Annotated in this window: 44 protein-coding genes (1 of these 44 running past the window's edge); 21 read left to right on the top strand and 23 right to left on the bottom strand. The window is 65.8% G+C overall.

Translation table 11 applies throughout. The features are described 5' to 3' along the window. Positions 1–270: the beginning of a carbon starvation CstA family protein gene (locus tag DFS21_RS25320; protein WP_046857199.1), read on the bottom strand. It extends 1797 nt beyond the left edge of the window; 270 of the gene's 2067 nt are visible here — the first part of the coding sequence; it begins with the start codon at positions 268–270; its stop codon lies beyond the left edge, outside the window. Positions 271–434: 164 nt separating this feature from the next. Here DFS21_RS25320 and DFS21_RS25315 point away from each other — a divergent pair, with 164 nt between their 5' ends. Together DFS21_RS25315 and DFS21_RS25310 are read left to right on the top strand one after the other, a co-directional pair. Continuing rightward, positions 435–803 (top strand): PilZ domain-containing protein, encoded by a 369-nt coding sequence (locus DFS21_RS25315; protein ID WP_102683876.1) that lies wholly within the window; start codon positions 435–437, stop codon positions 801–803. Positions 804–1064: 261 nt separating this feature from the next. Then, positions 1065–2582, top strand: a complete 1518-nt coding sequence (locus tag DFS21_RS25310) for a nucleobase:cation symporter-2 family protein (protein ID WP_023630301.1) — start codon at positions 1065–1067, stop codon at positions 2580–2582. 99 nt (positions 2583–2681) lie between these two features. Here DFS21_RS25310 and DFS21_RS25305 read toward each other — a convergent pair whose 3' ends face one another. The 8 genes from DFS21_RS25305 to radA all read right to left on the bottom strand — a co-directional run bounded on the left by DFS21_RS25305 (position 2682) and on the right by radA (position 13861). After that, on the bottom strand, positions 2682–4019 hold the full coding sequence (locus DFS21_RS25305; protein ID WP_111533394.1) for a TolC family outer membrane protein: 1338 nt from the start codon (positions 4017–4019) through the stop codon (positions 2682–2684). A 5-nt stretch (positions 4020–4024) separates the two neighbouring features. After that, positions 4025–5356 (bottom strand): HlyD family type I secretion periplasmic adaptor subunit, encoded by a 1332-nt coding sequence (locus DFS21_RS25300; RefSeq protein ID WP_110702485.1) that lies wholly within the window; start codon positions 5354–5356, stop codon positions 4025–4027. Between the two features lie 4 nt (positions 5357–5360). After that, positions 5361–7121, bottom strand: a complete 1761-nt coding sequence (locus DFS21_RS25295; protein WP_111533393.1) for a type I secretion system permease/ATPase — start codon at positions 7119–7121, stop codon at positions 5361–5363. A 169-nt stretch (positions 7122–7290) separates the two neighbouring features. Beyond that, on the bottom strand, positions 7291–7908 hold the full coding sequence (locus DFS21_RS25290) for a heme acquisition protein HasA (RefSeq protein ID WP_102684544.1): 618 nt from the start codon (positions 7906–7908) through the stop codon (positions 7291–7293). An 82-nt stretch (positions 7909–7990) separates the two neighbouring features. Further along, on the bottom strand, positions 7991–10660 hold the full coding sequence (locus tag DFS21_RS25285; RefSeq protein ID WP_178082058.1) for a TonB-dependent receptor: 2670 nt from the start codon (positions 10658–10660) through the stop codon (positions 7991–7993). A gap of 196 nt (positions 10661–10856) precedes the next feature. Then, positions 10857–11849, bottom strand: a complete 993-nt coding sequence (locus tag DFS21_RS25280; protein ID WP_110704093.1) for a FecR family protein — start codon at positions 11847–11849, stop codon at positions 10857–10859. A gap of 68 nt (positions 11850–11917) precedes the next feature. Then, positions 11918–12421, bottom strand: a complete 504-nt coding sequence (locus tag DFS21_RS25275; RefSeq protein WP_110704091.1) for an RNA polymerase sigma factor — start codon at positions 12419–12421, stop codon at positions 11918–11920. Between the two features lie 72 nt (positions 12422–12493). Next, positions 12494–13861 carry a DNA repair protein RadA gene (gene radA, locus DFS21_RS25270; protein ID WP_046857208.1) on the bottom strand — a complete coding sequence of 456 codons (1368 nt, stop codon included), beginning with the start codon at positions 13859–13861 and terminating at the stop codon, positions 12494–12496. Between the two features lie 178 nt (positions 13862–14039). Between radA and mscL the strand changes: the two genes are divergently transcribed. Then, entirely contained in the window at positions 14040–14453 is a 414-nt protein-coding gene (mscL, locus tag DFS21_RS25265) for a large-conductance mechanosensitive channel protein MscL (RefSeq protein ID WP_046857209.1), read from the top strand. Between the two features lie 68 nt (positions 14454–14521). Here the strand turns inward: mscL and DFS21_RS25260 are convergent, their stop codons facing one another. Then, the gene (locus DFS21_RS25260) at positions 14522–15298 is read right to left on the bottom strand and encodes a ferredoxin--NADP reductase (protein ID WP_110704089.1); all 777 of its coding nucleotides are present in this window, start codon (positions 15296–15298) and stop codon (positions 14522–14524) included. 215 nt (positions 15299–15513) lie between these two features. Here DFS21_RS25260 and DFS21_RS25255 point away from each other — a divergent pair, with 215 nt between their 5' ends. After that, entirely contained in the window at positions 15514–16218 is a 705-nt protein-coding gene (locus tag DFS21_RS25255) for an autoinducer binding domain-containing protein (protein WP_110704087.1), read from the top strand. 98 nt (positions 16219–16316) lie between these two features. Beyond that, entirely contained in the window at positions 16317–17441 is a 1125-nt protein-coding gene (locus DFS21_RS25250) for a methyltransferase (RefSeq protein WP_110704085.1), read from the top strand. Between the two features lie 63 nt (positions 17442–17504). On the opposite strand, the gene DFS21_RS25245 is transcribed toward DFS21_RS25250, so the two are convergent. Genes DFS21_RS25245 through DFS21_RS25235 form a run of 3 tightly spaced genes read right to left on the bottom strand, consistent with a single transcriptional unit; the run spans position 17505 to position 20103 of the window. Continuing rightward, positions 17505–17645, bottom strand: a complete 141-nt coding sequence (locus DFS21_RS25245; protein WP_036986195.1) for a DUF2474 domain-containing protein — start codon at positions 17643–17645, stop codon at positions 17505–17507. A gap of 12 nt (positions 17646–17657) precedes the next feature. Then, a complete protein-coding gene (cydB, locus tag DFS21_RS25240; RefSeq protein ID WP_102684552.1) occupies positions 17658–18665 on the bottom strand; it encodes a cytochrome d ubiquinol oxidase subunit II in 1008 nt (335 codons plus the stop codon). A 1-nt stretch (position 18666) separates the two neighbouring features. After that, positions 18667–20103: a cytochrome ubiquinol oxidase subunit I gene (locus tag DFS21_RS25235; protein ID WP_110704083.1), complete on the bottom strand. Its 1437-nt coding sequence runs from the start codon at positions 20101–20103 to the stop codon at positions 18667–18669. A 341-nt stretch (positions 20104–20444) separates the two neighbouring features. Here DFS21_RS25235 and DFS21_RS25230 point away from each other — a divergent pair, with 341 nt between their 5' ends. The 5 genes from DFS21_RS25230 (at position 20445) to DFS21_RS25210 (ending at position 25752) form a co-directional block, all read left to right on the top strand. After that, complete coding sequence (locus tag DFS21_RS25230; protein WP_110704081.1) at positions 20445–21665, top strand: MFS transporter; 1221 nt, start codon at positions 20445–20447, stop codon at positions 21663–21665. A gap of 205 nt (positions 21666–21870) precedes the next feature. Further along, positions 21871–23166 carry an NCS2 family permease gene (locus tag DFS21_RS25225; protein WP_038707321.1) on the top strand — a complete coding sequence of 432 codons (1296 nt, stop codon included), beginning with the start codon at positions 21871–21873 and terminating at the stop codon, positions 23164–23166. After that, positions 23163–24248, top strand: a complete 1086-nt coding sequence (gene trmA, locus DFS21_RS25220) for a tRNA (uridine(54)-C5)-methyltransferase TrmA (RefSeq protein WP_110704079.1) — start codon at positions 23163–23165, stop codon at positions 24246–24248. The genes DFS21_RS25225 and trmA overlap by 4 nt, the downstream gene beginning before the upstream one ends. A gap of 58 nt (positions 24249–24306) precedes the next feature. Then, positions 24307–25212, top strand: a complete 906-nt coding sequence (locus DFS21_RS25215; protein WP_111533391.1) for a LysR family transcriptional regulator — start codon at positions 24307–24309, stop codon at positions 25210–25212. 102 nt (positions 25213–25314) lie between these two features. Then, on the top strand, positions 25315–25752 hold the full coding sequence (locus tag DFS21_RS25210) for a cupin domain-containing protein (RefSeq protein WP_110704074.1): 438 nt from the start codon (positions 25315–25317) through the stop codon (positions 25750–25752). 15 nt (positions 25753–25767) lie between these two features. Here DFS21_RS25210 and pbpC read toward each other — a convergent pair whose 3' ends face one another. Further along, a complete protein-coding gene (pbpC, locus tag DFS21_RS25205) occupies positions 25768–28116 on the bottom strand; it encodes a peptidoglycan glycosyltransferase PbpC (RefSeq protein ID WP_111533398.1) in 2349 nt (782 codons plus the stop codon). Between the two features lie 68 nt (positions 28117–28184). On the opposite strand from pbpC, the gene DFS21_RS25200 reads away from it, so the two are divergent. Further along, complete coding sequence (locus DFS21_RS25200; RefSeq protein WP_023631497.1) at positions 28185–28478, top strand: hypothetical protein; 294 nt, start codon at positions 28185–28187, stop codon at positions 28476–28478. A 92-nt stretch (positions 28479–28570) separates the two neighbouring features. Here DFS21_RS25200 and DFS21_RS25195 read toward each other — a convergent pair whose 3' ends face one another. Next, positions 28571–33475 (bottom strand): alpha-2-macroglobulin, encoded by a 4905-nt coding sequence (locus tag DFS21_RS25195; protein ID WP_111533389.1) that lies wholly within the window; start codon positions 33473–33475, stop codon positions 28571–28573. Between the two features lie 220 nt (positions 33476–33695). Here DFS21_RS25195 and DFS21_RS25190 point away from each other — a divergent pair, with 220 nt between their 5' ends. The 9 genes from DFS21_RS25190 (at position 33696) to DFS21_RS25150 (ending at position 42081) form a co-directional block, all read left to right on the top strand. After that, positions 33696–35033 (top strand): MATE family efflux transporter, encoded by a 1338-nt coding sequence (locus tag DFS21_RS25190; RefSeq protein ID WP_111533388.1) that lies wholly within the window; start codon positions 33696–33698, stop codon positions 35031–35033. 124 nt (positions 35034–35157) lie between these two features. After that, positions 35158–35763, top strand: coding sequence for a CDP-alcohol phosphatidyltransferase family protein (locus tag DFS21_RS25185; protein WP_102684572.1), 606 nt, complete (start codon positions 35158–35160; stop codon positions 35761–35763). A gap of 30 nt (positions 35764–35793) precedes the next feature. Beyond that, entirely contained in the window at positions 35794–37548 is a 1755-nt protein-coding gene (locus DFS21_RS25180) for a bifunctional alpha/beta hydrolase/class I SAM-dependent methyltransferase (protein ID WP_111533386.1), read from the top strand. Continuing rightward, positions 37548–38894 carry a phosphatase PAP2/dual specificity phosphatase family protein gene (locus DFS21_RS25175; RefSeq protein WP_110704066.1) on the top strand — a complete coding sequence of 449 codons (1347 nt, stop codon included), beginning with the start codon at positions 37548–37550 and terminating at the stop codon, positions 38892–38894. The genes DFS21_RS25180 and DFS21_RS25175 overlap by 1 nt, the downstream gene beginning before the upstream one ends. Beyond that, entirely contained in the window at positions 38891–39310 is a 420-nt protein-coding gene (locus DFS21_RS25170) for a hypothetical protein (protein WP_110704064.1), read from the top strand. Before DFS21_RS25175 ends, DFS21_RS25170 begins: the two co-directional genes overlap by 4 nt. Before the next feature lie 6 nt (positions 39311–39316). Beyond that, on the top strand, positions 39317–39937 hold the full coding sequence (locus tag DFS21_RS25165) for a 1-acyl-sn-glycerol-3-phosphate acyltransferase (protein ID WP_110704062.1): 621 nt from the start codon (positions 39317–39319) through the stop codon (positions 39935–39937). 1 nt (position 39938) lies between these two features. Beyond that, positions 39939–40871 (top strand): phosphatidate cytidylyltransferase, encoded by a 933-nt coding sequence (locus DFS21_RS25160; RefSeq protein WP_023631694.1) that lies wholly within the window; start codon positions 39939–39941, stop codon positions 40869–40871. Between the two features lie 10 nt (positions 40872–40881). Further along, on the top strand, positions 40882–41640 hold the full coding sequence (locus tag DFS21_RS25155; RefSeq protein WP_110704060.1) for an aminoglycoside adenylyltransferase family protein: 759 nt from the start codon (positions 40882–40884) through the stop codon (positions 41638–41640). A gap of 96 nt (positions 41641–41736) precedes the next feature. Beyond that, complete coding sequence (locus DFS21_RS25150; protein ID WP_023631693.1) at positions 41737–42081, top strand: cupin domain-containing protein; 345 nt, start codon at positions 41737–41739, stop codon at positions 42079–42081. 210 nt (positions 42082–42291) lie between these two features. Here the strand turns inward: DFS21_RS25150 and mmsB are convergent, their stop codons facing one another. Both mmsB and DFS21_RS25140 read right to left on the bottom strand, forming a co-directional pair. Next, positions 42292–43182, bottom strand: a complete 891-nt coding sequence (mmsB, locus tag DFS21_RS25145; RefSeq protein ID WP_102684566.1) for a 3-hydroxyisobutyrate dehydrogenase — start codon at positions 43180–43182, stop codon at positions 42292–42294. A gap of 10 nt (positions 43183–43192) precedes the next feature. Next, on the bottom strand, positions 43193–44719 hold the full coding sequence (locus tag DFS21_RS25140) for a CoA-acylating methylmalonate-semialdehyde dehydrogenase (RefSeq protein WP_102684567.1): 1527 nt from the start codon (positions 44717–44719) through the stop codon (positions 43193–43195). Between the two features lie 133 nt (positions 44720–44852). Between DFS21_RS25140 and DFS21_RS25135 the strand changes: the two genes are divergently transcribed. Continuing rightward, positions 44853–45803, top strand: coding sequence for a LysR family transcriptional regulator (locus tag DFS21_RS25135; RefSeq protein ID WP_110704058.1), 951 nt, complete (start codon positions 44853–44855; stop codon positions 45801–45803). A gap of 40 nt (positions 45804–45843) precedes the next feature. On the opposite strand, the gene DFS21_RS25130 is transcribed toward DFS21_RS25135, so the two are convergent. From DFS21_RS25130 to recC, 6 genes are all read right to left on the bottom strand, one after another. After that, positions 45844–46344, bottom strand: coding sequence for an OmpA family protein (locus DFS21_RS25130; protein WP_256591634.1), 501 nt, complete (start codon positions 46342–46344; stop codon positions 45844–45846). Between the two features lie 3 nt (positions 46345–46347). Beyond that, the gene (locus DFS21_RS25125; protein ID WP_110704056.1) at positions 46348–47619 is read right to left on the bottom strand and encodes a diguanylate cyclase domain-containing protein; all 1272 of its coding nucleotides are present in this window, start codon (positions 47617–47619) and stop codon (positions 46348–46350) included. Continuing rightward, positions 47616–48191 (bottom strand): YfiR family protein, encoded by a 576-nt coding sequence (locus DFS21_RS25120; RefSeq protein ID WP_110704054.1) that lies wholly within the window; start codon positions 48189–48191, stop codon positions 47616–47618. Before DFS21_RS25120 ends, DFS21_RS25125 begins: the two co-directional genes overlap by 4 nt. Before the next feature lie 69 nt (positions 48192–48260). After that, positions 48261–50336: an exodeoxyribonuclease V subunit alpha gene (recD, locus tag DFS21_RS25115; RefSeq protein WP_110704052.1), complete on the bottom strand. Its 2076-nt coding sequence runs from the start codon at positions 50334–50336 to the stop codon at positions 48261–48263. Continuing rightward, positions 50333–54004, bottom strand: a complete 3672-nt coding sequence (gene recB, locus DFS21_RS25110; RefSeq protein WP_110704050.1) for an exodeoxyribonuclease V subunit beta — start codon at positions 54002–54004, stop codon at positions 50333–50335. Before recB ends, recD begins: the two co-directional genes overlap by 4 nt. Further along, on the bottom strand, positions 54001–57483 hold the full coding sequence (gene recC, locus DFS21_RS25105; RefSeq protein ID WP_111533385.1) for an exodeoxyribonuclease V subunit gamma: 3483 nt from the start codon (positions 57481–57483) through the stop codon (positions 54001–54003). Before recC ends, recB begins: the two co-directional genes overlap by 4 nt. Between the last annotated feature and the right edge of the window lie 188 nt (positions 57484–57671).

Here is a 57671-nt window from a genome sequence, read left to right as displayed (position 1 = left end):
GATGTGCTTGTTGGTCGGGACGTAGTCCAGGCCATCGTTGTTGAGTACAGCGGGCGTGGCCCGGCGAGGATCGAGTTGCATCACCTTGGTGGCGATGAACAGGCTGTAGTAACGGTAGGCAACCAAGTAGATGGCCACTGCCGCGACGACGATCCACAAGGCATTGATCGCCTCACCGCGACGCAGGGCGACCACACCCAGCGCGCAGGCCCCTATGACTGCCAGCGCCAGCCACGGAATGTGGCGTAGCAGGCTATTATTGTTGTTCATGGTTTACTTCCAGCTGGTGGATTGGAAAGACCGCCCATCGAGTCTAGGGCCAGTCAAGACGCATTGCCACACTTGCTTTGGTCTAGAGCCTCTGCGGCCAGATTGCCGTACCTGATGCACATACCAAACTCACTATAGTCAGGATGTCACCCGGAGAAACCACCATGAACGCCCACGACGAACGCCGCCGCTTCCAGCGCATCGCCTTCGATGCCCCTACCGAACTGCGCCAGGGCGAACGTCGCTGGCTGGTGAAACTGCTGGACCTGTCGCTTAAGGGCTTGCTGGTAGAGCGCCCAAGCCCCTGGGATGCCGACCCCACCCAGGACTTCGACGCGATCATCCACCTCAACGACAAGAAAACCCAGGTCAGGATGCAGGTCGAACTGCGCCACGACGAGTCCGCCCGGCTGGGTTTTATCTGCCTGTTCATAGATGTCGATTCGATGACTCATCTGCACCGCCTTGTGGAATTGAACCTGGCAGACAGCACCGAAATGATGCGTGAGCTGCGCGAACTCATCGAAGATTGATATCTCTTAGCCTGCTAATGATCTGGCTGTGGCGGCTTTCTTGTCCAGCCAGACAGCTTTCCTGCCTTTACCAGCCTCTTTGTACACACCCCTCTGGAACAGTCTCTCGCAGGTTGGAACGTAATGTGCATCCAGGTTTCAGGCACCTTGGACGCACCCGTTACGGCGCTACAATCAAAACTTTGTATACAATTTTAGTGGCAATTATTTGCACTAGTTGTCTACAGTAGCGACACAACAATAAACAGAGAGCCTGCTCCAATGACCACGTCCCCCAGCACGTCTCCCGCCCCGCGCCCCGAGGACGAAAACCTCGGCCTCGGCGCCAACCTGGCCTACGGGCTGCAGCATGTCCTGACCATGTATGGAGGGATCGTCGCCGTACCCCTGATCCTCGGCCAGGCCGCCGGCCTGGCCCCGGCGGAGATCGGCCTGCTGATCGCTGCCTCGTTGTTCGCCGGTGGCCTTGCGACATTGCTACAGACCCTTGGGCTGCCGTTCTTCGGCTGCCAGCTGCCATTGGTCCAGGGCGTATCGTTCGCGGGCGTGGCGACCATGGGCGCGATTCTCGGCAGCCAGGGCGGCGGTGGCCTGCCGGCGGTGCTGGGCGCGGTAATGGCAGCCTCGTTGATCGGGTTCCTGATTACCCCGGTGTTCTCGCGTATCACCAAATTCTTCCCGCCCCTGGTGACCGGCATCGTCATCACCACCATCGGCCTCACCCTGATGCCCGTCGCGGCCCGCTGGGTGATGGGCGGCAACAGCGCATCGCCAGAGTTCGGCAGCATGGCCAACATCGGCCTGGCGGCACTGACCTTCGCCATCGTCCTGCTGCTGAGCAAGCTGGGCAGCGCGAGCATTTCGCGCCTGTCGATCCTGCTGGCGATGGTCGCCGGCACATTGATCGCCTGGTCGCTGGGCATGGCTGATTTCAGCAAGGTCACCGAAGGCCCGATCTTCGCCTTCCCCACCCCGTTCCACTTTGGCATGCCGACCTTCCACATCGCCGCGATCCTGTCGATGTGCATCGTGATCATGGTGACCCTGGTGGAAACCTCGGCGGACATCCTGGCGGTCGGTGAGATCATCGACACCAAGGTCGACTCCAAGCGCCTGGGCAACGGCCTGCGCGCCGACATGGCATCGAGTATCCTGGCGCCGATCTTCGGCTCGTTCACCCAGAGCGCCTTCGCCCAGAACGTGGGCCTGGTGGCAGTGACCGGCGTGAAGAGCCGCTATGTGGTGGCCACCGGCGGCGTGATCCTGGTGGTGCTTGGCCTGCTGCCGATCATGGGCCGGGTGATTGCGGCAGTGCCTACCCCGGTACTCGGCGGCGCCGGTATCGTGCTGTTTGGCACCGTGGCCGCCAGCGGCATCCGCACCCTGTCGAAAGTCAGCTACAAGAACAACGTCAACCTGATCATCGTCGCCGCCTCGCTGGGCTTCGGTATGATCCCGATCGCGGCGCCGAACTTCTACCACAGCTTCCCCAGCTGGTTCGAAACCATCTTCCACTCCGGCATCAGCTCGGCGGCGATCATGGCAATTCTGCTGAACCTGATGTTCAACCACTTCACCACCGGCAACTCGGAAAACCAGTCGGTGTTCGCCGCGGCCTACGAGCGCACCATCCAGTACTCCGATATCTCGGCCCTGCGTGATGGCGACTACTTCAAGGATGGCAAGTTGTTCGACGCCGAGGGCAACGAGGTACCGGTGCTGGAACTGGACGAGCACGGCAACGAGACGCCCAGGCGCAAGGCGGTTGCCGAACACTGATCGCTGACCAGGACGGTCATCGAGGGGAGCCGACGCGCATCGTCGGCTCCTTTTTTGTCTGAACAGATGCGTGAAAGCGAGCGCGCTACCACGATCGCCCTAGCCGTGCGCCACGAAGTACCGATTCAACACATTCAGATCACCGGCCTCCAGCACCCCCGCCAGATAGCGCAGCTGCAACCAGGCCCGCAGGTACTCATGCCGTGCCTGGGCCAGGTCGCGCCGGGCACCGAACAACTGTTGCTCGGCATCCAGTACATCGAGGTTGACCCGCTCACCGCCTTGAACACTCTTGCGCGTGGCCTGCACCAAGGCTGTGGCCGCCTTGACCGCTAGGTCGTAGGCGCGGATCTTCGCCGTGCCACTGGCGCACAGGTTGAACTGTCGACGCAACTGGTTGACCGTGTCGCGCAGTTGCGCATCCAGCTCGAAGCCCGCGGCATCACGCTGGGCCCGGGCCTGGCGCACCGACGCCGACACACCGCCACCGGCAAACAGCGGCACGTTCAGCTGCATGCCGATGCTGTCGGTGTCATAGCGCTGGTTGTAGCTGCTCTCGGAACTGGAGCTGGAAATGCCCTTGCTGGCATAGGCGCTCAACGAAGGCAGGTGCCCGGCCCGTTGCCGCTCGATGTTCTGCTCGGCGACCTCCAGCCCATGGCGCTGGCTGGCCAGCTCGGCGTTGCGGGCAACAGCCAGGTCGCGCCAGGGCTCGAAGCGTGCCGGGGTCAGGGGCTGGACGCGGAAATCACCGGTCATCGGCGCCAGGTCATCAACCTCTACCGGCTCGCCGATGATCGCCTGCAAGGCCCGCAACGCCGCATCGAGATTGTCGCCGGCCTCGATCTCCTGGGCCTGGGCCAACTCGTAGCGGGCACGGGTCTCAAGCACATCGGTGCGGGTGCCCTCGCCCCCTTTGACCAGGCGTTCGTTCAGCGTCAGTTGTTCGGCAAAGGTACGCCGCTGGGCCTGGGCCAGGGCGATCTGCTCATTAGCGAACAGCGCTTCGCTGTAGGCGCCGAACAGCCGCACCATCAACTCCTGGCCACGACCACGGTAACGTTCGTCGGCCAGCGCGGCCTGAGCCACGCCACGGCGGTAGTCACTCCAGGCGGCATAGTCGAACAGCGGCTGCTCGAGGGTCAGCGTCGAGCTGTAGCTGCGGTAATCGCGTTGGGTGGTCACGTCGCCGAACTGGCTGCGCTGGGTTACCTCCGAGTCGTTGCGGGCACGGTTGTAGCGGTACGACAGTTTTGGCAGCAGACCAGCGCGGCCGATCGCCCGGTTTTCGAGCCCCGCCTCGCGCTCGGCGATCGAGCCCTGCCAGGTCGGGTCGTTGCGCAGGGCCAGGGCATAGGCATCGCCCAGGTCCAAGGCCTGCGCCGAGAGACTGGTGAGCAGCAGAAACAGGCCTGCGAAACGCAAAGATACCGGCATTACCCTTACTCCTCCGCCAGGGCAACGTGCACCCGGTCGGCCAAAGGCTTGAACAGGTAATTGAGCATCGAGCGTTCGCCGGTGCGCACGAAGGCCTCCACCGGCATGCCGGGGCGGATATCCAGGCCCGCCAGTTGCCCCAGCCCCTGTTCGCTGACCTTGATACGTACCTGGTAGTAGGGCTGCTGGGTCTTCTCGTCCACCAGGCGGTCGGCCGAGACCAGGGTCACCTCGCCGTCCACCCGTGGCGTGGTGCTCTGGTTGAACGCGACAAACATCAGCTCCACCGGCAAGCCGGGGCGCAGGCGATCGATCATCTCCACCGAGGCCCGCGCATCGACCAGCAAAGGCGCATCGCGCGGCACGATCTCCATCAGTTGCTGGCCGCGAGCGATGACCCCGCCGTTGGTGAACACACTGAGGCCGACCACCGTACCGGCCACCGGGGCCCGCACCTGGGCATGGGCCAGCTCGAACTCGGCGCTGCGCAGGCGGTTGCCCAGGTCCTCGGCGCTCGCCTGCAGTTCGGCGAGCTGCTGGCGCACCTCGTTCTGGTACTCCTGCTGGCGCTGGCCGATACGCAGCTTCAGCTCCAGCACCTGGCGCCGGGTGCGGCCAATGTTGCCGAAGTCCTCGGCGATCGAGCCATTGACCTGGGCCAGCAGGCGCTCGCTGTCGAGCAGGCGATTGCGGGCGATGTAGCCGTCCCGGGCCAGCTCGCGCAGGCCGCGCAACTGCTCGTCCAGCGCATCGCGCTGGGCCTGCTTGCTGGCCAGCGAACCCTGCAGCCCCTGCAGCGAGGCTTCGGCACCGGCAATGCTCTCGCGCAGGCCGCCGAGCTCCATGTCCAGCGCCTGGGCCCGGCTGCCACGCAGCTGGCGCTGCCCTTCCAGCACCGTGGCGACCCAGGGGAGGTGTGCCTGGGCCTGCAGGTCTTCGGGATAGGCAAGCGTCGCCCGACCATCGCGCTCGGCCAACAGGCGCGCCTCCCCGGCGCGGGCGTTGACGTACTGCACCCGCAACGAACCGACCTGGGCCTGGGCTTGGGTCGCGTCCATGCGCAGCAGCACCTGCCCGGCGTTCACCGTGTCACCGTCACGCACCAGCAACTGTTCGATCACCCCGCCCGTGGGGTGCTGCACGGCCTGGCGGCTACCGGCGACCATCACGCTGCCGCTGACCGGCACGCCCTTGTCCAAGGGCGCCAGCGCGGCCCACAGCAGAAAGCCGCCGAAACCTGCCAGCACCAGCCAGCGGCCGACACGGCCCGGCCGGTGTTCATCGAGGCTGAGCAGGCTTGCCTCGGTCTTTTGCGTGGAGAGGGCGTGTACGCTCATGAAGTCAGGCTCTTGGCTGGCCGAACGTGACGTTCAGGCCGATGGGGTTGCGGGCGGTGGAGGGGGCGACGGGGGCGGGCCGAGCAGCCCGTTGGGCGTCCTGCAGTACCCTCGCGGTGGGGCCGAAGGCTTGCAGCTGGCCGCCCTTGAGCATCAACAGGTTGTCCAGACCGGCCAGCAGCGAGGACTTGTGGGTGATCAGGATCAGCGTGCGCTTGTACTCGCGCAGCCTGGCAATGGCCTCGACCAGCGCCCGCTCACCGGCCTCATCGAGGTTGGAGTTGGGTTCGTCGAGCACGATCAGCGCCGGCAGCCCGTACAGCGCACGTGCCAGGCCGATGCGCTGGCGCTGGCCACCGGAAAGCCCCATGCCGCCCTCCCCCAGCAGCGTGTCGTAACCACCCGGCAGCGCGAGGATCATGTCGTGCACGCCCGCCAGCTGCGCCGCAGCGACCACTTGCTGGGCGTCGACAAGGCCCAGGCGGGCGATGTTGTCGGCAATGCTGCCGGCGAACAGCTGCACATCCTGCGGCAGGTAGCCGATATGCTGGCCCAGCGCGCCACGGTCCCAGGTCCGCAGGTCGGCGCCGTCCAGGCGCACCTTGCCAGTGATCGGCGCGCCGGAGCCGACCAGCAGCCGCGCCAGGGTCGACTTGCCCGACCCGGAAGGGCCGATGATCCCCAGCGACTCGCCCGCTGGCAGCGCGAAGCCCAGGTTGTTCAGGCACAGGCGACTGTTGCCCGGCTGCGTCGCGCCTACCTGCTCGACCGTGAGCTTGCCGAGCGGTGCCGGCAGGGGCATGCCCGCCGGCCGCGGCGGTTGGGCCTGCAACAACTCGCTCAGGCGCTGATAGGCCAGGCGCGCACCGCTCCATTGGCGCCAGGCACCGATCAACTGATCGATCGGCGCCAGCACGCGGGCCATGAGGATGGAACCTGCGATCATCATCCCCGGGGAGATCAACTGTTCGATGGCCAGCCAGGCGCCCAGCCCGAGCACCAGCGACTGCAAGGCCAGGCGCACAGTCTTGGTCAGCGCGGTGACCGCCGCGGTGCGCTCGCTGCCCAGGTTCTGCTGGGCCAGAAACCCATGATGCAAACGTGCCCAGCGCTGGCGCACGGCGCCGAGCATGCCCATGGCCTCGATCACTTCGGCATTGCGCAGGTTGGCGCTGGCCTCCAGGCCCGCCTGCTGCGACAGTTGCCCGGCTTGTGCAAACGGCGCCTGGGTCATGCGCTCGTTGAGCCACGCCAGCACCGTCAGCAACACCGCGCCCGCCAGCGCCATCAGGCCCAGGCAGGGGCTGAACATGAACATCACCCACAGGTACACCGGGAACCACGGCGCATCGAAGAAGGCGAACAACGCCTGGCCGGTGGCGAACTGGCGCAGCGCGGTCAGATCGGCGAGCATCTGCCCCGCCGCACCTTTGTGCCCGGCCAGGCTGGCCTGGTAGGCCGCCTCGAACACCCGCGGGTTGAGGTCCATGTCCATGCGCGTGCCCAGGCGGATCACCACCTGGCTGCGCAGCCACTCCAGCAGCCCCATGAAGGCGAACACCCCGAGCACCATGAGGCTGAGCATCAACAGGGTCATCTCGTTGCGCGACGACAAAACCCGGTCATAGACCTGCAGCATGTACAGCGCCGGCGCCAGCATCAGCACATTGATCACCGCGGTGAACAACGCGACGTTGCCAAGCCCGGCACGGCAGGCCTTGAGCGCCCGCAGCACTTCATTGGCCGCGGCGGGAGCAGTTCGCATTTGTTGGAAATCTCGTAGAAGGCGCCGACAGGCGATTGCATTCGCGCCATCGTCGCCACAGAATTCGCACCGCCGCAGCCTGGGCCCGGCAAAGACACGGGCTGCGGGGTAAGTGCATCAGATCAGCGAATGGCAGGGTGACCTTCCATTCGCTTTTTCATGCCTGCGCTCAGGCCGCCAGGGCCAGGTCCTCAGGCAGCGCCTGCACGCCGACCGCTTCGGCGGAGGCCGCGTGAGCGGGGCCTGCGGCCAGGGCCGCGCCGATCTCGGCGAAGGTGCTGTTGGTGGACACGCCAAAACCGGCCAGCAGGTTGTCGAGCACGCCCTCCAGGGCCGAGGTGTTGCCCTGCATCAGGCCGTAGATCACGCTCTGCACTTCGTTGCCGGCACGACCTGCGCCCTGCGCGGCATCCAGGTCAAGGCCGTTGAAGCTGACCACGTAGTTGCCCAGGGTGAAGTCGCTGCCGCTGCCGCCGCCGAGCACTTCGCCCAGGGAAACGTTGTCCAGCGAACCCCACAGGTAGTGATTGAGGTTGTCGCCCGGTGCCTTCGATGGGTCGAACACGTAGTGCAGGCCGTTGGCGCTGTCGCTGTCGGCAATGAAGGCGTAATCCGAGCTGTTGCGACCGTGGGTGGCGTATTGGTCGCCGTCGAAGGTGCCGTTGCTGAAGCCGCCGGTGTTGCTGTAGCCGTGGCCGGCGGTGACGAAGCCGGCACTCCAGAAGGCCAGGTAATCGTCGACGGTGGAGCTGGCGAAAGCGGCGTCGTAGTTGACGGAAAGGGTCATGACGGTTCCTCGTTGTTGCACAGTGATGACGAAGGCGTGTTCCGTGCCTTCGCGTCGCCCGGAATGGGCAAACCCGGTTGGATCAGAAGCGATACTCAAGCATGCCGCTCAAGGTGCGGCCACGGGCCAGCGACAGGTTGTTGCCGTCGCCCATGGCCACGAAGTAGGCCTCATCGGTGGCGTTTTCCAGGGAAAGGGCCAGGTTCAGGCTGGAAGTCATCCAGTAGCTGGCGTACAGGTCATAGACGGTGTACTGGGGCCACTGCGCCTGATCGATCTGGTTGTAGGTATGGCTCTTGAGGTTTTCGCCATTGCCTTCGCTGTAGCGCACACGCATGCCTATATCCAGGGTGCGATCGAGCAGGCGCATGCCCAGGGTCAGCGCGCCGCGGTCTGCAGGCATATAGGAGGCGTTGCCCATGATGTCGCCGCAGCTGACGATGCTGTTGGTGTCTGCGGCGCCCTCGGCGCGTGATACCCGCACCGGCAGCATGATGATGCGGCTGCCCACACGGACCGGGCGCATGACAGTGCCGGCACTGACCAGCCGCTGTGCGCCGCCCATGTAGAACTGGTTGGAGCAGAACTCGTTGCTGCCGATCATGTGGGTGTAGCTGAGCTGCCCGTAGTAGGCGCCGGCGTCGTAATCCAGGCTGTATTCCACGCCGCGAAAGCGCGTGGTCTCCAGGTTGTTCTGGTAGGCCGAGCGACCCAGCGCGATACCCGCTACGCTGCTGCCGGGCAACGAGACATTGGTGTCGAGAAACGAGAAGTTGTCGATGCGGGTGTCGAAGTAGGCGACCTTGGCGCCAAACCGATCGCCGTCGCGCAGCAGCGACTCCTTGAAAATGTTCAGCCCCAACTCCCAGTTGTGCGACTCCTCGGCCTTGAGAAACGGATTGGGATAGACCATCTCGGCACTGCCGCCGGCATGTGGGCGTCCGCTCATGAACACCTCGGTCACCGCCGGCGGACGCCAGCCACGGCCCCAGCGGGTGTAGACCTGCAACCAGTCCGGCCCTGGCTTGAGCGCAATACCGAAGGTTGGCGAGAAACGGCCTTCCTCCGTCTGCTCGTCGAAGATCATGTGAGTCTGCTGGCGCGAAAGGCTGACCTCGGTGACCCCCTCGGGGTACATCCAGGTGGTGACGCCGGTCTTGCCGCTCAGCCGGTAGCGGTCATAACGCAAACCGGCATCCAGACTGAGCCAGTCGTCATGCTCGTAGGTGAGATTGCCGAACAGGCTGGCCATGATCCGCTTACCTTTGGGATTGGCACCTTGCACATAGGGCAGCGATTCCACTTCGTTCTGGGCGGCGACACGGTCCGTGCTGGGACGGAAACTGTCCTGGAACAGCTCGGTGCCGTAGTTGAAACTCAAGGTGTCGGCCTGCCCGACGTGCCAGCGCGAGGTGTTCTGCACCTGCAGCCCCCAGGTGTCGGTCTGGAAGCGGTCGGTATAGGCCTCGACACGGTTGCCAGTACCCGCGCTGGACATATTGTCGGCGTTCCAGCGGTCCTGGCGGGTGGTTACGTAATAAAGCTTGGCCTTGAAATCGATCAGGTCGTTGTCGGGCGAGAAGCTGTAGTCGACTGCAGCGTTCTTCGCATTGATGTCATTGGTCCCGGTGACCCGGTAGTAATAGCGGTTACTGTTGCTGTCGTTGTAGGTCCAGGCATCCTTGCTGTCGGCATCGGTCTCGAAGTAGCTGAACTGCAGGCGCTGATGCTCAGGCAGGTTGATGCCGAACTTGAACAGTTGGGAGCGGGTGATGCTGTCCATCGCCCCGACTTCACCGTGCAGCCAGCTCTTCCAGGCCTCGCGATTCTCCAGCTTGCCGCGGATCTGCGTGCCCAGGTTGTCGGCATTCTGCGTGCCGCTGCGGTAGTCGCCGAAGTGCCGCTCGCTATAGCCGACGAGGATGTCACCTATCTCGTTGCCGGCAGCGAACAGCGCACTGCCGTTGAAGTACGTGCCATTGCCCAGCTCGCCGATGCCATGGCCAGCGCGCAGGCGACCGCCGACTTCCTTGCCGGCGCCAAGCAAGTCACGGGCCTCGACGGTATTGAAACTGGCGATGCCACCGATCACCCCGGCGCCCCCCATGCCGGCAGAGGTGCCCTTGTCGATTTCCACGCCCTGGATGAACTCCGGGTCGATGAACATCGTGCCGTTGCGCTGCTGGTGGCCGTTGACACTGAAGTTCTGGCGCATGCCATCGATGTTCATGTTGACTCGGCCATAGTCCTGCACGCCACGGATGTTCACCGACAACCCGGGGTCGCGCTGGTTGACCGCCGTGTACACCCCGGCGGTCTGCTCGAGCAGGTCGGCAGCGTGGCGCGGCGGGCGCTTGTCGATCTGCTCGCGGGTGATCACGCTGACCGAGCGTGGCGTCTGGTAGACCCAGTCGCCGTCACGCATCGAGTCAATATGGGTGGCGCCCAGTTCCATGACCTGGCCACCCTCCGCCAGGCGCTCCAGGCCTACTTGGCCCGGAGCACTGAAGCGATAGCGTACGGGCATGCCGCGCAGCAAACGGTGCAGCGCCTCTTCGATGCTGTAGCCACCGTGCAGGCCTTCGCTTTGCAAGCCAGCCAGGGTTCGGCTGTCGAAGAACACCTGCACACCGGACTGCTCGGCATAGGCCAGGACGGCGCTGTCCAGAGGCTGGGCGGGAATGTCGAACTGAATGACGTTGGACTTGGTGCTGCTGGTGGCGACAGCGGCCTGCGCCGTGCCGATCCCCATCGACAAGGTACAGGTACCCAAGGCCAGGCTGCCGGCAAGGGCGATGCGGCTCAGAGGTCGGAGGGGTCGAGTTGATTGCGTGCTCACTGCGCGTCTCGTCTGTTGGCGTTTTCTAGTAATGAAAATCAATCTCAACAGTCAGACGAGCAACGCGGGGAAACTCAGTAACGCCAGATGAAAGTTTTTTGCGAAAGACTCAGTAGATCACGGTCAAGCCCGGTAACTGCAGGCGCTTGGCCTTCAACTCGCGGGCAAGGGTATCGGCGGCGGCGGCCAGGTTGTCGAGGCGGAACACCCCGCTCACTTCCCGCTGCGCCAGCGTGCCATCGACCACCATCAGGCGGCCATCGCGATAACGGTTCAGGCGCTCGACCACCTCGGCCAGAGGCTGGCGTTCGAACACCAGCACACCCCGCTGCCAGTCGATGGCCCGGTGCAGATCGCGGCCAATCCATGGCCGGATACCCTGGGCCTGGTCGTAGCGCACTGCCTGCCCCTCCTGCAGGACCTGATGGGCGACACCCTGCGCCGGTGCCGTTTGCAGCCGCACGTCGACACTGTGCTCGAGCATGCCCACCCAGCCGCCATCACCCACCTTGCCCACCACGAATCGGGTGCCCAGTGCCTGGCTGGTGGCACCGGCATATTCGACCACGAAGGGCCGCGGCTCATCCGCGCTGACCGGCGCCGCACTGAACACCGCCTCCCCCGCCAACAGGCGCACCCGACGCTGCCGACCATCGAAGTCGAGCTGTACGGCACTGCCGCTGTCCAGATCGACCTGGCTGCCATCGGGTAGGCTGACGCGGCGCACTTCGCCAGCGGCGGTGGCGTAGTCGGCACGCCAGTCGAGCAGTACCCGAGGGCCTTGTTCGACGCCCAGGATTGCCAGCAGCAGCAACGCACTGCTGGCCACCGCCCAGCGCAGCCGCGTCGGCCGACGCCAGCCACGCGGACGCTCGGCCCGGGCTACTGGCGCCCGGTGCGGCGTTGTCGGTGCCAGGCTCGTCACCTGCCCGAGATCGGCCCAGGTCGCCTGGGCGAAGGCATAGGCCCGCGCATGGCGCGGATCGCTGCCGCACCACTGCGCCAACGCCAGTTGCTGCGCCGGGCTCAGGGGGCCGTTCCCCTCCAGCACCACCCACTCGGCGGCCTGCTCGCGGATGGCTTGCTCGTTCTGGCTGCTCACACGGTTCTCTCGCGATCTGGTTATGTCTGGGCTGACGTCTGAAGCGGCATTTGTCAGTAAACCGTTGGTCATTCGGTTTCCTGCAGGCACAGCATCACATAGGCCAGGGCCTTGGCCAGATGCTTTTGCACCGAGCTGTCGGAGATCCCCAGTTGCCGGGCAACCTCGGCATGGGTCATGCCTTCCAGGCGGTTGAGGCGGAAGATCTCCCGGGTGCGCTCGGGCAACTCGCCGAGGATCGTCTGCAAGCGACGCAGGTGCTGCTCGCGCACGGCGTGCTCCTCGAGCCCGGGGCCATCCTCGACGAGCGCCTCGAAAGCCTCGTGGGGCACCGTGTCGGTCTTGCGCCTTTGCTGCTGGCGCACGTGATCGATCATCAGGTTGTGCGCGGTGCGATAAAGGTACGCCTGGGCGTTGTCGATGGTCTCGGTACGCTGCTGCTCGGCCAGGCGCAGGAAACTGTCCTGCACAAGGTCAGCGGCCAGCTGTGGGTCGCGCACCTTGCGCGAGAGCAGGCCTTGAAGGTTTTTCGCGTGCTTGAGAAACAGCCGCTTGAGGTCTAACTCCGCCACACGCGCTCCATGAGGTGGTCGCAAGGTGGCGGTATGCTACTCGCTATTGAGAATCACTTACAAGAAAATGACCTACTCGAACAGTGCATCCAGCGCTTGTTCCAGACGGGTCACGGCAATCACCTGCAACCCGGCGGGAGCCTCTTTTGGTGCGTTGCCCTTGGGCACGATGGCACGCTTGAAGCCATGTTTTGCCGCTTCCTTCAGACGCTCCTGGCCACTGGGCACCGGACGCACCTCGCCCGACAGGCCGATCTCGCCGAACACCAGCAGGCCATGGGCCAACGGCCGGTTGCGCAGGCTGGACATCACCGCCGCCAGCAACGCGAGGTCGGAGGCAGTCTCGAGCACCTTCACGCCACCCACGACGTTGAGGAACACGTCCTGGTCGTGGGTGGGGATGCCACCGTGCCGGTGCAGCACCGCCAGCAGCATGGCCAGGCGGTTCTGGTCCAGGCCCAGGGTTACCCGCCGTGGGTTGGCCAGGTGGCTGTCGTCGACCAGCGCCTGGACTTCCACCAGCATCGGCCGGGTGCCCTCCCAGGTAGCCATGACCACGCTGCCGGGCACCTCTTCCTGGGTGCGGTTGAGGAAGATCGCCGACGGATTGGAGACCTCCTTGAGGCCGCGGTCGGTCATGCCGAACACGCCCAGTTCGTTGACCGCGCCAAAGCGGTTTTTCACTGCGCGCAGAAGGCGCAGGCGGCCATCGGACTCGCCCTCGAAATACAGTACGGTATCGACCATGTGCTCGAGCACCCGTGGACCGGCCAACGAGCCCTCCTTGGTGACGTGGCCGACCAGGAAGATCGCCGTGCCGCTCTGCTTGGCGTAGCGCACCAGCAATGCCGTACTCTCGCGCACCTGGGCCACGCCACCCGGTGCCGACTGCAGTTGTTCGGTGAAGATGGTCTGGATCGAGTCGATCACCATCACCCGCGGCTTTTCCTGGCGCGCGGTGGCGATGATGGTTTCGATGCAGGTTTCGGTCATGACCTTGAGCTGGTCCTGGGGCAGGCCCAGACGCCGGGAACGCATGGCCACCTGCTGCTGCGACTCCTCGCCGGTGACATACAGCGCTGGCATCTGCACGGCGATGTTGCACAGGGTCTGCAGGAGGATGGTCGATTTGCCGATACCCGGATCGCCCCCGATCAGCACCACCGACCCATCCACCAGGCCCCCGCCCAGGACGCGGTCGAGCTCGGTGCTGCTGGTGGTGAAGCGCGGGATCTCCTCGACGCTCACTTCGGCCAGGGTCTTGATCTGCGCCTGCTGCCCGGTCCAGCCGGTGCGCCCGCTCGGCGCCGCGGCGCCGCCGCTTTCGATCATGCTCTCGACCAGGGTGTTCCAAGCCCCGCATTCGCCACACTGCCCGGCCCACTTGGGGAAGGTCGCGCCGCACTCGGTGCAGCCATACAAACGCTTGGCCTTGGCCATGGGCTGGGTCTCCTGGAAAAAACCGCCATGATAGCCGAACACGGACGTGCCCCGGAGGCCTCGGCGGGCGACAAAACTATTCGCTCTATAAACAGTCTGTAGCTGCGAACGTCACGCATGAAGCGTTTTAGTGGCTTACACTGCGTTTACCTCTCCATTCGTAACAAAGGAATACAGCATGGGCATGCTCAGTGAATTCAAGGCCTTCGCGGTCAAGGGAAATGTCGTCGACATGGCGGTGGGTATCATCATCGGCGCGGCGTTCGGCAAGATCGTTTCGTCCTTCGTCGGTGACGTGATCATGCCCCCCATCGGCCTGCTGATCGGCGGTGTCGACTTCAGCGACCTGGCCATCACGCTCAAGGCTGCCGAAGGCGATGTGCCGGCCGTCATGCTGGCCTACGGCAAATTCATCCAGACCGTGCTCGACTTCATCATCGTCGCCTTCGCCATCTTCATGGGTGTGAAAGTGATCAACCGCCTCAAGCGCGAAGAGGCAGTGGCACCGACCGCTCCGCCGGTGCCCAGCGCCGAGGAAACCCTGCTGACCGAGATTCGCGACCTGCTCAAGGCGCAGAATCGCCAGCCCTGAAGCACAAAACGACTGGGGCCGCTTTGCAGCGGCCCCAGTGACGGCGATCCAAAAGGCGCCATTGTTCCTTACCAGTAGTTCTCCACCGCCACCTGCCCCGGCCGCTTGCTCAGGCTCAGTTGCAAGTCCCGCGCCTTGAGCACCTTGCGCGTCTCGTCGATCATCTCCGGGTTGCCGCACAGCATGATCCGTGAATGCTCCGGCGACAGCTCCAGACCCGCCGCTTTTTCCAGCTCGCCGTTTTCGATCAGCGTGGTGATCCGCGCATTCAATGCCCCCGGATGCTGCTCTCGGGTAACCACCGGAATGAACTGCAACTTGCCCGCGTACTCCGCCAGGTAGTCGCGCTGCTCCAGCGCGGCGATTTCATCGACATATGCCAGCTCCTTCGCCTCGCGCACCGAGTACACCAGCTTGATGTTGTCGAAGCGCTCCCAGGCCTCGAAGTCCTGCAGGATCGACATAAACGGTGCGATGCCGGTGCCGGTGGCCAGCAGCCACAAGTCACGGCCGCCAACGAAGCGGTCAAGGGTCAGGTAGCCGAAGGCCTGGCGGTCGATCAGCAGGGTGTCGCCTTTACCGAAGCGGCTCAGCTCACTGGTGAACTCCCCACCGGGCACCACGATGGAAAAGAAGTCGAGATGTTCGTCATGCGGCGCGCTCACCATGGAGTAGGCACGCCAGACAACGCTGCCATCTGCCTTGCTCACACCCAGCCGGGCGAACTGCCCGGCACGGAAGCGAAAGCCTGCGTCGCGGGTAACGCGCAGGGAAAACAGATTGGGGGTCAGGGGCTGGACGCCGAGCAGGGTCTGGCGGGTGAATTTGTCGGCGCTGGCGGTCATGACGGGCTCCACGAATCAAGAGCGCACAGTGTCGCGCAAAGCAGCGGAGATAAACACCGTCGATTTGTAGGGCATGGCATAGCCCGGAGCGTAAACAACTAAGAAAGCGCAACAGCTATAGCAAAAAAAACCAGCACATCTTTAGGAGATTTCCTACACTACGGACCGTGTAATGCTGACTTTGGATCCACAAAGACGCAACGGGAGCTTCATCGATGCCACATTGGAAGAGTGAGCAACTCCAGCAACTGCTGGAGGAACAGGAGCCGCAACTGGTGTTCGGCCAGGCCGTGAAACTGGCCCAGGCACTGGACATGGAGTTCATCGGCCTGACGCTGCACCTGCATGTCGCTGCCCGTGGCCCCCTAGTGATCCTCTACAACAATTACCCAAGCGCCTGGAATGCGCGCTACCAGGCTGAAGACTTCATCAAGATAGATCCAACAGTAGCAAAATGCCACAGCACGACGTTGCCGCTGGTCTGGAGTGACGAACTGTTCCACGAGGTGCCTCAGCTGCGTGAGGCTGCCACTGCCTACGGCATGACCCATGGCTGGAGCCAGTCTGTGCACGACCAGCAGCACAACGAAAGCCAGCTAAGTGTCACCAGGGCTCAGGGCGTGGTCTCCCGTGACGAACTGTTCGAGAAGAGCGCCCAGGTGATGTGGCTGTGCAACACCCTGCACGCCGCGCTCAGTGCGCACCATCTGGCGAAGTACAGCCCACTACCGCAATTGAGCGAGCGCGAGCTCGAAGTGCTCAAGTGGTCGGCCGCTGGCAAGACCGCAGCCGACGTGGCGATGATTCTTTCGCTGTCGACCAGCACCGTGAATTTTCATATTCGCAGTGTGATCAGCAAGACCAACGCCTCCAACAAAGCCGGCGCCATCGCCATTGCCGCCCTGCGCGGCCTGCTCTGACAGCCCGTCCCCCACCCAGGCGCAAAGCCCTGTAGAATCACCTGCCGCAAGCCTGCCGCACCCGCGCGCCGGGCAGATACGCAGCAGAGCCCCACGTCATGCCCCTGTTCAACAGCCCCTTCGCCGACCTCGACCTGATCCGCCAGCCGGAGCAAGCCAACGACCCGCTGCTGGCGTTCGATGCCGCCGACCAGTACCTGCTGGAACACATGGCCGCCCAGGCACCAGGCGCAGGCAGCAAGGTGCTGGTGCTCAACGACAGCTTCGGCGCCCTGGCCGCCAGCCTGGCCGGGCACCTGGACGTGACCAGCAGCGGTGACTCGCACCTGGCGCACCTGGCCCTGGAGAAAAACCTGGCGGGTAACGGCAAGCCGTTCGACAGCGTGCCCTTCATCCCGGCCAGCGAGCCCTTCCAGGGCCCGTTCGACCGCGTGCTGGTGCGCGTGCCCAAGACCCTGGCCCTGCTCGAGGAGCAACTGATCCGCCTGCAGGGCCAATTGGCGCCTGGCGCCCAGGTGATCGCCGGGGCGATGATCAAGCACCTGCCCCGAGCCGCCGGCGACCTTATGGAGAAGTACATCGGCCCGGTGCAGGCGTCGCTGGCGCAGAAGAAAGCGCGCCTGCTGACTGCCACCGTCGCCGAACGCCCGACTGCCCGCTCCCCCTACCCCAGCCGCTATCGTCTGGAGACGCCGGCCCTGGAGCTGGTCAACCACGCCAACGTGTTCTGCCGCGAAGGCCTGGACATCGGCACCCGTGCCTTCCTGCCGCATCTGCCGCGTGACCTGGGTCGCGCCCGCGTAGCCGATCTTGGCTGTGGCAATGGCGTGCTGGCGATTGCCTGTGCCCTGGCCAACCCGGATGCGCAGTTCACCCTGGTCGACGAGTCGTACATGGCGGTGCAGTCGGCGCGGGAGAACTGGCAGGCGGCGCTGGGCGAACGCGAGGTGACGATCAGGGCCGCGGATGGCCTGGCCGGCCAGGAGAAACAATCGCTGGACGTGGTGCTGTGCAACCCGCCGTTCCACCAGCAACAGGTGGTCGGCGACTTCCTCGCCTGGCGCATGTTCCAGCAGGCTCGCGAGGCACTGGAAGTCGGTGGCGCGCTGTACATCGTCGGCAATCGCCACCTGGGCTACCACAGCAAGCTGGCGCGTTTGTACCGGGGTGTCGAGCAGGTCGCGGCGACGCCGAAGTTCGTGGTGCTCAAGGCCCGGAAATAAAAGCATCGCGGGGCAAGTCGCAGCGGTGCACCGATGCGACTTGCCCCGCGATCACTCAATGGCTTAGTGAGTACTCAGGCCTGCCGCGCTCATGAACATGCGCATGCCATAAGCCACCACGCCAAGCGCTGCCACGCTCAGCCCCCAGATCAGCACCAGCCAACCCAGGCGTTGCCACAGCGGTTTCTTCTCTTCGACATTCATCACCCGGCGCTCCTAGTGATAGCCGTCTTCATGGGTCACCTTGCCGCGGAACACGTAGTAGCTCCAGTAGGTGTAACCCAGGATGAACGGCAGGATGAACAGCGTGCCCACCAGCATGAAGCCCTGGCTCTGCGGCGGCGCCGCGGCATCCCAGATGCTGATCGACGGCGGGATGATGTTCGGCCACAGGCTGATGCCCAACCCGCTGTAACCGAGGAAGATCAGCACCAGCGTCAGCAGGAACGGGGTGTAGTGGGCGTTACGCGCCACCGCCCGCAGCAACCCGTAGAAGGTCACCAGCACCAGGATCGGCACCGGCATGAACCAGATCAGGTTGGGCATGCTGAACCAGCGCTCGGCGATCTGCGGGTAGGCGATCGGCGTCCACAGGCTGACGATGCCGATGACCACCAGCAGCACCAGCGCGAGTGGTCGGGCCATGTCATGCATCTTCTGCTGCAGCGGCCCTTCGGTCTTCATGATCAACCAGGTGCAGCCCAGCAGCGTGTAGGCGACGATCAGGCCCAGGCCCGAAAACACGGTGAATGGGGTCAGCCAATCCAGGGTGCCACCGGTGAACTTACGGTCGACCACCTTGAAGCCTTCGATGAACGCGCCCAACGCCACCCCCTGGAAGAAAGTCGCCACCAGCGAGCCCCAGATGAAGGCCTTGTCCCAGATATGCCGCCTGTGGGCCCTGGCCTTGAAGCGGAACTCGAAGGCCACGCCACGGAAGATCAGGCCCACCAGCATCAGGATCAATGGCAGGTACAGTGCCTCGAGCACCACCGAGTAGGCCAGCGGGAAAGCCCCGAACAGCGCCGCCCCGCCCAGCACCAGCCAGGTCTCGTTGCCGTCCCATACCGGGGCGACCGTGTTCATCATCACATCGCGGTCACGCTCGTCCTGGACGAAGGGGAAGAGCATGCCGATGCCCAGGTCGAAACCATCCATTACCACGTACATCATGACGCCGAAGATGATGATCACGGCCCAGATCAGCGGAAGATCGATACCCATCTCAGTTCCCCTTGCTCAGGCTGCTGGAGTCGGCCTCATGGCCTTCATCGGCGGCGGACAGCGGCCGCGCCGGCGTACGTTTCTGGCCAGGGCCACCTGGGGTGTGCTCATCGCCTTCACCAGTCTTGGGCCCTTTGCGCACCAGGCGCATCATGTAGCCCAGACCGGTGCCGAACAGCGCGAAGTAGACCACCACGAACATCACCAGGGTAAAGCCGAGTTGGGCATAGCTATGGTTGGACACCCCGTCGGCGGTGCGCATCAATCCGTAGACCACCCACGGCTGGCGGCCGATCTCGGTGGTGAACCAGCCGGCGAGGATCGCGATCAACCCCGACGGGCCCATCCACAGGGTCAGGTAGAGGAACGGCCGCGAGCTATACAGGGTGCCGCGCTTGCGCAGCCACAGGCTCCACAGGCCGACAAAAATCATCAACATGCCCAAGCCGACCATGACTCGGAACGACCAGAATACGATGGTCGAGTTGGGTCGGTCCTCAGGTGGGAACTCCTTCATCGCCGGCACTTGCTTGTCCAGGCTGTGGGTCAGGATCAAGCTGCCCAAGGCCGGAATCTCGACTTTGAAACGCGTGGTTTCGGCCTGCATGTCGGGAATGCCGAACAGGATCAGCGGCGTCGGCTCACCGGGTTTGTTCTCCCAGTGGCCTTCGATGGCGGCGATCTTCACCGGCTGATGCTTGAGCGTGTTCAAGCCATGGAAGTCGCCGATCACGGCCTGGATCGGCGCCACCACCAGGGCCATCCACATGGCCATCGACAGCATCTTGCGCACCGCCGGGTTGTCCCGCCCGCGCAGCAGGTGCCAGGCCGCCGAGGCGCCGACGAAGAACGCGGTGGCGACGAACGCCGCGGTGGCCATGTGCATCAGGCGATAGGGGAAGGACGGGTTGAAGATCACCGCGAACCAGTCCACCGGAATCACCTGGCCATTGACGATCTCGTAGCCCTGGGGCGTCTGCATCCAGCTGTTGGAGGCGAGGATCCAGAAGGTCGACACCAGCGTGCCGAGCGCCACCATGCAGGTGGCGAAGAAGTGCAACCCCCGGCCGACACGGTGCCAGCCGAACAGCATGACGCCGAGGAAACCGGCCTCGAGGAAGAATGCCGTGAGCACCTCGTAGGTCAGCAGGGGGCCGGTGATGGAACCGGCAAAATCGGAGAACTGGCTCCAGTTGGTACCAAACTGGTAGGCCATGACCAGGCCCGAGACCACCCCCATGCCGAAGTTCACGGCGAAGATCTTCGACCAGAAGTGATAGAGGTCACGGTAGGTGTTGTCGCCGGTCTTCAGCCAAAGGCCTTCGAGGACCGCCAGGTAGCTCGCCAGGCCAATGGTGATGGCCGGGAACAGGATGTGAAAGGACACGGTAAAGGCAAACTGGATTCGGGCGAGCTCTAGGGCTTCCAATCCGAACATGGTGCTTCCTCTTCAGGTAATCCGGCGACCGGGCTCATGGCCTGTCGCCCACTGCCCCCACGGGTATCGAGTGCGGCGCGTTGGAATTGTTCTGTTCGATCGCGGGGATTCCGGCCCAAGGGCCAAGATCGTTGCATCTGGAACGATTGATCCAGATCAACGACTGAATGGAAGCATAGTCCTGAATGACCCATCCGGATGTGTGGTTGATTGCCGCGTGACCCGTTGCCTCACCCTCTTTTGCGAAGTCGCGATGGTTGATCCACGCGACTTTCAGCAACTATTTGTTACAAACAGATGTTACCCTGCAGGCCCCTCTATCTCGAGGCTGCAGCCCCCCGATGTCCGATTCCGCCCCGCAATTGCTGCGTCATCACCGCCCGTTCCTGGCCTTCTGGCTGGCCCGCGTATTCACTGCCAGCGGCTTCCAAATGCTCACCGTGGCCATTGGCTGGCATCTCTACCAACTGACCGGAAATGTCCTCGACCTGGGCCTGGTCGGACTGGTCGAGTTCGCGCCCCGGGTGCTGTTCATGCTGCATACCGGCCATGTCGCCGACCGCTACGACCGACGCAAGGTGGCCGCCCTGTGCCAGACCCTGCAGGCGCTGATCGCCCTGGCGCTGGCCCTGGGCAGCGTCAGCGACAACGTCAGCCGCGAGCTGATCTTCATCCTCGCCTTCCTGCTCGGCGCCACCCGTTCGTTCGAGATGCCGGCGACCCAGGCGCTGCTGCCCAACGTGGTGCCGCCAGGGCTGTTCCCACGGGCCGTGGCGGCGTCGGCGTCGGCCACCCAGTCGGCGACCATCGTCGCCCCGGCCGTCGGCGGCTTTCTCTACGCCTTCGGCAGTACCTGGGTGTACGGCCCGACCGTTGCCCTCTACCTCATCGCCTGCCTGCTTACCCTGAGCCTCGACGCGCGCCAGCAACTGCCCCAGCGTGGTCGGGCCAACCTGGAATCGCTGCTGGCCGGGGTGCGCTTCATCCGCAGCCGCCCGGACATCTTCGGCGCCATCTCCCTGGACCTGTTCGCCGTGCTGCTGGGCGGCGCCACCGCGCTGCTGCCAGTGTTCGCCAAGGACATCCTGCTCACCGGCGCCTGGGGCCTGGGCCTGCTGCGCTCGGCGCCGGCAGTGGGCGCGCTGCTGATGTCGCTGTGGCTGGCGCGCTTCCCGGTGGAGCGCAAGGTAGGCCTGATCATGTTCGCCTCGGTCGGCGTGTTCGGCGTGGCGACCATCGCCTTCGGCCTCTCGACCTCGTTCTGGTTCTCCCTGGCGGTGCTGGTGGTGCTCGGCGCAGCGGACATGATCAGCATGGTCATCCGCGGCGCCTTCGTGCAGTTGGAGACGCCAGACGAGATGCGCGGCCGGGTAAGCGCGGTGAACGGGCTGTTCATCGGTGCCTCGAACCAGCTCGGCGAGTTCGAGTCGGGGCTGACCGCGCACTGGTTTGGCACAGTCCCGGCGGTGGTGCTCGGTGGCGTGGGCACGCTGCTGGTGACCGGGGTATGGATGAAGCTGTTCCCGACGTTGACCCATCGCGACCGTATGCATAGCGGCTGAAAACCGTGTTCGCCCCCTCGCGAGGCCAAAAACCCGCGAGAGGGCCCGGATGGCCTCTCTCCCAATGGCCATAGGCCCCCGCCATCCTTGCTGGTATGATGCGCGGCTTTTTTCCACCCCACACAAAACCACGGCACCCGGTACGGTCTGTGCTTTGCTGTTGGGGTCGATACATTCACGGCGCGAGGGCGCCCGGGGAGCAGGCATGCTGGAAAGGCTGTTTCAACTAAAAGCACACAACACCAACGTGCGCACCGAGATTCTCGCGGGCGTCACCACCTTCCTGGCCATGGCCTACATCCTGTTCGTCAACCCGAGCATCCTCGGCGAGACCGGCATGGACAAGGGCGCGCTCTTCGTCGCCACCTGCCTGGCCGCGGCCATCGGCTCGGTGACCATGGGCATCATCGCCAACTACCCGATCGCCCTGGCACCAGGCATGGGCCTGAACGCCTTCTTCACCTACACCGTGGTCCTGCACATGGGCCACACCTGGCAGGTGGCGCTGGGCGCGGTGTTCCTTTCCGCGGTGCTGTTCTTCCTGCTGTCGATCTTCCGCATCCGCGAATGGATCGTGAACAGCATCCCGCTGCCGCTACGCTCGGCCATTGCTGCCGGCATCGGCCTGTTCCTGGCGCTGATCGCCCTGCATAACGCCGGCATCGTCGTCGATAACCCGGCCACCCTGGTGGGCCTGGGCGACCTCAGCAAGCCCGCGCCGATCCTCGCCACCCTGGGCTTCTTCCTGATCGTCGCCCTCGAGTCGCTGAAGGTTCGCGGCGCCGTGCTGATCGGCATCCTGGCGGTGACCGTGGCCGCGATCGCGCTGGGCGTCACGCCGTTCGGCGGGGTGGTCTCGATGCCGCCGTCGCTGGCCCCGACCTTCCTGCAGCTGGACATCGCCGGCGCCCTGGACGTCGGCCTGATCAGCGTGATCTTCGCCTTCCTGTTCGTCGACCTGTTCGACAACTCCGGCACCCTGATCGGCGTGGCCAAGCGCGCCGGCCTGATGGGCAAGGACGGCCACATGCCGAAGATGGGCCGCGCCCTGATCGCCGACAGCACCGCCGCCATGGCCGGTTCGCTGCTGGGCACCTCCACCACCACCAGCTACATCGAATCGGCGGCGGGCGTGAGCGCCGGCGGGCGCACCGGCCTGACCGCGATCGTGGTCGCCATCCTGTTCCTGCTGGCGCTGTTCTTCGCCCCGCTGGCCGGCAGCGTGCCGGCCTTCGCCACCGCCCCGGCGCTGCTGTTCGTCGCCGTACTGATGGCTTCGGGCCTGGCCGAGATCAACTGGGACGACGTCACCGAAGCCGCGCCGGTGGTGGTGACCGCCCTGGCCATGCCGCTGACCTACTCGATCGCCAACGGCATCGCCTTCGGCTTCATCGCCTGGACCGCCATCAAGCTGATCTCCGGCCGTCGCCATGACCTGAACCCGGCGCTGGTGATCCTGTCCATCCTGTTCGTCATCAAGCTGGGTTGGTTCCCCGCATGAGTGCTGCCTACGATCCCGCGCAATACGACGCGCAACTGGCGGCCAAGGCCGCCCGCCTGCGCGACCTGCTGGCCCCGTTCGACGCGCCGGAGCCGGCCGTGTTCGACTCGCCGCGCGGGCACTACCGCCTGCGCGCCGAGTTCCGCCTGTGGCGCGAAGGCGGCCAGCGCCACTATGCGATGTTCGCCCCGGGCGAGAAGCACAAGGCCATCCTGATCGACGACTTCCCGATCGCCAGCGAGCGCATCAATGCGTTGATGCCGCGTCTGAAAGCCGCCTGGCAGGCCAATGAAGACCTCGACAACCGGCTGTTCCAAGTGGAGTTCCTCACCACCCTGGCCGGTGATGCGATGATCACCCTGTGCTACCACCGCCCGCTGGACGAGGCCTGGGAGGCCGCCGCGCAGCAGTTGGCCGCCGACCTCGGTGTCAGCGTGGTCGGCCGCTCGAAAGGCAAGCGCGTGGTGATCGGCCGCGACTACGCGGTGGAGAAGCTCGACATCGCCGGGCGCACCTTCAGCTATCGCCAACCCGAAGGCGCCTTCACCCAGCCCAACGGCGCGGTGAACCAGAAGATGCTCGGCTGGGCCTTCGAGGCCATGGGCGAGCGCCAGGACGACCTGCTCGAGCTGTATTGCGGCAACGGCAACTTCACCTTGCCGCTGGCCACCCGCGCCCGCCAGGTGCTGGCCACCGAGATCAGCAAGACCTCGGTCAACGCCGCCCTGCACAACCTCGACGAGAACGGCGTGAACAACGTGCGCCTGGTGCGTCTGTCGGCCGAAGAGCTGACCCAGGCCCTGAACGAGGTCCGCCCGTTCCGCCGCCTGGAAGGCATCGACCTGAAGAGCTACGAGTTCGGCACGGTGTTCGTCGACCCGCCGCGTGCCGGCATGGACCCGGACACCTGTGAGCTGACCCGTCGCTTCGAGCGCATCCTGTACATCTCCTGCAACCCGGAAACCCTGGCGCAGAACATCGCCCAACTGCACGATACCCACCGTATCGAACGCTGCGCGCTGTTCGACCAGTTCCCCTACACCCACCATATGGAAAGCGGGGTGCTGCTGGTTCGGCGCTGACCCGCGACGACGCGGGGCCGCCAGGGCCCCGCCGTTCGCTGCAAGGAGTGATGTGCCATTGGACCAGTTGAGCGCCATGCAGACCTTCCGCCGGGTCGTCGACCTCGGCAGCTTCAGCGCCGCCGCCCACCAGGCGGGCGTTTCCCACACCGTGCTGTCGCGCCAGGTGAAGCACCTCGAACGCCATCTCGGCACGCAACTGCTCAACCGCACCACCCGGCGCCTGCAAGTGACCGAGGCCGGGGCGCTGTTCTATCGCCACTGCACACGGATTCTCGAGCAGATGCAGGCCATGAACCTTGAACTGTCCGAGCATCAACAACAGCCTAGCGGCACGCTGCGCCTGGGTGTGGCCACTGCCTTTGGGGAGCTGGAGCTGGGACACTGGCTGCCGGACTTCGTCGGACGTCACGAGCGATTGCAGGTGGAACTGCATTGCAGCGACCGCTTCATCGACCTGCTGGAAGAAGACATCGATGTCTGCCTGAGGGTCACCGACCACCTGCCCGACTCCAGCCTGGTGGCCCGCAGGCTGGCGGACAGCGAGGTGGTGCTGGTGGCCGCCCCTTGCTACCTGGAGCGCCACGGTACGCCGACCACACCCGAAGCCCTGGCTGCCCACCCGCTGCTCGGCTACAGCCGCTTGCCGCACCCACAACGCCTGCAACTGACCGGCCCCGCCGGCGAGCGCCGTGAGTTGCTGATGCCCCAGCGGCTGAGCGCCAATTCGCCAATGGCCCTGCGCGCGGCAGCGATCGGCGGGTTGGGGATCGCCAGCTTCGACCGCTTCATCGCCCACGATGCCTTGCGCGACGGGCGCCTGGTGCCGGTGCTGGCGGACTGGTCGCTGCCCTCGCGAGCCTTGTACGCGGTCTACCCGCAGAGCCGCTATGTGGCCCCCAAGGTACGGGCACTGCTCGACTACGTGCAGGGGTACTACGCAGAGCCGAGATGGCGGCATTGATTTGTGCTTAGAACGCACAAGACATGGCAAATTGAAGAAGTATTTGTGCGCAACTTGATTGTTTAACCTTCGCCCATTGTCACTTGGCGAAGGAGCCTCCCCATGAAAGCACTGCACACGATGTTCGCCGGCCTCACCCTGGCCGCCATTGCCACCACCGCCAGCGCCGCTGGCGACACTCTGAGTTCGGTCCCTGACAGCGCCGCGCTGAAATGGCAGCAGGTGCCCGGCACCCAAGGCGCGGTGAGCTACGCCAATGTCGAAGGCGATCTGTTCGGCAAGGGGCCGTACTCGGCCTACGTAAAATTCCGCAAAGGCACCGACAATGGCCTGCACACCCATAGCCAGACCCTGCCGACCGTGGTGTTGAGCGGAACCTTCTACGCGGTGATCGATGGCAAGCGAGTTGAGTACCCGGCAGGCGCCTACTACAAATTGCCCGCCAACCTGGTGCATGAAAGCGGCTGCACCGCGGCGGCCGATTGCCTGCTGTTCCAGTACCAGGCCGGTGCCTTCGATCTGAACCCGGTCAAAGGCTGAGCCTGGGCAACGCGCTCACTCGCTGACCTGGAACTCCACCCGCGCCGTCTCGCCGCTTTCATCCAAAGCACTCAACTCGATGCGCCCGGCCTGCTCGAAACTTACCTGCAGGCTGTCCTGCCCTTGGGTCTCGCCCAAGGGCTGTCCATTGAGGAACCACCAGCGCCGCCCTGCCCCGCCCAATGCCGACACACGCAACTGCAACGGCTCGTGGCTGGTGGCCGGGCGGCGCAGGTTGTCGCCACTGCGCACACCGACGATCGACAGCGGTGGCGCGCTGCTCACCACCTGCGGTGGACAGGCGGGGTCAACGGCCGGCAGCCGCGCCGCTCGACGTTCGACCCGGGGCAACCACGGCTCGAGCGGGGCCGGCCACAAGGCAATGTCTTGGGCCTTGGCACCGGGACAGGAAGCATCGACACGCAAGCCACGCTCGTTGAGCCACACCGTTTCGCGCAATCCCAGCCCCAGCGGCTGGTCGGCAGCCTGCAAGGTCGGTGGCGTGGTGGCGTCGAGGGTCCAGGCGAAACGTTGCCGACGGCAGTTGGGGTCCTGGCGGTTCATCTGCTGGCCCAACGGCCAGCAGATCGCCGCCACACCGACCGACGCCGGCACCGGCTCGACCGGCACTTCGATACCGCGTTGGCTGTCGCGGTTGCTCAGCAGGTCATGCACCTGCAGCATCAATGGCGCCGCTGAGGCCAGGCCGAACTGGCCCGGTACCGGGGTGCCGTCGGGGCGGCCGATCCACACGCCGATCAGGTAGCGCGGGCCGACGCCCACCGACCAGGCATCGCGAAAGCCATAGCTGGTGCCGGTCTTCCAGGCCAATTGCGGACGCTGCACCAGCTCGGCGTGGGGGTCACGGTCCGGCCGCGCCAAGCCGCTGAGAATGCGCCGGGTGATCCAGGCCGACCCCGGCGACAGTAAGCGGCGCTCCACCAGCGGGTCCTGGGGTTGCAGGCGTACCTGCGCGCTCAGCCCACCACGGGCCAGCGCGGCATAGCCACCGACCAGGTCCTCCAGCCGGCTGCCTGCGCCACCGAGGATCAATGACAGGTTCGGCTCGGCCAGCGGCGGCAGCACCAGCGCCATCCCCCCCATGCGCATCTGCGCGGCGAAACGTTTCGGGCCATAGGCCTCGAGCAGTTGCACCGCCGGCAGGTTCAGCGACAGTGCCAGCGCCGAGCTGGCCGACACCGGGCCGCTGAAGCCCATGGAGAAGTTGCCGGGGCGGTAGTCGCCGTAGCGCCGCGGCACATCCTGCAACAGCGATTCGGAGTGGATCAGGCCATCATCCATGGCCATGGCGTAGAGGAACGGCTTAAGGGTCGAACCGGGCGAACGCAGGGCGTGGACCATATCCACGTGACCGAAACGGCGCTCATCGTTCAAGTCGATGGAGCCGAGATACGCGCGCACGGCCATGCTCTGTGTCTCGACCACCAGCAACGCCGCCGAGGTGCGCTCGGGCAGGCGGGCACGCCAGCCCATCAGCAAGTCTTCGAGGCGGCGCTGCAAGGCGGCATCCAGGGTGGTACGGATCAGTGGCGGGCTGTTCGGCGTATTCAGGCGCCGGGCCAGCAGCGGCGCCAGCGCCGGCTCCTGGCGTGGCGCCAGCAACAGCGGCTCTTCACGCGCCTCATCGATGCGCTGGGCTGGCCATACCTGGTACTCGGCCAGGCGCTGCAGCACCTTGTCCCGGGCGCGTTGGGCGCGTTCAGGGTGGCGGTCCGGACGCAGCCGGCTCGGCGCCTGGGGCAGCACGGCGAGCAACGCGGCTTCGGCCGGAGTCAGGTGTTTCGGCGACTTGCCCAGGTACGCCCAACTGGCCGCTGCCACGCCCTGCAAGGTGCCGCCGAACGGTGCCCGGTTGAGGTACAGCTGCAAGATCTCGTCCTTGGACAGGTGCCACTCCAGCTGCGCCGTGCGCCACAGCTGGCGCAGCTTGCCGGACAAGGTGCGGTCGTGCGGGTCGAGCAGGCGCGCCACCTGCATCGACAAGGTGCTGCCGCCGGACACCACCCGCCCGCCACGCAGATTGAGCCAGGCAGCCCGGGCCAGGGCCATGGGGTTGACGCCGGGGTGATGATAGAACCAGCGGTCCTCGTAGGCGAGCAGGGCTTCAAGGTACAGCCGCGAGACTTCCTGCGGGCTGACCGGATAGCGCCACACGCCGTCGGCGTCGGCGAAGCGCCACAGCGGTGTGCCGTCCTCGGCCAACACCACCCGCGCCAGGTCGTCGCCTGGCATGGGCAATGGCCAGATACGGTCGGCCAACCACAGCAGGGCCATGCCCAGCAGCACGCTGACGGCGACACACCGCAGCAGCCTGGTCAGGCGCGGGCACGCTAAGCTTGGCATCGGGAACCGACCGGGCCAGGTGATGGCCAAAGGCTGGGAATCGCCGATTCGTTGATCAGGAAGCGACTATGCATGTAGAAGGTTTTTTCGAATGGCTGGGCCAGGCACTGGGTTCGGTGATCCGATTCATCGTCGATGGCTTGAGCGGGTTGTTCAACCTGCTGGCCAACGCCGGTGGCAATTTCATCGACGGCCTGGCGCGCACGCTGGGAATGGACACCTCGCTGGTGAGCATCCTGGCGCTTATCGTCGGCCTGATGTTGCTGTACTCGGCGGTCCGCGCATTCATGCGCGCATCGATCATCCTCGGGATCATCTGGGCGTTGCTGGGGCTGTGGGTGTTGAGCTGGGTGGTGCATTGAAAGCAGCTGCAAGCTTGGAGCTACAAGCGACAAGTTGAAAGCAGCCTGCGTCGACTGCTTTCTCTTGTAGCTTGCAGCTCACAGCTTGAGGGTCAGCGAGCTCTTACAATCATCTCGCCCAGGCTATCACCTACCGCCTGCAAGTTGGGCCGGTACATCGACTCCACCTGCGGTGGCGGAATGCGGTAGCTGCCCGGCGTCACCGCACGGGCCAGGTACAGCAGGTGGGTGGTGCCGTAGCTGTCGAGCTTGAGCGCGGCCACATAGCGGTCGTCGCGGTACTCCTGGTGCACCACGCTGGCGTTCTGCATCGACTCGCGCCATTGCTTCACCGCGCTGCTGGCGTTGTCCAGGCTGGCAGCGCTCTGCGCCAGGTTCTGGTTCTCCAACTCCAGGCCTGCTGGCAGCAGGTCCACCACCAGGGCGTCGGGCACCTGGTCCTGGGCCTTGAGCGCCAGGTGCACCAGCACCAGGTCACCGCTGCGCAGGTTGCGCACATCCAGCGCCTGGCCATTCATGCCCAGGTACTCGCGGCGGATTTCCATGCCATTGCCGCTGGCGGCCGGAGCCTGGCGCGGGTAGCCGGACAGGGTCAGTTGCTGGTACAGGGTTTCGCCACCCTGGTTCTGCACGGTCAATGGCGAGGCCAGTAGCGGGCCCTCGAGCTTCATGCCCGAGTCATTGTTGTCGAACTCGCGGACCTCTCCGGCGCTGTCCAGGCGGGCCTTCCAGTTGCCTTCCGGCTTGCCCAGCAGGCCTCGACCGGCAAGGAACAGCGCGTTGCGCTCTTGGGTGGACAGCCAACGGTTGGCGGCCAGCTCGTCGGACAGGCCGAACAGGCGCTGATCGACCTGATTGGCGGCCAGGTTGTTCTCCTGCAGCAGGGACAGGATCAACGCCTGGTCACGCAGGGCGCTGCCGTAGTCTGCCAGCCAGCCTTTGCCGCGGGTCACCGCCAGGCCCGCCTGCAGCGCCTGCTGCGAACGCTGCTTGTCGCCCATCTTGTCCAGCGCTACCGCCAGTTGCACCAGCGGCAAACCGGAGCGGGCGTCAGCACGACGCTCGAACAGGCTGCGCAAGGCGCCCAGCGGCGCCTGTTGGCTGCGCGCCAGCACCAGGCCGGCGTAGGCCTGCACGGCGAAGCGGGTGTGGTCGGCGTTCTGGCTGTAGTCGACTTCGATCAGGTTGCGCTCCTGCACATAGCGCAGCAGGCGCTCGCTGGCCTTCTTCAGCGCCTCGGCCGGTACGCCGTAGCCTTGCTCGCGGGCGCGCAGCAGGAAATCGGTGACGTAGGCGGTCAGCCAGTATTCCTCCTCGCTGTCCGAACTCCACAGGCCGAAGCTGCCGTTGTAGCGCTGCATGCTCAGCAGGTGCTCGATACCCATCTCGATCTTGCGCTTGCGCACATCGGCCGGCTCACCCTTGATGCCCAGGCGCTTGAGGCTGTCGGCATCGGCATACAGCGACGGGTACAGGCCACTGGTGGTCTGCTCCAGGCAGCCGTAGGGGTAGGCTTCCAGGGCGCGGATCTGCTCGGCAAGGTTCAGCGGTGGGCGGCTCGACAACGCCAGGCTGGCCTCCAGGCCCGCAGGCTCGAACTCGGCCAGGTCGCTGTCGGGCAGGCTCCAGGGCTGGTCCTTGAGGGCCACGCGGTAGTGCTTGAGCATCGCCGGGTAGGCCGGGCGAATACCCAGGGTCCATTCACGCTCGAAGGTACTGGCCGGCTCACCCGGCAGCTGCAGGCCGTTGACCTGCACGCGGACCTTGCCCTGGCCCAGGCCACCCTGGGCCTGCACCGGGATCATCAGGGTGGTGCGCTGACCTTCGGCGAGGCTGAAGTTCTGCTGCGCGCCACCAACCAAGCTCAGTTGGCCTTCGCTGGACACCTGCACGGTCAGTTGCTGGGCGCGGCCGGACAGGTTGGCCAGGTCCAGCGCCAGGCGGGTCTGATCGCCACCGGCGAGGAAGCGCGGCGCGGACAGCTCGGCGATCAGCGGCGCGGCGACCACGGTCTTGCCTTCGGCCATGCCGAAGTGTTCCTCGGTCCAGGCCTGGGCCATCAGCCGCAGTTCACCGTTGAAGTCAGGGATATCGACGCTGGCCTGGCCCTCGCCTTTCTCGTCGAGGGTGACCGGCAGGCTCTGCTGGGCGACGATGGTCACCGTGGTGTTCGGGCGTTTGCCACCCTTGGCCATGGCGGCGTCACCGCCGAAGGCCAGGCTGGCCAGGCGGCCCTGGCCGGCTTCGATCAACTGGCCATAGATGTCCAGCTGGTCGGCGCCATAGGCCTTGCGGCCGAACAGGCTGGCGAACGGATCGGGGGTCTTGAAGTCGGTGATGTTGAGGATGCCCACGTCTACCGCCGACAACAATACATGCACCTGCTTCGGTACGCTGCCATCGGCGTTGACCGCCTTGAACTTGACAGTCAGCGGTTGCTTGGGCCGCATCTTCTCCGGCGCCTGCAGCGACACCGCCAGCTTGCGCTCGGCGCGGTCCAGCGGCAGGTGCAGCACGCCCACGGCGCGTTTCGGCGTGGCGTTGGCCTTGCGCTCACCCGGGCGGATCACCAGGGCGCTGATGTACAGGTCGTGGCGCGCCCACTTCTTGTCCAGTTCGACCTCGAAGGTCTTGCCCTCGGCCGGCACCTCGATTTCCTGCCACCACAGCGGGCCGTCGGCGGACTCGATCATCAGGTAGCCGCTGCCGGCGGCCGGCGGGGTGACGGTGACCTTGGCGGTGCCGCCTTCCTTGTAGGCTGGCTTGTCCAGGGCGATCTTCACCTGGTCAGGGCGCACGGCGCCGCCCTCGGCGTTGTCCTGGGCGCGGTAGCCGGCCCAGAAGCGGGCACTGGAGACCAGGCCGGTCTGCGGGTCTTCCACCTCGACGCGGTACGGGCCCCACTCCACCTGGAAGTTCAGCTTGGCGGTGGAGCCTGCCTTCACGCTGACGGTTTCTTCAGCCTGGGTAAGGAATTTCTCGTTGTAGTTGTAGCTCCAGCCATCGCTCTGCGAGTAGTTCCAGTAGTAGTCGCGGCGCTCGCGGATCAGCCGCACCTTCAGGTTGTCGGCGGCCAGTTTCTTGCCGTCGCGATCAGCCACCAGGAACTCGAATTCTACCGGGCCATCGCCGTCGGTTTCTTCGCCGTCAAACAGGCCGCGCAGGCCCGGCAGGCGCTCGGCAGGCCAGATCGGCTGCTCCAGGCGCCGGGTGATCGGCCGACCACCGGACTCCTGCAGGCTGGCCTGCACGGTCAGTTGCAGCGGCGAGCGGGCTTCAGCCCAGCGGCTTTCGATGTCGATGCGGGCCTTGCCGTTCTGGTCGAGGGTGACTTCGTCCAGTTCCAGGTCCTGGTTCAGGTCGGTCTCGGTGACCGCGCCGAACTGGTAGCCCGGCAGCGCCTTCACCGCTTCACGCAGCGGGCGCACGTACGCCTGGCCACTGAGGCGGTTGCCGGCGGCAGGCGCACCATAAAGGTAACGGCCATTGACCTGGATCGTGGCGGTTTGGTCCGGCGCCAGCGGCGCGGCACTGCCTTTGAGCTCCAGCGCCAGGCGCTCGGGGAGGAAGTCCTCGACAAGGAATTCGTAGACCTGCTTGCGTCCACCGCCCATGTCGAGCAGCAACTGCCAGCGGCCGGTCGGCGCTTCGCTGGCCAGTTGCAGTTGGTACTGGAACAGGCCGTTCTGGTCGGCCTCCCAGACGAACTTGCGGCTGATCTGCTCATCGGGGCGGCGTACTTCCACGTTCACCGGCTGGGCCTTGACCGGCTTGCCGTCCTGGTCGCGCAGCAGGCCGTTGAGCAGCACGGTCTCGCCTGGGCGGTACAGGTCGCGCGGGCCGAAGATGAAGAACTGCAGCGGGTTGGCCTGGGGGCCGGTGATGTCGAACTCGGCCAGGTCCAGCGCCGCGGTGTTCAGGCGCAGCAGGGTGGTGTGCACGCCCTGGGTGGCGATCAGCGTATCGGCCTTGGCGGTGATCGGCAGCTGCGCATGGCCGTCGCCGTCGGTCTTGGCCTGGGCCAGCAGCTTGCCCTTGTCGTCGTGCAGCTCGAGGGTGACGTCCTTGAGCGCCTTGCCGCCCTCCAGGGCCTGGGTGAACACGTCCAGGCGGTCGCGATAGCGGTGCGCCGAGACACCGATGTCACTCAGGGTGAACAGGGTCGCCGGTTGCGAGTAGTCATAGGTGCCCGAGGCACGCATGACTGCCAGGTACACGCCAGGCTCCTGCAGCGGCTTGATCCCGGCGATCGGCAACAGCACGGTTTCGCGGGTATTGCGCGCCGGGTTGAGGTCGAAACGGCCGCTGTAGACCAGCTCGGCCATCTCCAGGGTTTCCTTGGACTGGTAGTAGTAAAGGCTGCTGTTGCGCCCCCAGTTGACCAGGAAGCTCGAGAGCATGTCCGGCTTGATGCGGAAGAACTCGACATCGACCTTGTCGACGTTCAGGGCAATCACCGGCAGGCCTTCGGCCAAGCGCGTGGGCAGCAGCGAACCGCGGCTGGCGAAGCCCACCGTGGCCTGCATGTCGCGGGTCTCGAAGCGGCTGACCGATTCGGCCTGCAGCTGGTTGCCGTTGACCGAGAGCAGGCCCTTGTCGATGGTCAGGACCATCTTGCGCTGCGGCTCCAGGTGGCGCAGGCGCAGTTCCATCTGGTTGTCCGAGAGTTCCCAGGCGCCGTCGACCTTGCCCTTGACGGTATCGACCAGGTGCAGCTTGCCGGCAAAGTCCTGGTTGGCGTCCAGTGGCGCGGAGACGCTGACCGACAGGGTACTGGCGCCGTCGAGCTGCACTTCCGAGACGTCCAGCACGGTCAGCTCGCGGCCGGCGTAGCGCTTGGCGAGCACCGCCGGATCTTCGCGCTTGGCCGTCCTGGTTTCGACGGGCGCGACGGCAGTGGCGGCATCGGCAGGCGCCGAAGGCTTGTCCGGGGTGGAGGAATCACAGGCACTGAGCAGGGCCAGCGCGCAGGCCAGCAACAATCCTTTGTTGAGCATTTGAGAGAGAACTCTTCGGCAGCGTGTACATGAGGGGGGCAACTATAGCGCAACGGCTCGAAGCTTACCTGGCGATGCGCGGCAAGTGAGACCGTGTTCGCGCCAATAGGTTGCCGGGCCGGTACAATGAGCGCATTTGATCTTGCAAGGGGCCGCTTCGCGCCCCATCGCCGGCAAGCCGGCGATGGGGCGCGAAGCGGCCCTGATATGAAGGATGTGCATGTCCTCACTGTCCACCGCCTGGCGCAACCGCCCCACCCACCACAAGGTCTGGGCCCTCGCCGCGCCGATGATCCTGTCCAACATCTCGGTGCCGCTGGTGGCGCTGGTCGACAGCACGGTGATCGGCCACCTGCCCCATGCCCATCAGTTGGGCGCGGTGGCCGTCGGTGCCACGCTATTCACCTTCATGGTCGGCCTGCTGGGCTTCCTGCGCATGGGCTCCACCGGCTTCGCCGCCCAGGCCGCCGGCCGCGCCGACGGCGCCGCGCTGCGCCAGGTGCTGGTGCAGGGGCTGCTGCTGGCGCTGGCTTTCGCCGTGCTGATCGGCCTGTTGGCCCTGCCCTTCAGCCAGCTGGCGCTGCAGGCGATGCAGCCCAGCGAGGCGCTGCATGCCTCGACCGAAGCCTTCTTCCACACCCGCCTGCTCGGCCTGCCGGCAGCACTGGCCAGCTATGCCCTGGTCGGCTGGTTCCTCGGCACCCAGAACGCCCGGGCGCCACTGGCGATCCTGCTGACCACCAACCTGCTCAACATCGCCCTGAACCTGTGGTTCGTGCTTGGCCTGGACTGGGGGGTGGTCGGCTCGGCGCGGGCCTCGGTGATCGCCGAATGGAGCGCCGCCCTGCTCGGCCTGGCCCTCACCCGCCCGGCCTTGCGCGCCTACCCCGGGCAGGTCGCCTGGGCCGCGCTGAAACGCTGGCAGAGCTGGCGGCCGCTGCTGGCGGTCAACCGCGACATCTTCCTGCGCAGCCTGGCCCTGCAACTGGTGTTCCTGCTGCTCACCGTGCAGGGTGCGCGCCTGGGCGAGGCGACGGTGGCGGCCAATGCCCTGCTGCTCAATGGCCTGATGCTCACCGCCTATGCCCTCGATGGCCTGGCCCATGCGGTCGAGGCCCTGTGCGGCCATGCCATCGGCGCCCGTGACCGCAGTGCCCTGAAGCAGGCACTGGTGGTGGCCTGCGGCTGGTCACTGATCGTCAGCCTGGTGTTCGCCGTGCTGTTTTTGCTGGGCGGGCACCTGTTCATCGACCTGCAAACCGACATCGCCAGCGTGCGCGACGCGGCATATCCCTACCTGCCTTACCTGGCGGTGCTGCCATTGGTAGCCGTGTGGAGCTACCTGCTCGACGGCCTGTTCATCGGCGCGACGCGGGCCCGCGAGATGCGTAATGCGATGCTGCTGTCGGTGGCAGTTGCGCTGCCCCTGGCGCTTGCCATGCGCGGGTTCGGCAACCATGGGCTGTGGTGGGCGTTCCTCGGCTTCATGGTGCTGCGGGCAGTAACGCTGGGGTGGCTGGGGTGGCGTTTGCAGCAGCGCGACCGCTGGATTCCCTGAGAGCGGCGCCGCTTTGCAGCGCTGCGTCACGAAACCAGGAGAAAGCCCTCACCTGCCCCCTTGCCTGCGCCCGGCCTGATTCCCCACAATCGCGCCCATGCCGCACCATGACAGGGAATTCGCCGTGCCATCCATCTACCAGCTCAAACCCCGCTTCCAGGCGCTGCTGCGCCCTTCGGTGCAGCGCCTGTACGACCGTGGCGTCACCGCCAACCAAGTCACAGTCGCCGCCGCCGCGGTCTCCATCCTCCTTGGCCTGCTGCTCGCCTGGCAGCACCAGGTCTCCTGGCTGTTCATCCTGATACCGCTGTGGATGCTGCTGCGCATGGCGCTGAACGCGGTCGACGGCATGCTCGCCCGCGAGTTCGGCCAGCAGTCCAGGCTCGGCGCCTACCTCAATGAACTGTGCGACGTGATCGCCGACACCGCGCTGTACCTGCCGTTTGCCTTGCTGCCGGGCGTTTCGCCGACACTGGTGGTGCTGGTGGTGGTGTTCGCCGTGATCAGCGAATACGCCGGGGTAATGGGCCCGCTGGCTGGTGCGTCACGCCGCTACGACGGGCCGATGGGCAAGAGCGACCGGGCCTTCGCCTTCGGCGTGCTGGGCACCGGCGTGGCGTTCGGGCTGCTGGCCGCGAGCTGGATCAATGGCCTGTTGCTGGTGATCCTGCTGCTCTCGCTCTATACCCTGTACAACCGGGTTCGCCACGGCCTGGCCGAAACCCGCTGAGCCCCTCGCTGCCGGACAAGGATATTCGCCATGCGCCAAGCGCAATCGCTGCATTTCTGCACCCATGACGGCGTCGAGCTGCACTATCGTCACTGGCCCGCCACGCGCAACGAGCATCAACCACGCCGCGCCGTGGTGATGTTCCACCGCGGCCACGAGCACGGCGGGCGCATGGCCCACCTGGCCGACGAACTGAACATGCCCGGTTATGATTTCTTCGCCTGGGACGCCCGTGGTCATGGCCAATCGCCAGGAGCACGCGGCGACAGCCCGGGCTTCGCCACCAGCGTGCGCGACGTACAGACCTTCATCGAGCATCTTCAGGCCCGTCACGGCATCGCCGAGGCGGACATGGTAGTGCTGGCGCAAAGCGTCGGCGCGGTACTGATCGCCACCTGGGCCCACGACTATGCGCCCAGGGTGCGCTGCCTGGTGCTCGCCTCGCCGGCGTTCAAGGTCAAGCTCTACGTGCCCTTCGCCCGCCCCGGGCTGAAGCTGCTCAAGGCCCTGCGCGGCAACTTCTTCGTCAACAGCTACGTCAAGCCGCGCCTGTTGACCCATGACCCGGAGCGGGTCATGTCGTATGTCGCCGACCCGCTGATCAGCCGGCCGATTTCGGTCACCATGCTGCTGGGCCTGTATGACGCCGCCGACCGCGTGGTGGCCGACGCCCAGGCGATCCAGGTGCCGACGCAACTGCTGATCTCCGGCGCGGACCTGGTGGTCGAGCGCAAGCCGCAGGAGCAGTTCTTCGATCGCCTGGGCAGTGCACGCAAGGAAAAGCACATCCTGCCCGGCTTCTTCCACGATACCCTCGGCGAGCGCGACCGCGCCCACGCCCTGGCGCGGATCGAGCGCTTCATAGCGCACTGCTTCGACGCGCCGCCAGCGCGGCCGGCGTTGCTCGACGCCGACCGCAGCGGCGCCAGCTGCGCCGAGGCCGAGAGCCTGGCTGCGCCGTTGCCACGCCATTCGCCACGCGACCTCTACTGGCGCGCCACCCGTGCCGGCCTGCGGCTGGGCAAGGGCCTGTCCGAGGGGGTGAAACTGGGCTTCGACACCGGCTTCGACTCCGGCTCCACCCTCGACTACGTCTACCGCAATACGCCGACCGGCAAAGGCCGGTTGGGCGAGCTGGTCGACCGGAACTACCTGGACGCCATCGGCTGGCGCGGTATCCGCCAGCGCAAGCTGAACGTCGAGGAGCTGTTGCGCCTGGCCATCGCCCAGCTGCGCGAGCAACAGCGCCCGGTCCACATCGTCGATATCGCCGCCGGCCATGGCCGCTATATCCTCGAGGCCTTGCAAGGCCTGCAGCAACTGCCCGACTCGATCCTGCTGCGCGACTACAGCGAACTGAACGTGCAACAGGGCAACGCACTGATCACCGAAAAAGGCCTCGCCGAGATCGCCCGCTTCGTCCAGGGTGATGCCTTCGATCGGCAAAGCATGGCCAGCCTCACGCCACGCCCCACCCTCGCGGTGGTCTCGGGCCTCTACGAGCTGTTCGCCAGCAACGAGCTGGTCGGCAATTCGCTGGCGGGCCTGGCCGATGCCGTCGAGGACGGCGGCTACCTGGTCTACACCGGCCAGCCCTGGCATCCGCAGCTGGAGATGATCGCCCGCGCCCTGACCAGCCACCGCGGCGGCCAGGCCTGGGTGATGCGCCGACGCAGCCAGGCAGAGATGGATCAGTTGGTCGAGGCCGCAGGGTTCCGCAAGATCACCCAGCGCATCGATGAATGGGGCATCTTCAGCGTCAGCCTGGCGCAGCGGGCGCGTTGATGGCCCGTGAAGCCGGGCTGATCCGCCGCGGCGTGCTCTGGCTGCTGTTGCTCGGGCCGTTGTTTTTCCTCAGCTATGGCCTGGCCAACACCTACACGGCCGGACGCGACGATATCGGCAGCCTGGTGTTCGCCTGGGAACGTCACATGCCGCTGTGGCCGTGGACGATCATCCCGTACTGGTCGATCGACCTGCTGTACGGGTTGTCGTTCCTGCTGCCGCGTACACGTCGCGAGATGGACCGACATGCCCTGGCATTGCTCACCGCACAGGTGATCTGCGTGGCCTGCTTCCTGCTCTGGCCGCTGCGCTTCACCTTCGAGCGCCCCGAGCTGTCGGGGTTGTTCGGCTGGCTGTTCGATGTGCTGATGGGCTTCGACAAGCCCTACAACCAGGCGCCTTCGCTGCATATCGCGCTGTTGGTGATCATCTGGACGATGTTCGCCCGCCATACGCGGCATCCAGCCTGGCGCTGGCTGGTGCACGGCTGGATGGGGCTGATCGGGCTGTCGGTCCTGAGCACCTGGCAGCATCACTTCATCGATGTACCGACCGGGGCGCTGGCCGGGTTCGTCTGCCTGTGGCTGTGGCCGCAACAAGGGCCGCTGCCCTGGCAGCAGGCGTGCCTGGCACGCGATCCCAAACGCTGGCGGCTGGCGTTGCGTTATGGACTGGGCGCGCTGCTGCTGGCCGTGCTCGGCTTCAAGCTGGGGCACACCGCCTTGTGGCTGCTCTGGCCTGGGTTTTCACTGCTGTTGGTAGCGTTGAACTATGCGCTGTTCGGGCCGCAAGGTTTCCAGAAAGGCAGCGATGGCCGGCTGTCGGTCGCGGCGACGGCATTGCTGGCGCCTTACCTGATTGGGGCCTGGATCAATTCAAGGCTGTGGACCTGGCGCCACCCGCAGGCGGATGAGGTGTGCGAGGGGGTGTACCTCGGGCGTGTGCCGGGCGCGGATGATGCGGTGCAGTTCCCGGTGGTGATCGACCTCAGCGCGGAGCTGGCCTGCGGGGTCCTCCTCGCGGGGCAAGCGCGCTCCCACGAGCAGACGCCACAGGCTTCGCAGTCCTACCTGAATCTGCCGTCACTGGACCTGGTCGCCCCTGACACGCAGACCTTGCAGCAAGCTGCCGAGGCTATCGAACACCTGCGCCGGCACGGCCCGGTACTGGTCTGCTGTGCGCTCGGCTACTCGCGCAGCGCCAGCGCGGTCGCCGCCTGGCTGGTGGTCAGCGGCCGCTGCAAGGCAATCGCGCATGCCGAAACACTGATCCGCCAGGCGCGACCCGGCGTGGTATTGCATCCAGCCCACCGCCAGGCCCTGCAGCCGTTGGAGACCCGGCCATGAACCTGCTCGTCGTCGCCAGCCTGCTCGCCCGTGGTCGCCAACTGGAGCGCTGGTCGGACGGCATCACCTTGCTGGCCCTGGCCTGCAGCCTGGCGCCCATGCTGGGCGCGCCGTTGCCAGCGCTGCCCCGAGTGTTCTGCGCAGCGTTGCTGGCGCTTGGCCTGGCACACAAGTACTGGGCCATACGCGTTGCCCTGGATGCCGAGCTGTTCGCCCGGCTCGCCAACTGCGACGACCTGCCCGCCGATACCCTGGCCCTGGACCGCGCCCTGTTCGAACTGCGCCTGAAACCGACCGCCGACGATCCACGCGGCTGGCCTGCACGCAGCGAGGCCGCCCTGGCCCTGCTGCGCCGTCAGGCCTTGTGCCTGGCCGCGCAGGTGCTGCTCGCCGTCACCCTCCCCTTCACCGGATAACCCCCGATGCTCGCCAGCCTGACTGCCTTCGTCATCACCTCCGCCGCCCGCCTGATCACCGGCGCCCGCGCCCTGTGGCTGGGCTGCACGCCGCAACCGGTGCAGCGCCTGTACTTCGCCAACCACAGCAGCCACGGCGACTTCGTGCTGCTCTGGGCCGCGCTGCCCGAGCCGCTGCGCCGCCGCACCCGGCCAGTGGCCGGCGCCGACTACTGGTGCAAGCCTGGCATCCGCGATTTCCTGATCCGCCAGGTGTTCAACGGCGTGCTGATCGATCGCCAGCAGGCCAGCGAGGGCAACCCGCTGCAACCGGTGCTGGACGCCTTCGCCCAGGGTGACTCGCTGATCTTCTTCCCGGAAGGCACCCGCAACCTCACCGACGACCCGCTGCTGTCTTTCAAGAGCGGCCTGTTCCACCTGGCCTCGGCCAACCCGCAGGTGGAGCTGGTGCCGGTGTGGATCGCCAACCTCAACCGGGTCATGCCCAAAGGACGGGCCCTACCCCTGCCGCTGCTGTGCACCCTGAGTTTCGGCGAGCCGCTGCACCTGCAGCCGGACGAAGCCAAGCACGCCTTTCTCGAGCGGGCCCGCCAGGCCCTGCTGAACCTGGCCCCGAAGGAAGCCTGAGATGGATCACAACACCCTGTCGCTGTTCGCCGGTATCGGCGCCCTGCTGCTGCTCGCCAGCCTCGTCGGCCGCCTGCTCAAGTGGCGTGCCGGCCCCGCGCCACATGCGGTGATCGACAACCTCAACGCGCGCATCAATGCCTGGTGGGTGATGGTGCTGGTGATCGGTATCGCCTTCCTGTTCGGCAAGTACGGCGTCATCGTGCTGTTCTACGGCGTCTCGTTCTACGCCCTGCGCGAGTTCATGACCCTCACCCCGACCCGACGCAGCGACTACCCCGCCCTGGTGGCGGCGTTCTACGTAGCGTTGCCGGTGCAGTACCTGCTGATCGCCATGGACTGGTACGGCCTGTTCAGCATCTTCATCCCGGTATACCTGTTCCTGTTGCTGCCGATCCTCGCCAGCTTCGGCGGCGACACCACGCGCTTTCTCGAGCGCGCCTCGAAGGTGCAGTGGGGCCTGATGATCGCGGTGTACTGCGTGTCCTCGGTGCCGGCGCTGATGACCCTGGACATCCCCGGCTACGAAGGCCGCAACCTGCTGCTGATCGCCTGGCTGATCCTGGTGGTACAGATCAGCGACGTGCTGCAGTACGTCTGCGGCAAGCTGTTTGGCAAGCGCAAGGTGGCACCCAACCTGTCGCCGTCGAAGACCGTCGAAGGCCTGGCCGGCGGCGTGGCCTTGGCTACCCTGGTCGGCGCGCTGCTGTGCTGGATCACCCCGTTTACCTTCTGGCAGGCGGCGCTGATGGCGCTGACGGTCAATGCCATGGGCTTCTTCGGCGGGCTGGTGATGTCGGCGATCAAGCGCGACCGTGGAGTGAAGGACTGGGGCCACATGATCGAAGGCCACGGCGGCATGCTCGACCGCATGGACTCGGTGTGCTTCGCCGCGCCGGTGTTCTTCCACTTCGTGCGTTACTGGTGGGCGTGAGGCGCACATCATGATCGACGCTCAACTGCACGCAACCCAGGAGGTTCTCACCCGACACCTGGGCGAGCACCTGCTGTCCATCCATCTTTACGGGTCCGCAGTGGCCGGTGGCCTGAAGCCCGAGAGCGATCTGGACCTGCTGGTGACCGTGGCGAGCCCATTGGCCCCTGAGGCGCGCCATGCGCTGATGCTCGACCTGCTCGATGTCTCGGCCCCACCTGGCAGCCGCCCTGACCTGCGAGCACTCGAAGTGACGCTGCTGGTTCACGATGAGATTCATCCCTGGCGCTATCCTGCCCGGCGTGAACTGCAGTTCGGTGAATGGCTGCGCACGCCCTTGCTGGCAGGTGAAGTGGAGCCGGCACAGGTCGACCCCGACCTGGCCATTTTGCTGACAAAGGCCCGCCAACATAGTATTGGCCTGCTGGGGCCCAGCGCCGTTCAGTGGTTTGACCCCATTCCCCAGGAGGATCTGGTCAGAGCATTGCGTGACACCCTCGCGCAATGGAACAGCCCTGACGACTGGACCGGCGATGAGCGCACCGTGGTCCTGGCTCTGGCGCGTATCTGGTACAGCCTGGAAACTGGAGATATCGCAGCCAAGGACGTGGCCGCCGACTGGTTGCTGCCACGCCTGCCCCAGACTTATCGCCAAGTGTTGGCCAATGCGCGTGCCGCCTACCTGGGCGAGGCTGCCGAGCAGCTTGCAGCCTGGCCCGAACAGGTGGCGGCTTACGTTTATTACTGCAAGGCGCAGATGCCGGCATAGCGCAGGCAGGCAGTTGGACGTCGAGCCCAGGCAACTGCCCGTACGTCGATGGCCCTATGGTGACGCGTCATCTCACCTGTTACCTGGAGCCACGCCATGTCCGATTTCATCACCGTCCTGCGCGAAACCTGCCCGACCCCGGTGGTCGACGCGACCAAGTGGAAGCGCATCGGCGGCGATCCGCACACCGTCAACCTCAACGCCTACCTGTCCGCCGACGGCAGCAAGATCATGGGCACCTGGATCTGCACGCCGGGCAAGTTCGAGGTCAACTACGAGAAGTGGGAGTACTGCCATTTCCTCGATGGCTACTGCATCGTCACCCCGGAAGGCGAGGAGCCGAAGCATCTGAAGGCGGGGGATGTGTTCGTGATCGAGCCGGGGATGAAAGGGACCTGGGAAGTGGTCGAGACGGTGCGCAAGTACTTCGTGTTTGCCTGAAGCGGTAATCGTGGGAGCGGGCTTGCCCCGCGATGACGTCAGGCGGGACAACGCCGTCGCCTGATTTGAAGTCATCGCGGGGCAAGCCCGCTCCCACGATCCAAACGCCCGTTCTGCCGAAAAAAAAATCGCGAATCGCATGCTCTTCCCCCAAGGTGCGCAGTTACAAGGGGGAAGGCCATGCGATCCGCGATCAAGTCCACTCGCGGGTCAATCCTTCTTGCGGTACCCCTCGACGATCGCCGAGAAATCCTTGCCACCCTCGCCGCGCAGGCTCATGGCCTGGTACAGCTGCTGGGCCACGGCACCCAGGATCACCGGCTGGTGCGCCTGGCGCGCGGCCTCGGTGGCCAGCCCCAGGTCCTTGAGCATCAGCTCGGCGCCGAAGCCGCCGGTGTAGCCCCGTGAAGCCGGGGCAGTCTCGATGATGCCGGGCCACGGGTTGTAGGTGTCCGAACTCCAGCAACGTCCGGTCGAGCTGTTGATGATCCCGGCCAGCACCTTGGTGTCGATGCCCAGCGCATTGCCCAGGGCCATGGCCTCGGACACGCCGATCATCGAGATGCCCAGCAGCAGGTTGTTGCAGATCTTGGCGATCTGCCCGGTGCCGACTTCGCCGCAATGCACGATATTGCGGCCCATCTGCTCCAGCACCGGCTTGAGGGTGGCGAACAGCTCGGCGCTGGCGCCGACCATGAAGGTCAGGGTGCCGGCGGCTGCGCCACCGGTGCCGCCGGAGACCGGCGCATCACCCATGTCGATGCCCTTGGCCGCCGCGGCCTTGGAGACCTCACGGGCGGTCTGCGGATCGATGGTGCTGCAGTCCACGGTCGGAGTGCCGGGGTGAATGCCGGCCAGCACGCCGGTTTCTTCGTCCAGGTACACGCCACGCACATGAGCGGCAGCCGGCAGCATGGTGATCACCAGCTCGCTGTTGGCGGCGGCGTCCTTGGGCGAGGTGCTGACCTGACCGCCCAGCTCGGCGAGCTCGGCCAGCACGGTCTTGTTCAGGTCGAACAGGTTGAGCTGGTGCCCGGCCTTGATCAGGTTGCGGGCCATGGGCGCGCCCATGTTGCCCAGGCCAATGAATGCGATACGCATGACGAGCTCCTTAGCGCAGGCTGATGGTGGTGTTCACACCGTCATTGACGCTGTCATCGTCGAACCAGCGGGCGGTGACGGTCTTGGTCTGAGTGTAGAACTGCACCACCTGCTTGCCGTACGGGCCGAGGTCGCCGAGCTTGGAACCGCGGGAACCTGTGAAGCTGAAGAACGGCACCGGTACCGGGATCGGGATGTTGATGCCGACCTGGCCGATGTCGATCTCGCTCTGGAACTTGCGCGCCGCCGCGCCGCTCTGGGTGAACAGGCCGGTGCCATTGCCGAACGGGTTGGCGTTGACCAGGGCGATGGCCTCGTCGAGGGTGTCGACCTCCAGGGTCACCAGCACCGGGCCAAAGATTTCCTGGGTGTAGACCTGCATGTCGGTCTTCACCCCGGAGAACAGGGTCGGGCCGACGAAGTTGCCTTGCTCGTAGCCCGGCACCTTGACGTCACGACCGTCGAGCTCGAGCTTGGCGCCTTCCTTGATGCCGCTCTCGATCAGGCCCAGCACGCGCTCCTTGGCGCGCTTTGAAACCACTGGGCCGACATCGGTGCCCGGCTCGTTGCCGGCGTTGACCTTGAGCTTGCTGGCCGCGTCCTTGATATCCGGCAGCCATTCGCGGGCCTTGCCCACCAGCACCGCCACCGAGGTGGCCATGCAGCGCTGGCCGGCCGCGCCGAAGGCGGCGCCGACAAGAGCGTTGATGGTCTGGGTACGGTTGGCGTCGGGCAGCACCACGGCGTGGTTCTTGGCGCCCATCATCGACTGCACGCGCTTGCCGTGCTGGCTGCCCAGGTTGTAGACGTGGGTGCCGACTTCGGTCGAGCCGACGAAAGAGATCGCCTTGATGTCCTGGTGGGTACAGATCGTGTCGACCACCTGCTTGCCACCGTGCACCACGTTGAGCACACCGGCGGGGATGCCAGCCTCCAGCGCCAGCTCGACCAGCATCATGGTCGACAGCGGGTCCTGCTCGGATGGCTTGAGCACGAAGGTGTTGCCGCAGACGATGGCCATCGGGAACATCCACAGCGGGATCATCGCCGGGAAGTTGAACGGGGTGATGCCGGCGCACACGCCGATCGGCTGGCGCAGGGTATAGGTGTCGACGCCGCCGGCGACGTTTTCGGCGAACTCACCCATCTGCAGGGTGCCGATGGAGGCGGCGTGCTCGACCACTTCCAGGCCGCGGAAGATATCGCCCTCGGCGTCGGCGATGGTCTTGCCCTGTTCGGCGCTGAGGGTCACGGCGATGCGCTTGCTGTGTTCGCGGATCAGCGCCTGCAGCTTGAGCATGATGCGCATGCGCGCGCCGATGGGAGTGTCGCGCCAGGTCTTGAAGGCACGCTCGGCAGCGGCTACCGCGGCGTTCACTTCCTCGACGGTAGCGAACGGCACCCGCGCCAGCACTTGCTGGGTGGCCGGGTTGACGATGTCACGCCACTCGGTGGTCTTCGACTCGACCCATTGGCCGTCGATCAGCAGCTTGACCTGCTCGACCTTGGTCTGGTCGGGCGTCTGGGGTGCGTTCATCTGCGCTCTCCTTGGAATTATTGTCGGAACGAGGACGCCTACGCCGGAGCGAACACGGGGTGGCGCTTAGGGGCTGAGTTCGAGTATAGATGTGCAAACATCCAACAAGAATGCACAAAAAAACCGGATCATCATGCAAAAAGACCTCACCTCCCTGAGCGCGCTGAACTGGGACGACCTCAAGTTCTTTCTTGAGGTAGCGCGCACCCGCAAGGCCAGCAGTGCGGCCAAGCGCCTGGCCGTGGACTACACCACGGTGTCGCGGCGCATCGGTTCACTGGAAGGGGCGCTGGGCACTTTGCTGTTCGAGAAGTCGCGGACCAACGGCTTCGTCCTCACCGCCGAAGGCCAGCGCCTGCTGGGCTATGCCGAGTCGATCGAGAGCACCCTGCACATGGCTTGCGAGCAAGTCTCGGGCTCGGGCGTGGCATTGTCGGGGCATGTGCGCATGGGCTGCACCGAAGGCTTCGGCAGCTTCTTCGTCACCCCGCAGTTGAGCCACTTCGTCGATGCCTGGCCGGCGATCTCGGTGGACATCCTGCCGTTGCCGCACTTCATCAGCCTGTCCAAGCGCGAAGCCGATATCGTCATCGCCCTGGAGCGCCCGGAACACGGTCCTTACGTGTGCTGCAAGCTGTGCGACTATCGCCTGCGCCTGTATGCCACCCAGGACTACCTGGATCTCCACGAGCCAATTCGCGAGATCGCCGACCTGGGGCGCCACCCGTTCATCAGCTACGTGGACGACCTGGCCTTCAGCTCGGAGTTGCTGTACCTGGCCAACTTGATCCCCAACGCCAACGCGCACCTGCGCAGCACCAGCGTGATCGCCCAGTACACAGCAGCGTTGCAGGGGCGTGGGCTGGCGATCCTGCCGTGCTTCCTGGCGGCGCAGGATCCACGCCTGGTGACGGTGCTGCCGAAGCAGATCGAGGTGACGCGGCAGTTCTGGATGTACTGCCGGGAGGACCTGCGCAAGTTGAAGCGGATCACCCTGCTGTGGGATTACATCCGTGAGGTGACCGAGGCCAATGCGCCGTTGTTGATGGGGGAGACGCGGGAGATGAAGTTCGCTCGGGATTGAGGGTAGGCATCATCGCGGGGCTTGCCCCGCGATGTCGGTATCACTCCGACCCCACCACGATCGACACGCGGCGATTCTCCATGCGCCCTGCGGCGGTACGGTTGTCCGCCACCGGCTGGCTGCTGCCCATGCCGCGGGTCTGGATGTTCTGCGGCTGCATGCCGATGCCGGCCAAAGCCTTGGCCACGCTCTGCGCGCGGCGCTCGGACAACTGCTGGTTGTAGGCGGCCTTGCCCGAGGCGTCGGCGTGGCCGTCGATGCGCACGCGCTGGATATCCACCGAAAGCAATGCCTTGCCGATACGCTCGACGATCGACTCGCTCTGGCTGTTGAGGCTGTCCAGGTCGCTGCCGAACAGCACCTTGCCGGACAGGTCGAACGCCCAGCCGTCATCGGTCGGGGCGAAGCCCTCGCGCTTGAGCACGGCGACCTGCTCGGGTGTCAGCCCCTTGGGCGGCACGCTCTGGCAGCCGGCCAGGGCGAACAGCGCCAGCAGCAGGGTGAATAACGGGAAACGCAGTAGGGAAAAACGCTTGGTCACGGTTCAGCTCCTGTTCTTTGCATCGTTGGCACAGCGTTCCGTCTGTGCCACTTGCCAATGGCCGCGGCGATTGCGCTTGGCCTGGTACATCGCCGCATCGGCGGCATTGAGCAGACTGGCCGGGTCACGGCCGTCGTCCGGGTAATAGGCTATTCCCACGCTCAGCGACGTGGTGAGGCTGTTGCCGTCCTCCAGCTGCACCGGCAGCCTCATGCTGGCGACGATTTTCTCGGCGATGCGCTTGGCATCCTCACGCGAGTGCAGCGGCGTCAGCAGCACGGCGAACTCGTCACCGCCCAGGCGCGCCACCAGGTCATGCTCGCGCAGTTGCGCACGCACCCGGCTGGCCACGCTGATCAGCACTTCGTCACCCACCGCATGGCCGAGGCTGTCGTTGATCTGCTTGAAATGGTCGCTGTCGAGGAACAACAGGGCCAGGTGATCTTCCGTGCGTGCGGCGTTGCGCAGGCTGCGACTCAGCCGTCCTTCGAAGAAGGCGCGGTTGGGCAGGCCGGTCAGGCTGTCGTGGCTGGCCTGGTGGGCGAGGGTTTCGTTCTCGCTTTGCAGGTGGCTCTGCCACACCTCCAGCTCATCGAGCAGGGCATTGAAGTCGTTGCCCAGCTCGTTGAGCTCGGCGATCTGGGTTTCCGGCACGCGGCGGTCGAAACTGCGCTCGCGCCGCGCCGCATGGGCAACACTGGCCAGGTTGCGCAGGGGCCGGATGATGTCGCCGAACAGGCGCCGAGACAGGTACAGCGCCAGCACCGCACTGAGCACCGTGCACACCAGGATCCCGACCAGGCCGCTGAGCAGGAAGCGCACCAGGCTACCGCCCTGCCCGGTCAACTCGATATGCCCGACGCGCTGGCCCATGTGTTGCACCGGCATGTTGATCGGCTCTTCCAGCAGGCTGCGCGCCACCAGGGTCTGCAACTGCGCCATCACGCCGGGCGTATCACGCTGCCAATGGGCGAGCAGTTCGCCATCGTTGTCGTAGACCTTGGCGTCGGCGACTTCCTCGGTGGAGGCGATCAATGCCAGTGCTTCATTGGCCGCGGCACTGTCGTCGAACACCACCGCAGCTTCGACGGTGTAGTTGATGGAGCGGGCGATCAGGTGCAGGTTGTGATTGGCATAGACGCGCAACGCCGCCACGCCGAGCAGGGTCACCAGCACACCGGCCAAGCCTGCGGCGAGCAGCGCCACGCTCAGGTGACGACGGCCGAGCACGGCACGCAGGGTCGGCCGGCTGAAGCGCTTGGCTGAACGCTTCATGGCTGCCCTGCCCGCCGTCGCGACAGCTGCAGCACGCTGGGGTGGATGCGCACACCGCTGCGCGCTACCGAGTCGAGGTTGACGTCGAACGCCACCTGCTGGTCGCTGACCCGCAGGCAGAACAGGCTACCCACCGTGCACGGGTCATCGGCCTCGCTGATGCTCAGCAGCGGATGACCGTTGACCCGCTGGAACAGCCGCTCGCGCTCCAGCTTGTCGAGCTTGCCCAGGTAGATGGCATCGCAGGCGCTGGCCACGCTCGGGTCGTCGGCCAGCAGACGACGCACCTGCAGGGGTTGCCCGGAGCTCTGCACGTTGCCCTTGATCAAGTCATCGGCGTACTCGGTGGGGCCGACCAGGCACAGGCGCAAGGGGTTGGGGTCGGCAGGCCAGCGTGCGTAGCTGAGGATCCCCAGTACCACCTGGGTCACGGCCCTGGCCCGTTGCTGCGCCTGCGCGTCCGACACGGCAGTGCCCGCCCAGGCGGGAGCGCCGGTCGACAACAGTGTGGCCATCAGCAGCGAGAGCGCACAACCCGTCACTCGTCTCAAGACCGAGACAGCCACAGTCATGGGGGAAAATCTCACAAAATGTTTGCGGATAATGCCGCAACGATAGCATATCGGCGGCGAACTCCAGAGTCAGACTTGCTCCAGCATCAGCCCCGAGACACGCCTGACCTTGCGCTCCACCGCTTCCTCGAACACCCCGGCGCGCGGCTCAATCAGGCTGAAGCATTGCTTGGCGCGGGTGATGCCGGTGTACACCAGTTCCTTGGTCAGCACCGGGTTCAAGGCATCGGGCAGCACCAGCGCGGTATGGCTGAATTCCGAGCCCTGGGACTTGTGCACGGTCATGGCGAAGACGGTTTCCACTTCGCTGAGCCGGCTGGGCAGGACGAAGCGCACCCCGCCGCTGCCATCGTTGCGCGGGAAGGCCACGCGCAGCAACGCTTCGCCCTGCTCGTCCGGCAGGCGCAAGGCAATGCCGATATCACCGTTCATCAGGCCGAGGCCGTAGTCGTTGCGGGTGACCAGTACCGGGCGGCCCTCGTACCAGGGTTGCTGGCTATCGATCAGCCCGGCATTGTGCAGCACCCGGGCCACGCGTTCGTTCAGGCCTTCGACACCCCAGGCGCCCCTGCGCACGGCGCAAAGCAACTGGAAGGCTTCGAAGCTCTGCAGTACCTCGGCCGCCCAGCGCTCCCAGCGCGGATCGTCGCCCGGCGTGCCAGGTGGCGGGCGCAAGCGGCCGATGGTGCGCAGGTAGCCACGGTAACCCTGCGGCCCTTCGCCGCCCTGGCCAAGGCCGTCGAGCAACAGGCGATCGAAGCGCTTGTCGTGTTCGCCGCCCAGGGTCAGGCAATGAACGTCCGCAGGCCGGGTCGCCAGCAGCGCCCGCGCCTCCAGCGCCTGCTGGCGATTGACCAGGCGCGCCAGCTGGCCGATGCCGCTGCCTTCGCCGAAACGCCGCGAATGACGCAGCATCACGATCTGCTGGGCCAGCGGATTGCGCTGGCCATCGCCCGGTTTCAGGCCGCTGCCCGCCAGCGACTGCCCGCCCACCTGCTCCAGCCAGGCCAGGGTCTGCGGCCAGTAGCAGCCTTCCTCGGCGTCGCGACACAGGTCGCCCAGCACCGCCCCGGCTTCCACCGAGGCCAGTTGGTCCTTGTCGCCCAGCAGCACCAGCCGTGCGGTGGACGGCAGGGCATCGAGCAGGTTGGCCATCATCTCCAGGTCGATCATCGAGGCTTCATCGATCACCAGCACATCCAGCGGCAGCGGGTTGCCGGCATGATGGCGGAAATGCCGCGAGCCTGGACGGCTGCCCAACAGGCGGTGCACGGTGCTGACCTCGGTGGGGATCTGCGCCCGGACCTCAACGTCCACCTGCAGGCGCTCGACTTGCTGGCCGATGGACTCGGTCAGGCGTGCCGCAGCCTTGCCGGTCGGTGCCGCCAGGCGGATACGCAGCGGTCGGCCTTGCTCGACCGCCGGACCCTGCAACAACGCCAGCAGGCGCACCACGGTGGTGGTCTTGCCGGTGCCGGGGCCGCCGGTGATCACACTGAAACCCGCTCGGGTGGCCAGGGCGCAGGCGAGTTTCTGCCAGTCCACCTCGCCGGCCGCCGAGCCGCCGTCGAACAGTTGCGCCAAGCGCTGGGCCAGATCGGCGGGCTGAGGCTGACGGCGTGCCAGGCGCTCATGCAGGGCGCCGTCGATCCGCCGCTCGTAGGCCCAGTAGCGGCGCAGGTACAAACGCTCGGCGCTGAGCACCAGTGGCCGGGCGCGCTGTTCGACGCTATCGCCCGCCGCGACCAGCGGGCTCTCGGCAATCCGTTGCAGCCAGGTGCCCAGGTCAAGGCTGGCCAGCAGTTGCGAAGGCAGCAGCAGCGGTCCGGCCAGGGCATCGCCTTCCGGGGGCAGCGACAGGGCGAAGTCCGGCTCGGCGAGGGTCTGGCGCAGGTCCAGGCAGACATGCCCATGCCCCAGCTGGTGGCTGGCCAGCGCCGCAGCGAGCAGGACCAAAGGATCACTGCCTGGCGCCCGCTCCTCGAGAAAGCTCACGAAGGCCCGGTCCAGGGCACGCAACCAACCGCGCTCGACCCAACGATCGAGCAACGCCAGCAGGTCCTGGCTGGCGCTCAGCGGCGCCAGGGCGCTCAGATGCTCCGCCTGCAACGGCGTGGGCAGCAGGTCATCGAGGTTGCGGCTCATGGCGCGGCTCCGGCAAACAGGTCCTGTTGTTCAGGTTCTAGCTCACCCCGGAACATCGCGTCGAGCTGCTCGATCAGCGCCCGGGGTGGCCGCGCATGATACAGCCCGTGGCCCGCCGACGTGACGCCGCGCAGGAAGATGAACACGGCGCCGCCGACATGCCGATCGTAGTCGTAGTCAGGCAGGCGGGCGCGCAACTGGCGATGCAGGGCCAGCAGGTAGAGCACGTACTGCAGGTCGTAGCGGTGCTCGAGGATCGCCTGCTCCATCGCCAGGTCGCCATAGGCTTCGGCGTCGGGGCCAAGCCAGTTGGACTTGTAGTCGGCCACGTAGTAGCGCCCATCGAGCTCGAACGCCAGGTCGATGAAGCCCTTGAACATGCCATTGAGCAAGGTCGGCTGCGCGGCCGGGCGCGCCGCGCCGCCATGGGTATGGCGCGTCACCTGGTAGTCGAGGCGCAGCGCGTCGACCTGGTGGCTGGCGAACCAGAACTCCATTTCGATCTGGTATTGGTTCAGTTGCGCCAGGGTCAGGGTGGCACCCTGCAACGGCATGGGTTGCAGCAGCAGTTGCTGCAGCCACTGCGTCAGCGTGGGGATCCAGCCGGTCCAGTCGCGTCGATTGCAGCGCCGCCCCACGGTGCGCTCGATCACCTCGGCCTGGCAGCTGATCTCGGCGAAACCTTCGCGACCCGCCCATTCGAGCAGGCCATGGAGGAAGGTCCCCGGGTTCGGCCCACGGGGGAAGCGGTGGATATCGCCCGCCTCGGCCGGGACCTCGCGCAGCAGCTGGCTGTCCAGCACCTCGTCGTCCAGCAGTTGCTGGGCCTGGGAGCTGTCGGCGATCAGCGTCTGGTCGCCCACCCGCAGGGCACTGTAGGAGGCAATCCACCAGTGTTCCGCGGCGGCACGCCGTGGCTTGCGCGGCGGCAGGAGTTCGCGCTGGCTGTCCGGCGTGCGATAGCTCTGTGTCTGTACTTCGGGCAGCGCCTCCCGGCTGATGGCCGGGTTGCTCGCTGCCAGTGCCTGGAGCCACTCGCCCAGCTGGCTGGAGGAAGGCAATGGCAGCCCGCCGCCGAGCAGGTAACCCAGTGCCGAACGGTGCAGTTGCGAGCTGCGCTGGGTACCGCGCTTGAGATCGGCGACGCCCAGCCAGCAGGCGTATTGGGCACGGGTCAGGGCGACGTAGAGCAAGCGCAGGTCCTCGGCCAGGCGCTCGTCGTCGGCGCGCTCGATCTGCTCGGCATTCGGCGTCAGGGTCAGGTGCGCCACGCCTTGGTCATCATGCCAGCCCAGGGGCAAGCGCTGGCCGTCCACCGGTTTGCTGGTGCAGATGAAAGGCAGGTACACCAGCGGGTACTCCAGGCCCTTGGATTTGTGGATGGTCACCACCTTGACCAGTTGCTCGTCGCTTTCCAGGCGCAGGATCTGCTCCTCGCCCGCTTGCCCGGCGTTGGCCAGGTGCTCGGTAAGGTGACGGATCAGCGCTTGCTCGCCATCCAGCTCGCCCGCCGCCTGCTGCAACAGCTCGGCCAGGTGCAGCAGGTTGGTCAGCACGCGTTCGCCGTCACTGCGGCCCATCAATGCGCGGGGCAGCTGGAAGTCATGCAGCAGGCGGCGCAGCATCGGCAGCACGCCCTGGCGTTGCCAGATGTCGCGGTAGCGGCGGAAACGCATGACCCAGCTCTCCCAGACCCGCTCGTCCTGGTTCAGGCGCTCCAGTTCGACCAGCGGCAGGTCGAGGGTCAGGCTGGCCAGGGCGGCCTTGAGCAGGCGCTCCGAGTCCGGCTCGGCGCAGGCCTTGAGCCAGGCCAGCAGGTCGTGGGCCTCCTGGGCGGCGAACACCGAATCTTTGTCCGACAGGTACACACTGCGCACATCGCGGGCGGCCAGCTCGGCGCGGATCAGCTGGGCCTCGCGGCCGTCGCGCACCAGGATGGCGATATCGGAAGGCAAGCAGGGCCGCAGCTTGCCAGCAGCATCAGCGAAACCACTGACGCCTTGCTGCCCGCCATTGAGCAGTTCGACGATATGGCTCGCGCAACTGGCCGCCAGCTGCTGGCGATACAAAGTACTGGAGACCGGCTCATCACTTTCAAGTTGCCAGCAACAAAGGGCTGCGCTCGGCTGACCGGCCACCAGCAATTGCTCGCCACGGCCCTTGGCGCGTACTTCGACGAAAGGCAGCGGGTTATCGCCATGGGCCCGGAACAGGAATGCCCCACGGCCCTCGGCACGCTCCTCGGCCTGGAGGAATACCCGGTTCACCGCCGCGACCATGGCCTGGCTGGAGCGGTAGTTGGTGTCCAGGCTGTGCAGGCGCCCGGCGGTGGCGCGGCGCGCGGCCAGGTAGGTGAAGATGTCGGCGCCGCGGAAGGCGTAGATCGCCTGTTTGGGGTCGCCGATCATGAACAGGCCGGTGTCCGGGTTGTTCTCGCTGATACGGTAGATGCGTTCGAAGATGCCGTACTGGACGGGGTCGGTGTCCTGGAACTCGTCGATCAACGCGACCGGGAACTGCTCGCGGATCAACGCGGCCAGGCGCTCGCCGGCATCGCTGCCCAGGGCATGCTCAAGGCGCAGCAGCATGTCGTCGAAGCCCATTTCGGCGCGTCGACGCTTCTCCACCTCGAAGCGCGCCGAAACCCAGGCGGCAGCATGCTCCAGAAGGCGCGCATCGGGGCTGGCCAGCCCCTGCAACTGTTCACGCAGGGCCGCCATGGCGTGCAGCGCCGGGTGCTGCGGCGGCTCGCCGGCCTTCCACGCTTCGGCCATGCCCGCCGGGGTAAGGCGGGTAAAGCCGGTGCCCAGGTCCAGCTCCATGGCCTGCTCATCACCGGCCCAGGCGCGCAGCTTGTCGAACCAGGGCTCGAAGTAGCGGGCCTGCAACTTGCGCCCATCCGCCTGCTTGGCCGCCACGGCATCGCGGCAGATCTGCTGCAACTCATCGGCCCAGGCGGCCCAAGGGGCCTTGAGCTGGGCCAACTGCTCGGTGCGCTGGCGCAGGGTCGCCTCGATCAAGGCTTGCGGCTCCTGATCGTCCACCTGGCCACGCACTCGGCCGAACAGTGGCCTGATCCTTGGCAACAAGGCATCGGGGCTGCCCCAGTTGCCACGCACCCAGGCCAGCGACTCGCCACGCATGCCGTAGCAGAAGCGCCGCCAGTAGTCGCGCATGACCTGGCCCAGCAACTCGCTGTGATCGGTTTCCAGGCTCTGGGTGAACAGGCTGCCACTGTCGAACGCATGCTCGCGCAACATGCGCTGGCACCAGCCGTGGATGGTCGACACCGCCGCTTCGTCCATCCATTGCACGGCGATTTCCAGACGGTTGGCACAGCGTGGCCAGTGCGCCGGTGGATAATCCTCGCGCAGCAGGTGCAGCAAGGGGTCGGCGTCCTCGAGCTCGCCGCGGAAAAAGCGCGCCGTTTCAGCCAGGCGCGCACGGATACGCTCGCGCAGTTCCTTGGTTGCCGCATCGGTGAAGGTCACCACCAGGATCTGCGGCGGCAGCAGCTCGCGGGCAAAGCCCTGCTCGCCGCCATGCCCGAGGATCAGGCGCAGGTACAGGGCCGAGATGGTGAAGGTCTTGCCGGTGCCGGCGCTGGCCTCGATCAGTTGGCTGCCGTGCAAAGGAAAGCTCAGCGCCAGGGGGCGGGCTTGGGTCATTGGGCGCTCTCCGGGTTACCCAGGGTTTGCCAGGGCGCCGCGAACAAGGGGCGATACAGGGTTTCGCACCAACCCTCGAAGGTTTCCTCGAGGGCCAGTGCGGCGAAGTCACGGTATTGACGGGCCAGGGCCAGGCTCTCGCTGCGCTCGCCAAAGCTGTTCTGACCGTCACCTTCGTAGGCCCGGGCCGCGGCAGCCAGGGCCTTGTCCGGGTCCTCCTGGGCCAGCCAGGCGAAGGCGGTCTTGGCCGCGACGGGCAAGGGCGCGTTCATCCCCGCCTGGCGTGCCACCAGCAGCTCGCCCAGGCGCTGCGTCGCATCGGCCTGCGGCAGCGGTGCCAGCAGCAAGGTCAGGTCGCTGGCCACCAACGCGCTGTACAGCGGATAGCCCGAGGCGCAGGCGGCAAGGTGCATGACCCAGGCCGGAATCAGGCGATGCCATTTCAGGCTGTTGCGCCCGGCACTGAGGGTATTGGGCACGGTGGCGATGCTCAGCAGGCTTTGGTCTTCGCCCTGGTACACACGACCGAGCCAGCCTTCCAGGCGCTGCGCGCCCTGTTCGAAGTGAATCGGCAGGGCACCCTCGACCAGCGTCGGCCAGCGCTGCAGCAACTGTCGATGGCGTTGCAGCAAGTCCGGCAGCGGCTGGATCAGCTCCGCCTGCAAGGCCTCACCGAACCCGGCCAACGGCAGCAGCCCGCAGGCCTGCAGCCTCCGGGCCTGGGCTTGCAGGGCTCGCTCAGCGTTGTCGGGGTCGGCCAGCGCGGCGCCGAGCAGGCTTTCACTCAGGCCATAGCGTTGCAGGGCATCCAGGACGAAGGGTTCTTCGTCCGGCGTCGGCGCTTCCAACGTTTCGAAGAACACTTTCAGGCGCTGGCTGAAAAAATGCCGTACCGGGTGGCGCAGGAAGTCCTGAAGCTGCACCAGGTTCAGCGGTTCATCGCTGACGTAGGGCGACAGCCCGATAGGGGCGGTCGCTGCGCCGTCCTCGGCCTGATGCAAGGCCAGCCACTCATGGGCAAAACTGAACAGCGGGCTGCCTTTCTGGAAATAGCGCTGGCTGAACGGCTGCAGCGGATGCTCCTGGGTCAACGCATGCAGCAACTGCTGTCCAGCGTCATCGCGCAACCCGGCCTTGGCACCGGCGAGCTGCCAGCCGGCGGCCAGGTGATCGCGCAGTTGCCCGATCAGCACCGAGGCTGGACGCTCGCTGTTGTCGCGGATACTGCGCCCGACCCAGCTGACATAGAGCTGGTCACGTGCCGACAGCAAGGCTTCGAGCAATAGGTAACGGTCATCCTCTCGCCGGGAGCGGTCGCCCGGGCGATAGTCGCTGGCCATCAGGTCGAAGTCCAGGGGCGGCTGGGCGCGCGGATAGTCACCATCGTTCATGCCCAGCAGGCAGACCACACGGAACGGGATGGCGCGCATGGGCATCAGGGTGCAGAAGTTTACGGAACCGGCAAGGAAGCGTTGCGACAACTTGCCCTGGTCCAACCCCGACAGCCAGGCCTCGCGCACCACCGTTAGCGGCAGCAGGTCCTGCAGGCCAACCGCCTCGCAAGTCTCCAGCCAGGTGTCGCGCAGGTCCTGCAGTTGCACCAGGAGCAGCTCGTCGTGTTCGTTCTCGGCCAGGAAGAAGATCTGCAGCAGGGCGTGCAGCCGTGCGCCCCAGTCTGGCGCAGAGGCCGGCTGGGTCAGGGCCTGGCAAGCGACCTCCAGGGCATCGAGCAACGCGACCAGCGGCCCGATCAGCGCGGCATCGAGGCCGCCGATCTCGTCATAAGGCTCGATGCCGTCACAGCCTTCGCCCACCCCGACCGCATACCCCAGCAACATCCGGCGCAGGCCGAACCGCCAGCTGTTCTGCTCCAGACCTTCCGGCAGCCCCAGGCTGGCGCGCTGCTCGGCACTCAACCCCCAGCGGATGCCCGCCCCTTCGATCCAGCGATGCAGCGTCGGCAGGTCGCCTTCCTGGATGGCGAAACGGGCGCGCACGGCCGGTACGTCCAGCAGGTCGAGCACTTCACTGACGGCAAAGCGGCTGTCGGGCAGCTTGAGCAGGTGCTCCAGGGCAATCAGCAGTGGGTCGCGACCACGCTGGCCCTGGTCGGTCAGGGTGAAGGGAATGTAGCGCGGGTCGTTGCGATCGAGCTGGCCGAACACGGCACGGATATGCGGCGCGTAGGTGTCGATGGCCGGCAGCATGACGATGACGTCGCGGGGGCGCAGCGTCGGGTCGGCGCTGAAGCGGGCGAGTAACTGGTCGTGGAGGATTTCGACTTCGCGCTGCGGGCTATGGGCCAGGTGGAAGCGCACGGAGCGATCCTTGGCCGGATCGACTGCTGGCCATTGCGTACGCGTCTCGGCCAAAGGCCGCAGCTCAAGGATATCGTCCTGCAGTTGGTTGAGCAGGGTCTCGGGTTGTGCGTCACTGAACAGGTCGATACGACCTTCGCTGAAGACACTCTGATAGCTGCCTGGATCGTCGTAGCTGTCGAGCAGGTTGATGTAGTCGCGCCCCTGCTTGCCCCAGGCCGCCAACAGTGGATGGGCATGCTGATGCAGCAGTTCGTCGTCCAGGTGCAAAGGCATGCCCTGCTTGCGTTGCTGGCGTTTGTACTGGTGCCGCAGCAGGTCTTTGTCGGCGACAATATCGCCCCAGTGGTGACGACAGGGGTTGTGCACGCACAGCAGCACCTGGCTGAAACGGGCAAGACCTGCCAGGGCTTCCAGGATCTGTGCGGGTAGCGACGAAATGCCGAACACGATCAATCGCGCCGGCAGCCCTGGGGGCGCCTGCTCCAGGCTGTTGATACGTTCGATGAAGCGCTGGTGCACACCGGCTCGGCTCTGGGCCATGCCCTCCTCGCCCACGTCCTCGAGCAGGAGCCGCCACAGCTCGGCCTGCCAGCGATTGCCAGCAGCCAAGGGCTTGCGCTCGCCACGGGCGGTATTGAGTACATGGGCACCATCTGCCCAGTCCTTCAACCAGTCGGCGCGGTAGACCTGGTACTGGTCGAACAGGTCGGCAAGGCGCTCAGCTAGCTGGTAACGCTTGCGCAGGTCGCTGTCGTCGGTGAGGAAGCGGCGCAGCGGTTCGAAGTGCGGGCGCTCGATCACTTCCGGGAGCAGACGCATCAGGCGCCAGGTCAGAGGAGCCTTGTCGAGCAGCGAAACCTCGGGGATTTCATCTCGGCCCAACACGCGGCGGTACAGCTGCCACATGAAGCTGCCTGGAAGCTGCACATCGATGGCAGCGGCGATGCCGCAACCGCCCTGATCGTCGTCTTGCGGGTCCTCGGCCAGCGCCAGTTTCAGCCATTGGGCGATACCGTTGCTCTGTACCAGCGCAATCTCGTTCTCCAGCGGCGCGAGGGGATAGCGGCGCATCACGCTCACCACCAGATTGCGCAGCTCGTCCAGGCGATTGCCCTGGACGATCATGAAACCCGGGTGGAGTGAGGTGGTCTGCGGCATAGGTGCTCTCGGGAATGCGGTTGATGCTGACGGGAAACCTTATCACGGAGACAGCAGGCGGGGTCTCGCGATGCTGCCCGGTCAGGCCATGAGTTTTCCGGGCACAAAGACAAAACCCCTACCTGCTCGCGCAGATAGGGGTTTTGCGAAATGAATCTTGACGATGACCTACTCTCACATGGGGAAAC

Origin of the sequence: Pseudomonas sp. 2848, from assembly GCF_003253945.1 — a bacterium.
In the GTDB taxonomy this organism is placed as follows: domain Bacteria; phylum Pseudomonadota; class Gammaproteobacteria; order Pseudomonadales; family Pseudomonadaceae; genus Aquipseudomonas.
The sequence above is the reverse complement of the archived record's forward strand: the minus strand, read 5'-3'. Positions and strand labels throughout refer to the sequence as shown.

Coding starts and splice junctions, on each gene's coding strand:
- DFS21_RS25165 (WP_110704062.1), top strand. CDS start 39,317: ATGCTCGCCAGCCTGACTGCCTTCGTCATCACCTCCGCCGCCCGCCTG.
- mmsB (WP_102684566.1), bottom strand. CDS start 43,182: ATGCGTATCGCATTCATTGGCCTGGGCAACATGGGCGCGCCCATGGCC.
- DFS21_RS25140 (WP_102684567.1), bottom strand. CDS start 44,719: ATGAACGCACCCCAGACGCCCGACCAGACCAAGGTCGAGCAGGTCAAG.
- DFS21_RS25160 (WP_023631694.1), top strand. CDS start 39,939: ATGGATCACAACACCCTGTCGCTGTTCGCCGGTATCGGCGCCCTGCTG.
- DFS21_RS25250 (WP_110704085.1), top strand. CDS start 16,317: ATGCCCCTGTTCAACAGCCCCTTCGCCGACCTCGACCTGATCCGCCAG.
- DFS21_RS25200 (WP_023631497.1), top strand. CDS start 28,185: ATGCATGTAGAAGGTTTTTTCGAATGGCTGGGCCAGGCACTGGGTTCG.
- DFS21_RS25290 (WP_102684544.1), bottom strand. CDS start 7,908: ATGACCCTTTCCGTCAACTACGACGCCGCTTTCGCCAGCTCCACCGTC.
- recD (WP_110704052.1), bottom strand. CDS start 50,336: ATGAGCCGCAACCTCGATGACCTGCTGCCCACGCCGTTGCAGGCGGAG.
- DFS21_RS25195 (WP_111533389.1), bottom strand. CDS start 33,475: ATGCTCAACAAAGGATTGTTGCTGGCCTGCGCGCTGGCCCTGCTCAGT.
- recB (WP_110704050.1), bottom strand. CDS start 54,004: ATGACCCAAGCCCGCCCCCTGGCGCTGAGCTTTCCTTTGCACGGCAGC.
- trmA (WP_110704079.1), top strand. CDS start 23,163: ATGAGTGCTGCCTACGATCCCGCGCAATACGACGCGCAACTGGCGGCC.
- DFS21_RS25260 (WP_110704089.1), bottom strand. CDS start 15,298: ATGACCGCCAGCGCCGACAAATTCACCCGCCAGACCCTGCTCGGCGTC.
- DFS21_RS25155 (WP_110704060.1), top strand. CDS start 40,882: ATGATCGACGCTCAACTGCACGCAACCCAGGAGGTTCTCACCCGACAC.
- DFS21_RS25210 (WP_110704074.1), top strand. CDS start 25,315: ATGAAAGCACTGCACACGATGTTCGCCGGCCTCACCCTGGCCGCCATT.
- DFS21_RS25225 (WP_038707321.1), top strand. CDS start 21,871: ATGCTGGAAAGGCTGTTTCAACTAAAAGCACACAACACCAACGTGCGC.
- DFS21_RS25310 (WP_023630301.1), top strand. CDS start 1,065: ATGACCACGTCCCCCAGCACGTCTCCCGCCCCGCGCCCCGAGGACGAA.
- pbpC (WP_111533398.1), bottom strand. CDS start 28,116: ATGCCAAGCTTAGCGTGCCCGCGCCTGACCAGGCTGCTGCGGTGTGTC.
- DFS21_RS25300 (WP_110702485.1), bottom strand. CDS start 5,356: ATGAGCGTACACGCCCTCTCCACGCAAAAGACCGAGGCAAGCCTGCTC.
- cydB (WP_102684552.1), bottom strand. CDS start 18,665: ATGGGTATCGATCTTCCGCTGATCTGGGCCGTGATCATCATCTTCGGC.
- DFS21_RS25135 (WP_110704058.1), top strand. CDS start 44,853: ATGCAAAAAGACCTCACCTCCCTGAGCGCGCTGAACTGGGACGACCTC.
- DFS21_RS25235 (WP_110704083.1), bottom strand. CDS start 20,103: ATGTTCGGATTGGAAGCCCTAGAGCTCGCCCGAATCCAGTTTGCCTTT.
- DFS21_RS25245 (WP_036986195.1), bottom strand. CDS start 17,645: ATGAATGTCGAAGAGAAGAAACCGCTGTGGCAACGCCTGGGTTGGCTG.
- DFS21_RS25315 (WP_102683876.1), top strand. CDS start 435: ATGAACGCCCACGACGAACGCCGCCGCTTCCAGCGCATCGCCTTCGAT.
- mscL (WP_046857209.1), top strand. CDS start 14,040: ATGGGCATGCTCAGTGAATTCAAGGCCTTCGCGGTCAAGGGAAATGTC.
- recC (WP_111533385.1), bottom strand. CDS start 57,483: ATGCCGCAGACCACCTCACTCCACCCGGGTTTCATGATCGTCCAGGGC.
- DFS21_RS25190 (WP_111533388.1), top strand. CDS start 33,696: ATGTCCTCACTGTCCACCGCCTGGCGCAACCGCCCCACCCACCACAAG.
- DFS21_RS25305 (WP_111533394.1), bottom strand. CDS start 4,019: ATGCCGGTATCTTTGCGTTTCGCAGGCCTGTTTCTGCTGCTCACCAGT.
- DFS21_RS25230 (WP_110704081.1), top strand. CDS start 20,445: ATGTCCGATTCCGCCCCGCAATTGCTGCGTCATCACCGCCCGTTCCTG.
- DFS21_RS25180 (WP_111533386.1), top strand. CDS start 35,794: ATGCGCCAAGCGCAATCGCTGCATTTCTGCACCCATGACGGCGTCGAG.
- DFS21_RS25150 (WP_023631693.1), top strand. CDS start 41,737: ATGTCCGATTTCATCACCGTCCTGCGCGAAACCTGCCCGACCCCGGTG.
- DFS21_RS25175 (WP_110704066.1), top strand. CDS start 37,548: ATGGCCCGTGAAGCCGGGCTGATCCGCCGCGGCGTGCTCTGGCTGCTG.
- DFS21_RS25125 (WP_110704056.1), bottom strand. CDS start 47,619: ATGAAGCGTTCAGCCAAGCGCTTCAGCCGGCCGACCCTGCGTGCCGTG.
- DFS21_RS25170 (WP_110704064.1), top strand. CDS start 38,891: ATGAACCTGCTCGTCGTCGCCAGCCTGCTCGCCCGTGGTCGCCAACTG.
- DFS21_RS25285 (WP_178082058.1), bottom strand. CDS start 10,660: ATGGGGATCGGCACGGCGCAGGCCGCTGTCGCCACCAGCAGCACCAAG.
- radA (WP_046857208.1), bottom strand. CDS start 13,861: ATGGCCAAGGCCAAGCGTTTGTATGGCTGCACCGAGTGCGGCGCGACC.
- DFS21_RS25255 (WP_110704087.1), top strand. CDS start 15,514: ATGCCACATTGGAAGAGTGAGCAACTCCAGCAACTGCTGGAGGAACAG.
- DFS21_RS25295 (WP_111533393.1), bottom strand. CDS start 7,121: ATGCGAACTGCTCCCGCCGCGGCCAATGAAGTGCTGCGGGCGCTCAAG.
- DFS21_RS25120 (WP_110704054.1), bottom strand. CDS start 48,191: ATGACTGTGGCTGTCTCGGTCTTGAGACGAGTGACGGGTTGTGCGCTC.